Raw genomic sequence first — 53,043 nt, forward strand, 5'->3', positions numbered from 1 at the left:
AGATCCCAGGCTCATCCACGGTTGTAACCGAAGGGGTTTCGGGCGACTTCGCCAAGCCTCGAATCGGATGGCCGTCCGGTTCGAGGCTCAGTCGCTCTTCTCGCACAAATCTCTGTTCGTGCAGATACAAGGGGTGTGGGAAGAAATGAGGCGTGTTAAAAGTGGAGCGGTTTTGATCGCTACCTCGTCAAGGCAGCGATCCAGCACCCCTCATCCGACCGAGCTTCGCTCGGCCACCTTCTCCCACAAGGGGAGAAGGGAGGGGCAAACCACGGAGGGCTGAGCATGGCGAAGTCAGTCACCCAAGCCGGCACCGACCCCATGGTCGAGCGCCTGCGCGCTGCCCTCGGCCGGCGCGCCTTCACCGAACAAAAGATGTTCGGCGGCACCTGCTTCATGCTCAACGGCAACATGCTGATCGGCACCTCGAAGCGCGGGCTCCTGGTGCGTGTCGGCAAGGAAGGGCATGCGGCCGCAGCCGCGCGGCCGCATGCGCGGCCGATGGAGATGGGCGGCCGCTCGATGGAAGGCTACGTGCATGTCGCGCCGGAAGGGACGGCAAGCGAGGCAGATCTCGCCGGCTGGCTCGACCGCGCGCTCGCCTTCGTCGAAACTTTGCCGCCGAAGGTCAAGTCCGCCAAGGTCGCAAAGAAGCGCGCCTGAACCGCCGACGCGGCGCATCCTGAACCGGATTCTGTCAGCTTCGGTCGGCGGGACATCGCAAGCGCGAACTGCGGGAGGGAACGATGGCACTCAATGGACATTGCATGTGCGGGGCCGTGACCTGGGCCTATTCTGGCAAAGTCACACGCAACTTGGTCTGCCATTGCGCCGATTGCCAGCGCGCCACCTCCTCTCCCTTCACAGCCTTCGTGGGGATGAGGCCGAAGCAGTTGAGCTGGACCGGCGAGATCAAGCACTATGAAAGCAGCCCGGACACGTTACGCGGGTTCTGCCCGTCCTGCGGCACGAGGCTCTATTTCCGCTCCGACAGATGGCCTGACGAGATTCACGTTCATGCCGCCACCATGACCAACCCGGACGACTACCAGCCCGATGCGCAGGTGCTCATGCGCTCACGCTTGAAATGGCTGGGCCGGCTGCCGTCGATTGCGGTCCATGACGGCTTTCAGCAAAAGCCGGCGGATCGCTCGGGCGCCTGACATCTTCCGGGCGGGCCAACAAAAAAAGCCGGGCGCAAGGCCCGGCTTTTTCCGTGTCGTGGCTTGGACGACTTAGAACTTCATACCGACGCCGAAGGTGACGCGGTTGTCCTTGGACTTGACGTTGCCGGTCGCACCGAAGTCCTTGTCGCCGTAGTCGGTGTAGCGGTACTCGACACGGCCGAACACGTTGTCCGTGATCTTGATGTCGGTGCCGACACCGGCCGTCCAGCCGAGCATCGCCTTGCTTTCGTTGGTGCCGAGGACGTCATCCGTGATCTTCTGGTTCTTGGCGGCAAGACCGCCGGTGCCATAGAGCAGGATTTCCGGGGTCACCGAATAGCCGAGACGGGCACGCAGCGAGCCTTCGAGGCCGCCCTTGGCATGAATGCCGGCGCTGTCGCCCTTGACGCCGTTGTAGCCGAGATCGGCTTCAGCACCGTAGACGAAGTTCTCCTGCTGCCACTGGTAGCCGCCGAAGACGCCGCCGATGAAGCCCTTGGTTTTGACATTGACGCCCTGATCCCTGGCGTCGGCATGGCCGCTGAAGCCGTAGCCGAGGCTGATACCGGCATAGGGGCCGGCCCAGGAAGCGACGGGGAGCTCGGCAACCGGAGCGGGGGCCGGCGGCTCTTCCGAAACGACGTCTGCGGCATAGGCGGTACCGCCGAGGGCGAAGAGCCCGAGCGCAACCGCCAGCGGCCGCGCAAACTTGAGATTGGCTTGCATTGTTGTTTACTCCTTAAGCCACAAGACACGAGGCTTTTTATGTTCATGAATGCCCCGGCCCGTCCGGGGGGATAAACGGGCCTGGCGTTCAACGGTTCCAAATGTCGTGCTGAAATGCGGCTGAAGCTAACCTGAACTTGGGTCATTCCCCGGCGCGAATGAGGCCGAAAGTTGACGTTGCATCTTCGCAACAGCGAATGTCAGCAGGCTGTTCATGTTGCGCTGCACACGGCTTGGTTCAAGGGGTCCGACGGCATATATTGCGTTATGAGACGCCCCGAATCCGGGCCGGCAAGCGTGCGTACGGGCCGCTTCGCCACATTCCTGCCCCAGGTGGAAATGGCATTTAACGCTTGGCCCCGTCATATTGTGCCGGCTTCCCGGAATCGTGAAGCCGATTGAGGATTGACAACATGAGACATGCCGCTGGCGTGGCGCTGGTGACGGGCGGAGCGAAAAGGATCGGCAAGGCGATCGTCGAGGATCTGGCCGCGCACGGTTTTGCCGTCGCCATCCACGCAAACCGTTCGGGCGCCGAGGCCGAGGCCTTGGCCGGCCGCATCAGGGGCGAGGGCGGCCGTGCCGCCGTGGTTGCCGCCGACCTCACCGACATGGACGCCGTAGGCGATCTGATCGGCCGATCCGAGGCCGCCCTCGGTCCGGTCACGCTGCTCGTCAACAACGCCTCTTTGTTCGTCGACGACCGCATCGAGGACTTCGACTGGCAGGCCTGGGATCGCCACTTCGCCATCCATGTCAAGACGCCGGCGCTGCTTGCGCAGAACTTCGCCCGCGCGCTGCCGGAAAGCGCCGATGGGCTGATCGTCAACATCATCGACCAGCGTGTCTGGCGGCCGACGCCGCGCTATTTCTCCTATGCGCTGTCGAAGTCGGCGCTGTGGACGCAGACCGTGATGCTGGCGCAGGCGCTCGGCCCGCGCATCCGCGTCAACGCCATCGGCCCCGGGCCGACGCTGAAGAACAAGCGCCAGGACGATGACGATTTCGGCAAGCAGGTCGAGGGCCTGATCCTGAAGCGCGGCCCGCAATTGCCGGAATTCGGCGCCACCATCCGCTATCTCTGGGAAGCGCGCTCCGTCACCGGCCAGATGATCGCGCTCGATGGCGGCCAGCATCTTGCGTGGCAGACGCCCGATGTGACAGGCATGGTGGAATGAGTCCCGCAGCCCGAAAACACAGCCGAAACGGCGCCGCCGACGATCTGCCGCCCGACGTCGACCCCGAGATCGACATCGAGGATGAGGCGGCGGAGGAGATCGTCGAGCCGGAGGCGGTTCCCGCGGGCCCCGACGTCGCCTTCACCGCGATCGACTGGACGCCGCATGCCGGCGATGCCGACGGCATGGTCGGCGCCGAGGTGATCCAGACTTTCGTCAAGCGGCTGCCCAACCAGCCGGGCGTCTACCGCATGATGAACGCTGCCGGCGACGTGCTCTATGTCGGCAAGGCGCGCAGCCTGAAGAAGCGCGTCACCAACTATGCGCAGGGGCGCTTCCACACCGCCCGCATCGGCCGCATGGTGCGCGAGACGGCGACGATGGAGTTCGTTGTCACCCGCACCGAGATCGAGGCGCTGCTGCTTGAGGCGAACCTCATCAAGCGGCTGCGCCCCCGCTTCAACGTGCTGATGCGGGACGACAAGTCGTTCCCCTACATCCTGCTCACCGGCGATCATGTCTCGCCCGGCATCTACAAGCATCGCGGTGCACGCTCGCGAAAAGGTGACTATTTCGGTCCCTTCGCTTCGGCCGGCGCGGTCGGGCGCACCATCAATTCGCTGCAGCGCGCCTTCCTGCTCAGAAGTTGCACGGACTCCTTCTACGAGAACCGCACGCGGCCCTGCCTGCTCTACCAGATCAAGCGCTGCGCCGGCCCCTGCACCGGCGAGATCTCGCATCAGGGCTATGCAGAGCTGGTTGCCGAGGCGAAGGATTTCCTCTCCGGCCGCAGCCAGAAGGTGAAGACCGAGATTTCGGCCGCCATGCAGCAGGCCTCGGCAGAACTCGATTTCGAGCGCGCCGCCATCTATCGCGACCGGCTTGCGGCGCTTTCGCATGTGCAGGCGCATCAGGGCATCAACCCGCAGACGGTCGAGGAGGCGGACGTCTTCGCCATCCACCAGGAAGGCGGCCAGACCTGCATCCAGGTCTTCTTCTTCCGCACCGGCCAGAACTGGGGCAACCGCGCCTATTTCCCCAAGGCCGATCCGGCGCTGGAGGGATCGGAAGTGCTGGGCTCGTTCCTGGCGCAGTTCTACGACGACAAGCTGCCGGCCCGCACGCTGCTTCTCTCCCAGACGGTGCAGGAGCAGGAACTGCTCGCCGAGGCGCTCTCGACTCGCGCCGGGCGCAAGGTCGCCATCTCCGTGCCGCAGCGCGGCGAGAAGAAGGATCTGACCGACCACGCACTGCAGAACGCGCGCGAGGCGCTCGGCCGCAGGCTGGCTGAAACCTCGACGCAGGCGCGGCTGCTCACGGGCTTCGCCGAGACCTTCGGCCTTGAAAAGCCGCCGGTGCGCATCGAGGTCTACGACAACTCGCACATCATGGGCACCAACGCGGTCGGCGCCATGGTCGTCGCAGGGCCGGAAGGTTTTGTGAAGAACCAGTACCGCAAGTTCAACATCCGCTCGACAGAGATCACCCCGGGCGACGATTTCGGCATGATGCGCGAGGTGATGGAGCGGCGCTTCTCGCGGCTGCTCAGGGAACACGGCGACGCCCAGCCCTCAGGTGAGGCGGGCGCGGAAGCCGACGATGATGCGGCCGAGGATCTTGTCGCCGGCAACGGCAGCTTCCCGGCCTGGCCCGACGTCATCTTGATCGACGGCGGCCAGGGCCAGATGACGGCGGTGCGCAAGATCCTGTCCGATCTCGGCATCGAGGATCGCGTTGTCGCCATCGGCATTGCCAAGGGCCAGGACCGCGACGCCGGGCGCGAGCGCTTCTTCGTCAAGGGTAGGGAAAGCTTCATGCTGCCGGTGCGCGACCCGGTGCTCTATTTCGTCCAGCGCCTGCGCGACGAGGTGCACCGCTTCGCCATCGGCTCGCACCGTGCCCGCCGCAAGAAGGAGATGGTGAAAAGCCCGCTCGACGAGATCGCCGGCATTGGTCCCGGCCGCAAGCGGGCGCTGCTGCTTGCCTTCGGCACCGCCAAGGCGGTCAGCCGCGCCGCAGTCGAGGACCTGGTCAAGGTCGATGGCATTTCCGAGCACGTGGCGAAGCTGGTCTACAACCATTTTCATGACAGCTGACCATTCTTGCGCCTATTTTCAGGCGACCAATCGAATCTCGCCTGTTGACCCCCCACATTGGCATCTGATTTGAGTACGCAGGCGGAGAAGAGTTCCCGATCAGACATGGCCCAGCGCGCTTTCAACCTGCCGAATATCCTCACCTACGCCCGCATCATCGCGGTGCCGCTGGTGGTGCTGTGCTTTTTCCTCGAAGGCCATCTGAAGTCGTCGGACTTCGCCCGCTGGTCGGCGCTGGTCATTTTCCTGCTCGCCTCCATCACCGACTATTTCGACGGCTATTTCGCGCGCGCCTGGCAGCAGACCTCCAACATCGGCAAGATGCTGGACCCGATCGCCGACAAGCTCCTGGTCGCCACCTGCCTGCTTTTGCTTGCAGCTGACACCGACCGCCATGCCGGCATCGCCGGCTGGTCGCTCTGGGCGGCGATCATCATCCTGTGCCGCGAGATCCTGGTCTCGGGCTTGCGCGAATATCTGGCCGCGCTGAAAGTGTCGGTGCCGGTGACGCAGCTCGCCAAGTGGAAGACCACCATCCAGATGGTCGCCATCGCCTTCCTGCTCGTCGGTCCGGCCGGCGACAAGATTTTCCCGTTGACCACCCAGATCGGCCTGGTGCTGCTGTGGATCGCGGCGCTGGTCACCCTCTACACCGGCTACGATTATTTCCGCGCCGGCCTGAAGCACATCATGGACGAGTGAGATGTCGACCAAGCTCATCTATTTCGCCTGGGTGCGCGAGCGGATCGGCAAGCCGGAGGAAGATGTCGAGCTGCCGGCCGGCATCGAGACGGTCGCCGATCTGTTGCGCTGGCTGAAGTCGCGCGGCGAGGAATACGAGAACGCGCTGCAATATCCGGACGTCATCCGCGTTGCCATCAACCAGGAACATGTCGGCCACCGCGAGAAGATCGCGGGCGCGCGCGAGATCGCGCTGTTTCCGCCGATGACCGGGGGCTGAGATGGCGAGCACGATCGTGCCGGCCATCCGCGTCCAGCGCGAGGATTTCGACGTGGCCGCGGAGATCGCCGCCCTGACGAAGGGCCGGGCCGACATCGGCGCTGTGGTCACCTTCTCCGGGCTGTGCCGCGACGAGCAGGGCGCGCTGACGGCGCTCGAGCTCGAGCACTATCCCGGCATGGCCGAAGCCGAGATCGGCCGCATCGCCGCAGAAGCCATCGAGCGCTGGCCGCTGCAGGGGCTGACCGTCATCCATCGCCACGGCAAGATCGCGCCGGGCGAGAACATCGTGCTGGTGGTCGCTGCCTCCGCGCACCGGCAGGCGGCCTTCGAGGCGGCGGATTTCCTCATGGACTACCTGAAGTCGCGCGCGCCGTTCTGGAAGAAGGAGCACCGCGCCGACGGTTCCGAAGGCGGTTGGGTCGAGGCCAAGGAAGCCGATGACAAAGCGGCGGATCGCTGGAAGACGCCGGGCCGATAAACTTTGGCCGAGGCCATTGATTGACCGCAATCCTTCCCGACCTTGCAAACCGGTTTGATTTGCTTGGCGGAGCAGGGTCATGCTGGACAGGATTGCGGAGTTCTTCATCTTCGGCCTGGTGCCGCTGGTGGTCGGCGTGCTTGCCGTGCCGGAACTCTCAAGCGCCGCCGAAAAGAAGCTGACAGGCGAGGCGACCTATCGCGAGCGCATCGCGCTGCCGCCCGACGCCGTGCTTTCGGTCGAGCTCGCCGACGTCTCGCTGGCCGACGCGCCGGCGACGATCATCGGCCAGCGCAAGATCGTGCCGGCAGGCCAGGTACCGATCAAGTTCGAGATCGCCTTCGATCCCACGGCGGTCAAGCCCGGCAGGACCTATGCGCTGCAGGCCCGCATCACCGTCGACGACCGGCTGCTTTTCGTCACCGATACCCGCCATCAGGTCGATCCGCTGGACGGCAAACCGCAGACCCTCGTGCTGAAGATGGCCGCGCCCGCCACCGAACCGGCTACGGCGCTCTACGGCCAGATCTGGCTCATAGAATATATCGACGGCATCGGCGCGATCGCCGAGCCGCAGGCCACGTTCCGCGTCAGCGAAGCCGGCAAGGCGAGCGGCAAGGGCCCGTGCAACAGCTATTTCGCCACCGCCACAGTGGAAGGCCAAAGCATCGCCATCGGCGACATCGGTTCGACCCGCATGGCCTGCGCGCCGGATGTGATGGCTGAGGAGCAGGCGCTGTTCAACGCGCTAACCAGGGCGGCATCCTACCGGATCGACGCCGGTAAACTCACCATCGCCGACAAGGACGGCCGCGACATCCTGCGCTTCAACGCCGCGAGCTGAATCCCAACGGACCTGTTGAGACGTCCGCGCGAAGGATCGTCGCACGGCATCTCGCGTCGACGGCGGGAATAATCCGCACTGCAGAGACGTTGACTTTCCCATATGGCGGGCAGGCAAAAGGGACGATGTCCCATCACTGAAGCCGCCAGACCGAATGCGCGGCTCGATCTGGCACCCCAAAGGAGACCAGATATGAAAAACCACGCGCTCATTCTTGCTGCCACGGGTGTATCTATGCTTGCCTTCGCCGGCTTTGCCAAAGCGGACGACCATCTGTTCAATGCCACCCAGCACGGCCTCAGCCTTGACAGCCAGCCCTTCCAGACCAACAAGGCCGGCCACGGTGGCGACCTCGCGCCCGGGCAGGGCAGCCCGTTCACAGGCGAGGAGACCAAGACGCCAGCCACCGACAACGAAACGGCTAACGATCATGCGAATGTGAAGGACCGCCAGCCGAAGTGACCTTGAAGCCCGCCGTGGAGGGCGGCGGGTTTTCTGGCCGCAGAGCGGGTCGCGGTTGGCAGCTAGCGGGGAAGAGTTCCGGGCATCGAACAGTCGAACGCCGGGGCGCTTGGCTGTGCATAGGAAACGAGTCTGGGTCGCGTGGACAGGCCGGCGATTTCTAGAAGCAGCTTTCGCCGGATCGCCACCTCGAACAAAGCGAGGTGGTCAATTCCGATCACAAATGCGTCCGGCCCGCCAATGACGCAATGCTCATAGTACAAGGAAAGATACTGTCGGCCAAAGGACTGAAAGCCGTTGGAGACACTATGCGCGAGCGATACCGGCAGGCCGTTGATGGTGATCCCCGAGCTTGTCAGCATGTCACGTACGGGTCCGACCGGCGGGCCGGCATTGTTCGGGCCATCGCCGGATATGTCGATCACCCGGCGCTCACCCGACGCCAGGCTGTTCGCCAACAAGCCAGCCGCCGCCAGCAATCCGCCGGAAATGGATGTGCCGGCCTCCGCCATGATTGGCTTCGTGGCGAGCGCGTCAGCGAAGCGCTTCGCATCCTCGGCGCTGCCAACAATAGTCCACGGCAAGACGATATGTTGATGCCCCGGCCCAGCCCACTCGAGATAAGACACCGCTATCGCGCCGCGCGCGCCCGATCCTATTGCCCGCGCGAGGTCCGGATGGCGGAAGGCACTTACGTAGCCGTCGCGCTGGACCTTTTGCTCGGCGAGACTCATCGAGGAAGACACGTCGACGGCGAGGATCAGTTCGAGGTCGACTCCGGGCTTTCGCAGATCGCCTGCCACTATCGGAGAACAGGGGTTGCCGGCAAGAAGCGCTAGTGTCAGAAGACATGATCCCGCGGGCCCCCGTCTCATACGCGGGGCGGTTGCATGTTTCTCAAGCAATGCCGCCATCCGGCCCAAGCCTCCGGCACCTTCACTGACCTCGGCAATTGAGCAGAAATGTGCGCTTGCAGGCGGTTGCGCGCTTCACCCGAACGGGTGAAGCTGCCAATCAGCAGCGTGAAGAAGCTCGGAAACGCGACAGCAGCGCCGTGAGCTCGGCCTGGCGATGTGTCCCGGTTTTGGCAAGGATTGCCCTGAGCTGGGTCCGCGCCGTTTCGCGGCCGATCGCCAGCCGCGCGCCCGCCGCGTCGATCCCGCCGCCAGTGGCAAGGCTGGAAGCCAGTCGCGCCTCGGCTGCGGTCAGCTGGAAAACATGGCGGAGCAACCGGGCCTGCGGCGCCCGATGGCTGACAAGATCGGTGAAGCAAAGTAGAAAATCGCCGCCGTTGAACAGGTCGCGCACGAATGACGTCATAGGCACGATCTCGGCCAGCATCCAGTACGCTCCGTCGCGGGCGACGACTTCCGGCTCCGCCGGAAACGTTCCGTCTTGTGGGCTTTTGACGGCCATCTGAATCATCCGCTGAAGACGTGAATCGCTCTCGCGATCCGCCGCGTGGATGCGGCTGTGCCGGACCATAAGGCCAGAGCCGAACAGGGCGTCCGCGTGCTTGTTGCAACGTCTGAGACCGCCGCGGCTATCGAGCAGCGCTGCCGCACAATTGAACTGGTCGAGCATGGTCAATGTCGGGTCAAGCGAAACATCCCAGATCTTCTCGGCCAGACTGACGATGCGGGCTAGGTCCGGCGCCACGCGCAGAAAATGCTCGGCTTCCGACATTTCGAAGGGGCCGCCCTTTGTGGCATCGCGGTACATCGACAGGACCCATTTGCGTCGCTTGACCGGGAAGACAACGGCGGCCCAAAACTCGCGATGCCCCGGACGGGCTACCTCCTGATAGTAGGGCAGGATCCTCCGTTCCTGCGGGGTGGAGATTTCGTCTTCGACTGTGAAGCAGGGTGCCGATTTCGGCAGCAGCGGCTCCCTTTCCGGATGCGGGTCGGGCGCCTCTCGAGCGTTCTCGACCCAGAGTTCCGTGAATTCAGCGTGTTCCAGCGAGTCCGGCGTCGGTCTGGTTCGCTTGCTTTGATCGCTGCGGAACGGATGCGTGTTGTCGTGGGTACGGACAGCGCAACTCGTCATGCCCAGGCAATCGGCCAAGTTTTGCAAGGCCACCGGCCACCGTCCGAATTCGAAGGCGGCATCATAGCAATCTTCGATCGCGGATGCGATTCCCCGATTGGCAGCCATTTCGAACTGACCTTCGCAATGGACGGGCTACCACCTATCCATATTAGCACAGGCTTGCGGAAAAAATCACAAGCAAACAACGCGATGAAGCGACGGCCGTAATCAAACTGCGAGATTCTCGGGAACGAGTGGCGAAGCGGGCTCTTGTCGTTCCATTGCAAATTCATGGCATCGTCTCGATGCGCGTGGCAACTTCCTCCGGCCGATTGACCGGGATGGCGGAAGCACCTAGTTTTGCTGGTGCAAAATGGGGATGGGGTTCCCCCGAAACCGCCCTATTGGGCTGATGACTCCTGCCAGGCGTGCTTTCGCGCGGCAGGATTTGTTTTTTCCGCTCGCATCATGCCTTTTTTGGTGAGGTGATTCCTGTGTGGAATCGCATTGGAAAGGCATGAAGCGATGACCCTTGCGGCTTGCGCCCTGGTCCTGATCGGCGGCTTCCTCGGCGGTGTTTCCCGCTTCTTCCTGTCGGGCTTTGTCGGGCGCAGCGTCGGCGAGACCTTTCCCTGGGGCACGCTGGTGGTCAACGTCTCCGGGGCGCTCGCCATCGGCGCCTTCGCCGGCGCGGCGCGCGCGGCCGGCGGCGTTTTCGCCGATGAGCTGGTGCACGACCTGATCGTGGTCGGCCTGTTCGGCGGCTACACCACGGTCTCCTCCTTCTGCCTGCAGACGCTGAACCTCGCGCTTGATGGCGAGCGCCGGCTTGCCGTCTTCAACATCGTCGCTTCGTCGGCGCTGTGCTTGCTTTCGGTCGCCTTCGGCTTCCTGGCTGCCGTCTGGATGGCGGGGTAGGGCGTCGTGTCGCGAAACGACGGACGGGCCGCGATGCGGCTCTATCTTGCGGTCGGCTGCGGCGCGGCCATAGGCTCGCTGGCGCGCTTCCTCTCCGGCTTCGTGATAGTGTCGCTGCTGGGCTTGAGCGCGCTTTACGCCACCGCTTTCGTCAATGTGGTCGGTTCCTGGGTGATCATGTTCTTTGCCACGCTGACGCGGCCGGACGGCCGTTTGATGATCGGAACGGCGGGTCGCAACTTCGTGACCGCCGGCCTTTGCGGCGGCTTTACCACCTTCTCGGCCATGAGCCTCGACACCTTCGTCCTGCTTTTGGAGGGCGACCTGAAGCAGGCCGCGATCTATCTTGTCGGCGTGGTCGTGCTGTCGCTTGCTTCCGCGTGGCTGGGCTACGCTGTGGCCACCCAAATCAATAGGTAGAGATCGACGGATGAAAAGAATTCAGGGAGCATAGGATGGAACTTCCAAGCCAGTGCGCGATGCTCAGGATCTTCTTCGGCGAGGACGACAGGTCGGCAGACGGCAGGCCGCTGCACGAAGCGATCGTCATCAAGGCGCGCGAGACCGGAATGGCCGGCGCCACGGTGCTCAGGGGACCGCTTGGCTTCGGCCGCTCGAGCGTGCTTCACACCGCCAAGATCCTGCGGCTTTCGCAGGACCTGCCGATTATTGTCGAGATCATCGACGCGCCGGAGAAGATCGACGCGCTGATCCCTCAGATCAAAGCACTGACCAGGAACTGCCTGATCACCAGGGAAAAGGTTGAAGTCATCCGCTACGGCGACGAGGATTGAACCCGCCGACCGCCCGATCAGCGGCAGCGAAGTCGGCGGCCGATCGTGTCTTCGTCGAAAATGCCTGCGGAAAAGAGCTTCATGGCTTCGGTCGCCAGCTCGGAGGCCTCGGAGCTGCCGCGGGGATACCCCGCTCCTCGCAGACCTGGTCATAGATACGCTTCAACAGGACGAGGTCGTCCGGATATGCAACGCCGCTTTTGGAAACATGCGGTTTGATCATGCTTCCCTCCCTGCTCATGGGCGGAAGCGCGATGGTCGCTTACAGCCGGCGACGCCCTTGTCATTTGTCACCGATGACGCCGATCTAGGGCGCTTGGCCGGCCTGTCCATCTCGCTGCAACAAAAAAGGCGGCCGAGGCCGCCTTCATTGCATGCGCGGAAACTTCCGCTTCAGCCGACGATCTCGGTGTCCGAGAACCAGTAGCGGATCTCCTGTGCGGCGGTTTCCGGAGCGTCCGAGCCGTGCACCGAGTTCTCGCCGATCGACAGCGCATGCACCTTGCGGATGGTGCCTTCGGCGGCATTGGCCGGGTTGGTGGCGCCCATCACTTCGCGGTTCTTGGCGATGGCGTTGTCGCCCTCCAGCACCTGCACGACGGTCGGGCCCGACGACATGAACTCGACCAGCTCGCCGAAGAACGGACGGTCCTTGTGGACGGCGTAGAAACCTTCGGCCTCGCGGCGGCTCATCCACACGCGGCGCGACGCGATGACGCGCAGGCCTGCGTCTTCCAGCATCTTGATGATGGCGCCGGTCAGGTTGCGCTTAGTCGCGTCAGGCTTGATCATTGAGAAGGTGCGTTCGATCGCCATTGGGTCGTCCTTGTTCTGGGAATGGAAATTGGGTTCTGGGAATGGAAATTGGAGTGGCGGGCTCTATACAAGCCGCCCGGCGGCTTGCCAAGGGGAGGCGGCTTCTGGTCAAGGCGGACTGTTTGCGGGATAATTAGACGGCTGCGAGCGCGCTTCGCATGCAGGTCCGGGTGTCGCGGCAGCGGAACTGGAAGCGATGAACTGGCCTTACCTCAGGCGCGGCGATATCGCCGGCATTCTCTTGATGGCCGTGGTTCTTGCCGCGCTCGTCTTCCTCCTGCTGCTCTTTCCCCAGGGCCAGCAGCAGAATTTCGGCTTCGGCCCGGAATGGCAGTGCGCCCGCATGGAAAAAGGCGACCCGATCTGCGTCAGGCTAGTCGACAGGGACGAACCCAAATAGGCTAAAGCTCGATCTCGATGGTCAGCGCCGGCGCGTCGCCCGCCTTCAGCCCCTCGCGCTGCCGCACCGAGGCCTTGACCGGCAAAAGTAGGCTGCCGGAGGTCTTGTCGGGGAACAGCGACGTGCTCCATCTTGTCTTGCCGATGACGGCCGTCACGCCGAGCGAGCCCCACGGCCGCGCCAGCCCTGCCATCGCCGCCTTGATCCGCGCCGCGAACTCCACCGGCAGCGTCACGAAGTGCCAGCCGCCCTTGCCGGGATAGACCCAGATCTCGGCCTGCATCTCATAGCGCAGCATGACGATCCTGCCGCTCGCGGCCTCGCGACATCATCTCGTCACGCCGCCGCCGCGACCTGCCGGCCGATCCCGCCATGCAGGTCGAGGCAGCGCTCGAACCATTGTGCGACGCTGTCGCCGGCCTCGAGCATTCGGTAGGGCGAGGCGACGCGCGCCCATTGCAGGGCGCCGAACACGATATAGTCGGCAAACAGCGGCGAGGTGCCGCCTATGAAAGGCTTGTAGCCGAGCATCGAGCGCAGCGGCTCCAGCGAGGCGCGGAAGCCGGCGAGCCCGGCGTCGCGGTTCGCCACCACATCTTCCAGCCGCTTGCCGTAGCGCTCCTCACGGCTCCCCCGGAAATAGGCGGCGTTCGCCTCGTCCTGCATCCCATTGAGATCCGTCAGCGCCACGGTCGCGACGTAAGGATGGATGGTCAACTGCGACCAGCGCTCGATGAAGCGCGCCATCGCCTTGCCGCCTTCGCCGGAAAACAGCGTCGGCCGTTCCGGATAGGCCTCGTCGAGATAGAGCGCGATGGCGAAGGAATCGGCCACCACGCGGTCGCCGTCGCGGATCACCGGCACCGTCTTCGACACGCCGCCCTCGACCTTGGGCACGTCGAGGAAGCGGGTCGGCACCTTGGTGGCGTCGAGCCCCTTGTGGGCGAGCGCCATCTTTGTCTTCCAGCAGTGCGGGCTGAACGGGCGTTGGGTGTCGTGCCCGACGAGATCATAGAACAGAATGGTCATTGCGGTTCCTGCGGGTTACGAAGAGCCGGGATTCGTTGCGAGCCGGATGGAAGAATGAGACAACATTTCATGATGTTTGCGGCCTACAATCAATGGGCCAATGCGCGCATCTATGATGCCGCTGCCGATCTCGACGAGGAGGAGCTCGGCCGCGACGTCGGCGCCTTCTTCGGCTCGATGCTGAGCACGCTCAACCACCTGCTCGCCGTCGACCGCGTCTGGATGAAGCGCTTCACCGGCGAGGGCGACGCGCCCGCGAACACAGCGGCGATCCTCTATCGCGCCCTGCCTGGCCTCAGGCTGGCGCGCGAGGCGGAGGACAAGCGCATCGTCGACTGGGTGGGCGGCATGAGCGACAAGGCGCTGGCCGGCCGTTTCTCCTATATGACGACCGACATGCGCACCGTCTCGCAGCGGCTGGCGCCGGCGCTCAGCCATCTTTTCAACCACCAGACCCACCACCGCGGCCAGGCGCATATGTGCCTCACCGTGCTCGGCCGGGCCTCGGTGCCACTTGACCTGATGCTGTTCCAGCGCTCAGAGGAGGGCCGCGCCTACGCCTGAAGCTTGCAGCGATCTGGTTCGACAAAGTCTAAAACTTAAAAACAAGGCAATTTCGTCTAAATTTTTAAAACGGCAGTATCGTGTTTGAAAACCACGATCATCCATATGCGCAACTGCTAAAGAAACCAAAAGAGCACTCTCAGCGTATCTCATGTTCCAAAAGGTGCATGCGGGTAACATTGCAACAATGCTGCAATGCGGAAATAGAAAACCACAAGGAGAGTGTTATGGCTAGTATCGAAAAGAGATTCGCCAGCACGTTGGCGAGTGGTGCAATCATCGTTGTTCTTGCCATGCCGGCGAACGCCCAGAGCGTCGGTGTCGGCGGGCTTGGCGGCGTGTCCGTGGGCGGCAACAGCGCCGATGCCAATGCGGGCGGTCCAAATGGGGCTGACGGGAACGCATCCTTCGGCGGCAGCGGCACCAGCGCCAGCGTTTCGATTGGCGGCACGAGCGGCGCCGACGGAAACGTCGCCATCGGCGGCAGCGCTTCCACGGCCACGGCATCCATCGGCGGGACGAACGGGGCGGGAGCCGGCGCGACTTTGGGCAACGGCGCCAATAGCGCGCTCAACGTGACGGTCGGCGGCGCGAGCGGCATCGGCGCCGGTGTCGGCGTTGGCGGCATCGCTCCTGGAACTCTCGGCGCGACGCCGCCCGGAACGCCGAACGTGTCTTCCGCCGTCGCCCAATTGTCGAGCAGCCAGCTGGCGCGGATGAAGAAGCGCTGCGTCGATGTGCTCAGCAGCGAAGGCACCTACGACCGCGATCTCAAGGCGCTCTGCCTGATGATCTCGCGTCGTTGATGGCGCGGCAGGCGGCATTCGCCTGAGTGTCGGACCAGTTGCGGGGCTCTGCGGCACTCTCCGCGTCGCCGGCCGCAGCCGGCGGCATGCCGACGAGAGCTTCCAGCCGGTCGAAGGGCTCGCTGCCGTGCCGGACCCTCTGACACTTCAGACCTCGGGAAATCGAAAGGACAACTGGTTAACCAAGCTTGCATTGAAGCCAATAAATTAGGATTTCGTTTGCGCTCGCGCGCCACAATGGGGCAGTTGCAGCGGGAGCAATGACATGCGCATCGATTTGTCCCCCACGGGTTGGGGCAGGGTCGCGCTGGTCACCATCGCAGGCACGGCATTCTTCATTGCCGCGGCCTTCTTTGTCGATTCCTTCAACTTTCCCTCGCTGTCGCCTGAAGCACTGCTGTGGGCCAAGCTCACCGACCTGTTCCTGCCGCTCGTCCTTGGCGGCTCCTTCCTGTTCTTCCTGATGTGGAAGATGCGCCAGCTGGCCGTAGCCCAGAAGGAGCTCAGCATCGTCGCCGCGACCGACAGTCTGACGGCGGTCTTCAATCGCGGCGCCTTCTCGATGCTGGTCGAGGCCTATCTCGATCAGGTCCGCAGCCATGACGTCGCCGATGCCGGCGCGCTGCTGATCGTCGATGCCGACCATTTCAAGTCGATCAACGACCGCCTCGGCCACGATTGCGGCGACGAGGCGCTGAAGCTGATTGCCAGGACGATCCAGGGCCAGCTCCACGGCGCCGACATCGTCGGACGCATCGGCGGCGAGGAATTCGCGGTCTTCCTTCCGGGCGCCGACGCGACGCGCTCCTTCCTGGTCGCCGAGACGATCAGGCGGCGCATCCGCGAGGCCGAGTTCGCGCCGGGCGGACAGCCATGGCAGCTCTCGGTCAGCATCGGCGGCATCGCCTTCAGCGGTCCCACCACCTATCACGCCATGTTCCGGGTCGCGGACAGGCATCTCTACCGGGCAAAGTCGAACGGACGCGACCAGGTGAGCTTCGAAAGCCCGCGCGGCGGGCATTCGGACGACGCCGCCGACACGATCCACTGAACGGCCCTGGCGACGATCTCACCGGTGGCTGCGGTTGAGCAGCAGCCTGTGCTGGCGGATCAACTGGCGCTCGACGTCGAGACAGGGTCTGGTCATACCGGCCGCGGTCAGTGTCGGCTCGGGCTGATGGATAACCGCCGTTAGCATGCCATGCGCGGTCAGCAGGCCCAGCCATTTCAACGCTTCCCATTTCGGCGTCGCGCCGCCATGCCCGGCCAGGCTCCGGTTGATGTAGCCGGGATAGGAGAGCAGGCGCTTGCCCGCTGATGAGCCGCAGGTGCCGATCCGCACCGGCTTGCCGTCGGCGGTGATCCAGGCATAGACGGCTTCGGCGAGCTCGCACACCTTCTGGTCGGTTATCGTGACCCGGATCGACGACTTGTCGCGGCCCAGCCTCATTTCCGCCGCCGGCTTGAACTGGTTGCGATTGAGAAACATCCGCCCCCCTGTTGGATATCATCAACCTGCATGGGGAAGGCGAATGTTCTGTGGGGTGTTTCACGCAGCCGGCTGTTCTGTGCGATATTTCACGCAGCCGCATAGTCTATGCGATGTTTCATGCAGCGCCGGAAAGTTTCAGACATCCGACTGAGGCGGCAAGCATGCGGTCGAAAGGCCGGGTTTGAAAGAAAAACCCACCCGAGAGCCGTCCCAGGCGGGTTTCCTCAGGGGGCGGGCTTCGGTAGGGCCGGCTGATCTCAGGCGGCGAAGCCGCTATGGCTGCGAGCGGCTGGCTTCACCGAGACGATCGGCTGATCCGACGGCCACAGGATCCCGGCCGTCACCGCGAAGGTGATCAGCGCGTCGCGTGCCGATTCGGCGGAGATTCCTCCGGCCCGTGCGGCTTCGCAGGCCTTCACCGCTGCGCCGTAGCTCAGCCGCCTGCGCGACGGCGGGAACTCGGTCAGGTACTCATGCATGTCGGACAGCGAGGCGATCATGCGTTTGTGGCCGGCGCCGACACTGACCGCGACCGGGGTGAGGAAGATCCTGTCGTGCATTTAGACCTCTCGGATTGGGGCGGAGGACGGCGGGCTGCTACCCTCGGTCTTGGGTAGGACGCCACACAACGCGCCTTGCGGCGCGAGGTTCCACGTTCGGAGATCTTTTCGTGCCGGCCGGCGGGGCGGCAGGTGCAGGGCGGATCGCTAGAGCAATTCGTCCGGAATTGCGTAAAACAAATACTTAGAGCGGCTCGGCGATTCCGTGAAACGCTGAACCGCTCTCTAGGGGGCGATGCCGGTCATGATCGCCACTTCCGCTGGAGGATGTGGAATCCGATAGTAGGCCGACAGCACCAGCAGCAGTATCGCAACCCCTGCAATCAACGCCGCGACGCTGCCCACGAAGAGCTGGCCGGCCCGTTCAGCAAGCCGTTGCCGCCAGCTCATCGCCGATGGGGTAAAGCGCATTTTTCATCCGCTCCTGCGGGCGCCGCTTCGGTGAAGGGACGGTTCTGCTAATAGCGCCAGCCTCGGTGGAGGCCGCAGCTCCAGACACGCTTCACGACCCAATGATGGTGATGCCAGCGCTTGTGCACCCTGACCATGCAGTCGCGACGGTGACCGTAGCGGTATCCGTCGCGCATCTCGTATCGGCCACGGTACCGCCAGTCATCGCCGCGCATGTGATGGCGGCGCCAGTAGTAGTCGTCATTGTATCGGCCCATGCCGTCATCGGTGGTGATGGTCAGGCTTGTCGCCTGTGTCGGAACCGTCATTGGCGCCAGGGTAGCCATGCCCAGCATGGCGGCGAGAATGAGATTCTTCATAACTGCCTCCTTGCATTAGATTTTCCTAACGGAAATCCGTTACCGGGAGAAAAGTTCCATGACGTCCAGCGGGCTGCCTATTTCCACATGCCGCGCATGCGGGCGCCGAGATCGACCTTGACGCCCGGCCTTTGGCGCGGATCGTCCTTGATAGCCGCGCTTGCCCACGAACTCTGCTCGAAGGCCGAAAGCATCGAGGCCGGGATGAAGCGGGTGCGCGAGGCATAGACATGGCGGTCGCCGCGCGCCGGCTGGTTGTGCGGGTAAAAGCGTTGCGGCACCACCAGGTGCAGGCTGTCCTTCGCCCGCGTCATCGCCACATAGAGCAGCCGACGCTCCTCCTCGATATCCTCCTTGGTGCCGACGCCGAGATCGGCCGGGATGCAGCCGTCGACTGTGTTGAGCACGAAGACGTTCTTCCATTCCTGGCCCTTGGCCGAATGGATGGTCGACAGGATGAGGTAATCCTCGTCGCGGTGCGGCGGCCCGGCCTGGTCGCTTGTGGCGTCGGGCGGATCGAGCGTCAGCTCGGTCAGGAAGCGCTCGCGCGACGGATAGCCCGACGCGATCTGCTCAAGCTGCAGGAGGTCGGCCCGGCGCGTGATCGCGTCCTCATGGATGCGCTCCATATGCGGCTCGTACCAGAGCCTGACCCGCTCGAGGTCGGCCGGCCATTTCGGACCGGCGCGCAACCCGCTGTAGATATCGAGGAAGACCGGCCAGTCTTGAGCCGCGCGCTGCGGCGGCCGGAAGCGGGCAAGGCCCAGCGTCTCGTCCAGCGACGTCGCCATCGCCTCGACGATCTGCGAGGCGGCGGAAGGGCCGATGCCCGGCATAAGCTGCAGCACGCGAAAACCGGCGACGCGGTCGCGCGGGTTCTCGGCGAAGCGCAGCATCGCCAGCATGTCCTTGACATGGGCGGCGTCGAGGAACTTCAGGCCGCCGAATTTCACGAAAGGGATGTTGCGGCGCGTAAGCTCCACTTCCAGCGGTCCGCTGTGATGCGAGGCGCGGAAGAGCACGGCCTGCGCCTTCAGCGCCGTGCCGGCCTCGCGCTCGGCGAGGATCGCCTGGCAGACATAGTTGGCCTGCTCGGTCTCGTCGCGCACGCTCACCAGTTGCGGCTTGTGCGACGACCTGCGCTCGGTCCACAGGTTCTTGGTGAAGCGCTCGGTGGCTTCGCCGATGACCGCGTTGGCGGCTGCCAGGATCGTCTCGGTCGAGCGGTAGTTGCGCTCCAGCATGACGATCTCGGCGCCTTGCGCGAACTGCTTCGGGAAATCGAGGATGTTGCGCACTTCCGCGGCGCGGAAGGAATAGATCGACTGCGCATCGTCGCCCACCACGGTCAGCCCCACGCCGTCCGGCTTCAGCGCCAAAAGGATCGAGGCTTGCAGCCGGTTGGTGTCCTGGTATTCGTCGACCAGCACATGGTCGAAGCGCGAGCCAAGGTGGGCGGCGATCTCAGGCTCTGCCGCCATCTGCGCCCAGTAGAGCAGGAGGTCGTCGTAATCGAGCACGTTCTGCGCCTGCTTGGCCTCGACATAGGCGGCGAACAGCTCTTTCAGCTGTTCCGCCCAGGCCGCGCACCAGGGAAAGGCCGAACCCAGTACCTCGCCGAGCGGTGCCTGCGCGTTGACGGCGCGGGAGTAGATTTGCAGACAGGTGCCCTTGGTCGGGAACCGGCTCTCGGTCTTGGAGAAGCCCAGCTCGTGCCGGGCGAGGTTCATCAGGTCGGCCGAATCCTCGCGATCGTGGATGGTGAAGGCGGCATCGAGGCCGATCTGCTCGGCATAGTCGCGCAAGAGCCTCGCGCCGATGCCGTGGAAGGTGCCAGCCCAGGCGAGCGCGTCGGCGATGATTGCCGCGTCGCGCCCCAGCACCTCGCCTGCGATGCGCTCGACGCGCTTGGCCATCTCCGACGCCGCGCGGCGCGAGAAGGTCATCAAAAGGATGCGGCGCGGATCGGCGCCCTTGACGATGAGATGCGCGACGCGATGCGCCAGCGTGTTGGTCTTGCCGGAGCCGGCGCCGGCGATCACCAGCAGCGGTGCTGCCACCTTGCCGTCACCATGCACCACCGCCAGCCGCTGCTCGTCATTCAGCCGGGCAAGATAGGCGGGCGCTTCGAAGGACGAATCACGGGCGGCGATGTTCATCGCCCATCAAGCATCGTTTCCGCTTTGTTCGCAATACAACTCACGGGCTGGCGAATAGCGAAAGGGTCCAACAACTGATCCCCAAGAGGGGAGATGCCCGGCAGGGCAGAGGAGGTGCTGTCGCGCCGGCTTTCTGGGCTTGGGTTCCTCTCCCCTACATTCGTTGGGGGGCGAGGAAAGGCGCCTACCGCTTTGGCTCCACCCCCATCGCGGCAGACTGGCGTCGCAGCGTCCGTGGTTCGTCCTGCGGCGGGGCTTCGCCGGACATCTCGTAGATGATCCTCATCGTAACGCGGTAAGCGGTGTAGGCGAACAGTCCGACAAGCAGCAAGCGGATCATGATCGTCTCCTCGTTGCGTTGGATTGTTGGGAGTTCAACCGGGTGCCTGGATGATTGGTTCCCGCCGGCGCGACGCAACCAAACCACCACCGCCTCGTTTGCCTCAAGACAGGGCGAACGAGAGGAGGTCGCCATGAAGAAGCTTCCTGTGCTGCTGGTTCTTGCGGCAGGGCTCGCGCTCGCCGCCTGCGACAACAGCATTCCGCCGACCAAGGCGCCCGCCGTCGACCAGAACCCGCAGATCGACAAGAACCCCGTGCCGCAATCGACCACCGGTGGCGATCAGCAGGGCACGCTACCCAAGCACTGACGTGCAATCGCTGCGCAATCGCCAGCCATAGTTGAAGCACAGTCGCCACAGAAGAAGGCCGGCGCTGCTTGGGAGGAAGCAAATTAGCGCCGGCCAAGCGGGGAAATCAGGCCCGCCGCACGAAAGACCATAGCTGAGTCTTGCCGCTGGGTCATGGGGAGGGCTCTGGAAGACTTCCTGGAAACTGTGCAAATCGGCGGGAAATTCACGCTATTGTGTGAAATCTACAACAATAGTTTGAGGTGACGGGTGCGAGGCCTGCCTCAAGCCATCGCCGCCCGCTTCACTGGTATGCCGGCGATCTCGAGGTCCAGTTGGCGCTGCGTCAGTGCCGCCTCGGCCATGATCCACTGCTTGAACAGTTCCACCTTGCGCGCGCTGTGCGCCTTGATCGGGCTGACGAAATACCAGCCGGCGGTGTTGGGATGGTGCACCGCGAACGGCGCCACCAGCCGTTCGGCGCGGATGTCGCTCGCCATATAGGCGCGGTTGGCGACCGCGAAGCCCATGCCGGCATTGGCCGCCTCGTAGGACATCATGCAGGAATCGAAATAGATGCTCCTGGCCTCGCCGAGCACGAAGCTCGCGCCGGCAAAACCCAGCCATGACTGCCAGTTCTGCGTGCAAGTATCGGAGTGAAGCAACGTGAAGTATCTCAGGTCTTCCGGCGTCACCTTGGACAACGGCTTATCGCCGAGTACTTCGTGGAACAGCTTGCGGCTGCATACCGGCGTCAGGTCTTCCTTGAACAAGAGCTCGCAATTGAGGCCGGGGAAGTTGCCGTCGCCGTAGCGGATCTCGAGGTCGTATTCGGAGGCCGAGAATTCATGCGTGGCATAGGAGGTCGAGACCCGCATCTCGATTTCCGGATACTGCCGCTGGAACGAGGAGAGGCGCGGAAACAGCCAGCGCGCCGCAAAGGTCGGCAGCACGCAGATCTTGAGCACATGCGCCTGCGATTGCCCGGTCGCCTCCATGCTGGCCGCCACGATCCGCTCCAACGCCTCGCGCACGCGCGCCACATAGGTCTCGCCCTCCGGCGTCAGCGACACCGCGTTGCCGCCGCGCTGGAAGATCTTGAAGCGGAGCTGGTCCTCCAGGCTCTTCACCCGCTGGCTGACGGCGGAGGCGGTGATGAACTGCTCCTCGCCGGCGCGCGTGAAGTTGCGATGCCTGGCGGCACTTTCGACAATTTTGAGCGAGTTCAGGTTGACCTGACTGAGCAGACGCACGGGGTTCGACCTTTAGCTGGGCTTAAAGTAGCACCAGCATTCCTAAATTTACAGGGGCCGGCGGCTTAATCGACTGTTCGCCAAGTGTTGCCCCTACCTTGGAGAAGTAGAATGAACGCCCATACAATCCCCGAACTGCGCTATGCGATGAGCCGTGAAGCCATCATCGGGCATGATACGGCGTGGAAAGTGTCGAGCTTCGGCGTCGCCCAGTATCTTCACGGCTACGACCCCGCGCTGCTTGCCGCGATCGAGGAGGCGGCGCTCAAGCTCAAGGCCAGCCACGCGGTGCACAAGCACCTCGATCTCACCTTCATCACCGGCGCCGACCGGTACATTCCGGAGATCAAAGAACTGCTCCACGACAAGCTGCGCCTGGAACGGCTGTCCGATATGATGGGCACCAGGCTCGAACCCTACCCGCTGTCGATCGTCGGCTCGACCGTCACCTTCATGAACCCCAAGGACGGCGCCGTCGAATGGCACTGCGATGGCGTTCCGGTGACCGAGCTCATTCCGCTCTCGATCAGCGACCCTTTGATCGGCGGCCATCTTGAAATCTATTGCGACGATTCCGAGACCGGCCGCGCCATCCTCGAATCCGGCGGCGACCTGCCGCGCAACAAGGTCATGAGCATCGATCACAAGATGAACTACGCCACGCTCGGCCAGTTCCTCGGCGTGCTTCATCGCACCGCGCCCATCCAGCTCGGCTCGCGCGTCACGCTGGTGCTCAACCAGCGTTCGGTGACGAAGCCCTACGTCGATGACAACCGCATGTTCTACCTCGCCGCCGACAACGACCAGGACCGCGCCTGGGTGAACGAGCTGGCGGACGACGTCTGGACGAACCAGCTGCCCGCCTATCGCCGCCATGCCGAAGAGCATCCCGTGCCGAAACCGGCTGCCGAGCCGGTCTCCGGCGCAGCAAGGGAATCGTGGTAGTGAGCCATGATCCTGCCCAGCCGCCTTCGGCGCCGCCGGGCCTTGCCCCGATCATGGTCGAACGCAACCAATCCCGGCCCGGCGCCGCCTCCACGACGGCGCTGGCCCTTGCCTTGGGCGCGGTGGCGCTCTGGGCGACCAATGCCCTGGTCGGCAAGACGCTGCTCGCCAGTCACCCGGTATCGCATGTGCAGTTCCTGCAGTTCTGCGGCGCGGCGTTGGTCTTTGCGTTGATCAGGCTGGCAGGCGCATCTCCTTCTCCGCTTGTGGGGTCCGAAGCACGGGCGAGACCCGTGGCTCGCCCCGGGGGTGGCCTCGCGACGCGAGGTCGGATGAGGGCTGCTGGCCGGGTCGCCGAAGCTGGAGTTTCTTCCAGCACCCCTCATCCGTCTCGGCCCTGCGCGCCGATCCACCTTCTCCCCCTGGGGGAGAAGGGGAAGGCCTACGCCGTCGGCTTCATCGGCCTGGTCGGCACCATGGTGCTGCAATACATCGCCTTCGCCTCGATGCCGGTCATCGAGGCCAATCTCATTGCCTACACCTGGCCGCTGATGGTCGCCGCCGCGATCATCCTGCTCGGCCGCCCGAAGCGCCCGCTGCTGCTTGGGCTCACCGCCGCGCTCGGCTTCGCCGGCGTGGCGCTGGTGATCTCCGGCGGACGCGCGCACGCCTGGCTCGAAGGCAGCCTCGTCGGCTATTGCGCCGCCTTCGGCTCGGCACTTTGCATGGCCTTCTATTCGCTTGCCGTCGGCCGTCTTGCCGTGCCGCCGGATCGGCTTCTGTTGCCTTCGGCGCTGATCGGCGTGGCGCTTACATTTGCCTGGTGCCTGCGTGACGGCGTTGCCGGCCTCGGCGGCGTGGACCTGCTGCTCGGCCTCTATCTCGGCGCCGGGCCGATGGGGCTGGGCTATTATTTCTGGTCGCGGGCGCTCAGCCTCGACCAGGGCGGCAGGCTCGCGGTCGTCGCCTACCTGACGCCGATCGCTTCCACGCTTTTGCTGGCGCTGTCGGGCGAAAGCCTGTCGATGACGGCCATTGCCGGCGCCGTCCTCGTCATCGGCAGTTGCATTGCTGTCGGCATCGAACGTTCGGAGGCCTGAACACCATGCCAGCGCTCACGCCAGGAATCACGCTTGACGAGGACGAACGTCGCGCCAGACAGGAGGCGCACTGGCTGCTGAAGGAATTCGGCGCCGAGGCCCCGCTCTATGCCGCCATGAAGGCCGAGAAGGCCATCGAGCAGAAGGATTTCGGCCGCTGCGCGCGCTGGAAGCGTGTTCTTGAGCTACTGGCCGACGGCGGACGGGTGGAACTGCGGCGCGGCGGCGCCGCGAAATAAGCGACTCGCCGTCACGTCATCGAATCGGGCATAATCGGTCACAATCGGTCAACTGGACCTGCAGCATCGGCTCTCGGTTCTGGATTTCTTCTTTTGTAGCAGTTATTGGCGTAAATCGAAGTGCTGCCGCGTCTTTTGCGGCCTCGCGGCGGCCTTCGGAGCTGTAAAGTGTTTGTTATGGGTATTAGAATTCCTAACTTGCGCGGTCGTGAGCTGCGGTGAAAACATATCTTCGGTATTGAGTCTCGCGCATTTTACTGACTCTGGGCCGTCCGTTGGGGGACAGGTCCTATACGATACCTAGACCAAAGTCCTAAAAAACAGCTGGTCATTTGAGAGCCAGCAGAGGGTGAAAAAATTGTCCAACATCGACGACAAGACTGCAATCGAGCTGACCGCCGACATTGTTTCGGCCTATGTAGGCAACAACCCGCTCCCCGCCTCCGGCCTGCCTGATCTGATCGCCAGCGTCAGCGCATCGGTGCGCAAGCTCGCCGCCGGCGGCGCCGTCAAGGAAAGCGCGCCGCTGACGCCGGCCGTGAATCCGAAGCGTTCGGTATTCCCCGATCACATCATTTGCCTCGAGGACGGAAAGAAGTTCAAGTCGCTGAAGCGGCACCTGTCGACCGACCATGGGCTGACGCCGGACGAATACCGCGCCAAATGGGGCCTGCCGGCCGACTATCCGATGGTGGCGCCCAGCTACTCGGCCACTCGCTCGGCACTTGCCAAGTCCTCCGGCCTCGGCCGCAAGCCGGCCGCGGATTCCGGCAAGGGAAAGCGCAAGGCCAAGACCTGAGGCCGGCGGCATGCTGCCTGCAACGAACGACGCCAAGCCGGCGGCCGACCGTTTGGCCACGCTCGACGCATTGCGCCGCAGGGTGGCCAACCAGTCTTCCGCGGACGCCCGCGAGGGGGTCGAGGCGCGGCGGATCCTGTTTTCGCTGGGCATGCCGACCGCCAATCTGCGCGCCGCACTCGACGCGCTCGACAATTTCGAGCGCGCCATCGTCGAGCATGACGATCGGCTGATCCTCGAGGCACGACGGCTGAGATGCCTCGCCGTCCTGGATGGCATCATCGGGGGGATAAACAGACGCGCCGTGCGCACCACAAGTCCACGAAAAGGGCTTGGCGGTTTACCGTCCGGAATTGCATGAAGGCAGATACCCGGTTGGCGATAAGGCCGACCCGCCCTGGCCGTCATCAATCGCGCGGCGGCGTATGCGCCTCGAGTCCGCGGCGATCCTGCTCCGCGGCCAGGCTTTCCGCCTCGACGGCCGTCATCTCCAGAAAATAGACAAGCATCTGATAGCGGGTGCGTGGAAGCATCGTTGCTAACTTGCGAGCAGTCTCCGCGACGTATCTCAGCATGCGCAGATCGTTGGCCGCCTCGCCCATCGTCAGCTCCTGACCCGGTCAAATTATTGTTGGCGCCACCGCACGACTCACGGCGCATTGATAGATTCACAGGATCGAGCCAAAACTGAAATCAATTTTCGATAAGCATCACGCCTGGCCCAACAGATTTCAGTACCTTGTTTGGGTGGTATCGATGTCTGCCACACAAATATACGCTCACGCGAAACTTGCGGTGTCTTGGTTGGCTGGTTTCGTCTTTCCGCGTCAGAACAGTCATTGTCAGCTGATTGGCGGCAGCGGGCCGGGGCCGAACGGCCACGGCCGCCGTGTTGCTCAGTCCTTATAGGCGGAACAGAAGGCAGGCGGGTTGTCGCTGCCGATCATGGCGCAGCCTCGCTTGATCTCGTCGATCATCATGCTGCACGCGTTCTGTCCGTTGCAGGGCGGATGTGTCGCCGGCGATACCTGGATGCATTGCGAGACATATTGGTCCGACTTCGCCTTGCCGGCCGATTGCACGCACGGCCGCGCGTCGTTCTGGCTTGCCTTGGCAGGAGCGGCCCCAGCCGTCGCAGGCTTGGCGCCAGGGGCTGCGGGCTTGGCGCCGCCGGCGGTTTGCGGCACGCAGGAGAGGTCGCCTTCCGGACATTGCAACTGGTGCTGCAACTGCGCCAGCCGGGCCTGGGTCAGTTCCGCCTTGCAGGTTTCGACCAGGCTCGAATACACCGAGCCGTCGGCATAGGGCTTGGTGCGGAAAGCGCATTCCTTGTCGCGGAACGGGATCCAGGCGCGCTGCGCGTCGCGAAGGCGCTGTTGGTCGGCGGGTGCGAGGTGTCCCGACAGCGCCTTGTAGGCGGCGTTGAGCGCGGCGTCGGCCGAGGCCGTGTCCTTAGCCGTGCAGGTGGCGAGGTCGGCCTGCGTCTTCGCCGCCGCGCAGTCCGTCGCTGCCGAATGGGCCGCGGGCGTGGTGAGAAGCACAGCGAGGCCGGCGGCGTGGAGCAATCGCTTCATTGAAGGCACCTCATGATGTCTGCAAGCCCGCCGCTCCCGCCAGCATAGGTTGAGACGATGGCAGCAATCAACGTCAAACCGGTGACGTGGCAAGCAAAGTGTGAGCAGGTGGTGACCGACGGAAGCGGCGCACAGTCTCCCCAGCGGGGCGAGATGCTCGGTCCACCCTCCGTAGCTGCTGCGCAGTTGCTGCGGAGCACGGGCAGGGCAGAGCATGGGCGCTGTCCCGCCGGCCTCTCAGTCATTCACAGGCGATGCCTGAGATTGCTTCCGGTATCAATCTGGATCAGCAGGTGTTGCGTCGCGCGTGCCGGCCCGCCGACCTTCTCTCCCGCGAGGCGGGAGATTGGCAGTGCCGGCGCCGTACTGTCCTCGAACAGGACCACCTGCGTCGCCAGCGCTGCCGTCGTGGCGACCTGGAAGAAGATGAAGGCGAGGGCGAAATTGCGGATCACGGGGCCCCAAACGCTCCAGCCGGCAACTAGTTCCAGTTCTGCGGGACTTTGTCGGGCTTTGCCGGATGGCCGCGGACTGCGCGCGGCGAGTCTCATCCGCCGCCTGGCTCTTGCGGAGCGCCGATGTCCCGTGCAAAAGCCCGGCCATGCTTATCATCAACGACCTCTCGCTGCGCATGGCGGGGCGCCTGCTTCTCGACCATGCCTCGCTGACCTTGCCGGCCGGCACCAAGGCCGGTCTCGTCGGGCGCAACGGCACCGGCAAGACCACGCTGTTCAAGGCGATCACCGGCGACTTTCCGTCCGAGACCGGCTCGATCAGCCTGCCGAAGAACACCCGCATCGGCCAGGTGGCGCAGGAGGCGCCGGGCACCGAGGAGCCGCTGATCGAGATCGTGCTCAAGGCCGATGTCGAGCGTCAGGCATTGCTCGAAGAGGAAAAGACCGCCACCGATCCGCATCGCATCGCGGAGATCCACACGCGGCTCGCCGACATCGACGCGCACTCGGCCGAGTCCCGCGCCGCCACCATCCTGGCCGGCCTCGGTTTCGACGACGCCGCGCAGAAGCGTCCAGCCTCGTCCTTCTCCGGCGGTTGGCGCATGCGCGTCGCGCTGGCGGCCGTGCTGTTCTCGGAGCCCGACCTTCTGCTGCTCGACGAACCGACCAACTATCTCGACCTCGAAGGCACGCTGTGGCTGGAGAACTACGTCGCCAAATACCCGCACACCGTGCTCTTGATCTCGCACGACCGCGACCTGCTCAACCGCGCCGTCAACTCGATCGTCCATCTCGATCAGAAGAAGCTGACCTTCTGGCGCGGCGGCTACGACCAGTTCGAGCGCCAGCTCACCGAGCAGCGCGAATTGCAGGAGAAGAGCCGCGTCAAGCAGGAAGCGCAGCGCAAGCATATGGAATCCTTCGTCGAGCGCTTCCGTGCCAAGGCTTCGAAGGCGAGGCAAGCGCAGTCGCGCCTCAAGGCGCTGGAGAAGCTGAAGCCGATCGCCGCTATCGTGAATGACACGGTGCGGCCGTTCTCGTTCCCCGAGCCGGTGAAGACGGTGGCGTCGCCGATCGTGGCGCTCAACGGCGTCAATGTCGGTTATGCCGAGAACAATCCGGTGCTGAAGAAGATGACGCTGCGCATCGATGCCGACGACCGCATCGCGCTGCTTGGCGCCAATGGCAACGGCAAGTCGACCTTCGCCAAGCTGCTCGCCGGCCGCCTGAAGGGCGAGACCGGCACGATGACCGTCGCGCCGGGGCTGAAGGTGGCGATCTTCGCCCAGCACCAGCTCGACGATCTGCGGCCCGAGGAAAGCGCCTACGAGCATGTGCGCCGGCTGATGCCCGATGCGCCGGAAGCCAAGGTGCGCGCCCGCGTCGCCCAGTTCGGCCTGTCGACCGAGAAGATGAACACTGCCGCCAGGGACCTCTCCGGCGGCGAGAAGGCGCGCCTTTTGATGGGCCTTTCGGCCTTCGAGGGACCGAACCTGTTCATCCTCGACGAACCGACCAACCATCTCGACATCGACAGCCGTGAATCGCTGATCCATGCCCTCAACGATTTTCCGGGCGCGGTGATCCTGATCTCGCACGACCGGCACCTGCTGGAGGCCACGGCCGACCGGCTCTGGCTGGTCAAGGACGGCGCGGTCAATCCCTATGACGGCGACCTCGAGGACTATAAAACGCTGGTCACCGGCGTCTCCTCCAACCGCCGCGAGCAGAAGGAAGCGGACAAGACGTCGAAGGCCGACCGCCGCCGCGAGGCCGCCGCTCGGCGCTCGGCGCTCGAGCCTTTAGCCAAGGAGATCCGCGCCACCGAGGCGCTGATGGACCGCATCCGCAAGCGCATCGACCTGATCGAGGACGAGCTCGCCAACCCGGCGATCTACGAGAAGGACCCCTCGACCGCGACGCGGCTGGCCAAGGAGCGCTCGCAGCTGGCCCACACACTGGCGCAGAACGAGGACAAGTGGCTGACCATGTCTGCGGAGTATGAGGAGGGGATCGCTGAGTAGGGGAGAAGGAGAGGCGCTGAGCTTCTACCCCGCCAGCCTCACCTCCACCGCTTGCGCCCGCGCCAGGCAGCGCTCCTGGTCGCGCGGGCGGCCTATCTCGGCGTAGCGCGCGGCGGCCTCGCGTAACAACGCCGACGCCTGGTCGCTTTCGCCGCGCGCCTGGCGATGCACGCCACGCGCTTCCCAGACGGCGGCGACCCACGGTCCGCCCTGCCACATGCCGGCCAACCGCTCGGCCTCGTCGATACGCCGGCTCGCCTGGTCGAGCTCGCCGGCCTCGGCCAGCGCGATCGAGGACGCCACGCGAAAGCCCATCGAGCAGGGCTGGCAGGTGCATTTTTCGGCGAGCCGGCGATCGCCTTGCCGGATCGCCTCCATCGCCTGCGATTGGGTCGCCGCAGCCTCGACGGCCAGCGCCTGGAAGCGGATCAGCAGATGCGGGGCGAGCCACGTGGATCCGGCAAGGCGCAATCCCTTCTGCAGCAGCCGGCCGGCGCGCCATTTCTGGCCGCGCGCCAACGCGATTTCGCCAAGCCGATGCAGCGCCAGCGCCTCGCCGAAGGAGGCACCCGTTTCGGCGCTGAGCTGGGCCGCGTTGACGAGCAGCTCCTCTGCCGCCGTGAGCCGGCCGGAGAACAGTTCAGCCTCGCCGAGGATCAGCGAGGCAAGCACGCGGCCGGGCACCGATCCGGCGGCCTCGGCGATGCCGAGAAGCTCGCGCGCCGCCCTGGCCATCTGCTCATGGCCGCCGGCCCGATAGAGGCAGAATTCCGCCAGGCACAGATGCCCGTCGAAGACGTTGGAGGCAACGCTCGGCGCGCCACGAACCCAGTCGACGAATTCGGACTGGAAAAGCTCCTGCCATTGCCCCTGCATGTGCGCGGCGAGCCCGATCAGCGCGCTTGCCTCGCCGACCTCGCGCCCGAGTTCGGCGGCGATCGCCAGCGTGCGCGCTTCCGTGCCCTTGCGGCCGGCATCGCCGAAGTCGCCGCTGTTGAGCTGGATGATGCCCCAGGCCAGAAGCCCGCGCACGCGCTCGGCGATCCCGGTCGGCTGCGCCCCGCCGAGCGCCAGCGCCTTCTCGTAGATGGCGACAGTCGCCGCCTGCGGGCCGACGCCGAGATCGACGCGCAGGCTTTCGCGCAGCCGCTCGAATTGCCGCACGACCTCGCCGCGATTGCCGGCGTCGAGGGATGCCTGCATCAGCGCCCGCGCGGCGCGTTCGTCGGCGGGATCGACCGCCAGCAACCGCTCCCAGAGACCGGCCGCCTCGAGCAGGCGCACATAAAGCTCGCGCAGCCGCTGGCGCGGCTCGTCCGCCCACTCCGCGTAGCGGTCTTCCGGCAGCAATTCGCCGCCGTAGCGCCGGGCGGCCCGTTCCGTGGCCGCGCGATCGTTGGCCTGCAGCGCCGCCGTCGCCTCGGCCTCGAACAAAGCAGCGTCGACGGCAAGCTCCGCGCCCGGCGCCAGCGCCACGATCTCGCCGTCGAGGGCGATGATGTCATGCGCGCCGAGCGCGCGCCGGGTGAAGTGGACGGCCTTGCGCAGATTGCCGGCTGCCGCCTCGGGCTCGAGATCGGGCCACAGCGCGTCCATCACCTGCTCGCGGTGCAGCCGGTGGCGCCGGGCCAGCGCCAGCAGTTTGACCAGCGTCACGCTGCTCGTGCGCCGCCACGTCGCCGCGGAAGCCGCGCGTCCATCGACGGACACGCGGAACTGGCCAAGCAGATCCACCTCTACACGCATGTCGTCTCCCCAGGTCCCCGGCCCACCATAATCCTGCTTCGGCCCCGATTGAAAGGGGCGGCACAGGCGGAGCGCGTTCGGGGAACGGTGGAGGAACGCCGGCCGGTCAGTATGGGCGCGTCAACCCATTCATAGAGGAGAACTCACCATGTCCATCCGCATCAACGACACCGCTCCGGACTTCGAAGCCGAAACGACCGAAGGCCATATCAGCTTCCATTCATGGCTCGGCGACTCCTGGGGCGTCCTCTTCTCCCACCCCAAGGATTTCACCCCGATCTGCACCACCGAGCTCGGCTACATGGCCAAGCTCAAGCCTGAATTCGACAAGCGCAACGTCAAGGTCATCGGGCTCAGCGTCGACCCCGTCGACCGGCACCAGAGCTGGGCTATGGACATCAAGGAGACGCAAGGCCACGCGCCGAACTACCCGATGATCGGCGACCCGACGCTTGCGATCTCCAAGCTCTACGACATGCTGCCGGCGACTGTCGGCGACACGTCGGAGGGCCGCACCGCGGCCGACAACCAGACGGTGCGCAACGTCTACGTCATCGGGCCCGACAAGAAGGTCAAGCTGCTGATCTCCTATCCGATGACCACCGGCCGCAACTTCGACGAGATCCTGCGCGTCATCGATTCCCTGCAGCTCACCGCGAAACACCGGGTCGCGACGCCGGTCAACTGGCGGCAGGGCGAGGACGTCGTCATCGCCGGTTCGGTGTCGAACGACGAGGCGGCCAAGATCTACCCGAACGGATGGAAGGCGCCAAAGCCCTACATCCGCATCGTCCCGCAGCCGCACGCCTGAGCCGCGGCCGCCTGAGCCGCGGCCGGGGAGCGGCGAGACCCTTCCCGGCCGCGTGCCCAAGAACCATTGGAGGAGCTGACCGCAATGACCGTGCACTACAGCAAGCCCGCCATCGCCCTCTTCGACACCACGCCGGAGCGGCTGTTCCAATATATGAGCGCCGGCAACCACCGGCATATGGCCTTCAAGAGCCACCGGCTTGCCGGCGTGGCCGGCAACATCGTCACCCTCGACGCCGAGGTCTATAATCCGGACGGGACCACCTTCGCCATGCAGGTCGAGCACAGGCTGGACCCGCCGCGCGGCATCGAGACCAGGCTCACCGGCGGCGCCTTCGACGGCGCGCGATTCACCCACAGGTACACGCCGATGGGCGGCAGGACCAAGGTGGACCTGGAGGGCGACTTCCCGGCGCTGCCCGGCATGAGCGATGCCGACACGCTGACAATGATCGACGGCTTCTTCAGCGTCATCTTCGCCGAGGACGCCGCCACGCTCCGGCACCGGTCATAGGGAGCTCCGGCTACGACGCGCGTCACTCCAGGCAAACAACGAGAGGATACCATGAACACTTCCAACAAGCCGCGCGTCCTCGTCCTTGGGGCGGGCTTTGGCGGCCTCGAACTCACCAGCCTGCTGTCCGAGACCTTCGGTGCCAGCATCGACGTCACCTTGATCGACAAGAGCGACGCCTTCATCTTCGGCTTTTCCAAGCTCGACGTCATGTTCGGCCACAAGACCGCGGACCAGGTGCGCCTGCCTTATTCCAACTATGCCAAGCCGGGCGTGCGCCTGCTCAGGCAGACGATCACGTCGATCGATCCGGAGCGGCGGCGCGTCACCACCGATGCCGGCGTTCACGAGGCCGATTTCCTGGTCGTGGCGCTTGGCGCCGACTACGATTTCGACGCCACGCCCGGGCTCGCCGGCGCCAACGAATTCTACACCGTCGCCGGCGCTGAGCGCCTGCGCGACGCACTGCCCACCTTCACCAGGGGGAGGGCGCTGGTCGGGGTCTGCGGGGCGCCCTACAAATGCCCGCCGGCGCCCAGCGAATGCGCGCTCATGCTGCACGACTATCTGGTCAAGCGCGGCGTGCGCGGCGACTGCGAGATCAACTTCGTGCTGCCGTTGCCGAGCCCGGTGCCGCCGTCGCCGGAAACCTCGCGCGCGCTGGTCGCCGCCTTCGTCGAGCGCAACATCGGCTTCATTCCGGGCCGCCGCGTCGCGTCCATCGACAATGCGCGGAAGGTGGCGATCCTCGACGACGGGGTGGAGATGCAGTTCGACCTGTTCCTCGGCGTGCCCAGGCACCGCGTGCCCGACGTGGTGATTGCCAGCGGCATGACCGAGAATGGCTGGATCACGGTCAATCCGCGGACCTTGGAGACCAGCTATGCCGGCGTCTATGCAGTGGGCGACGGCGCCAACACCGGTACGCCGAAGGCCGGCGTCTTCGCTGAGGGCGCCGCGCGCGCCGTCGCCAGCGACCTGATCGTGAAGCTCACCAACAGCGGCACGGCCAAAAAGTATGACGGCTTCGGCACCTGCTACATCGAGTTCGGCGGCGGCCGCATCGGCAAGGTCGAGGTCGATTTCTTCTCCGGCCCGAAGCCGACCGGCACCTACCACGAAGCCTCGCTCGCGCTGCGCGCCGACAAGGAGCATTTCGGATCCAGCCGTCGCGCGCGCTGGTTCGGGATGTGAGGGGGGCCTTTCCTTCTCCGCTAGTGGGAGAAGGTGGATCGGCGCGAAGCGCCGAGACGGATGAGGGGTTCTGGAAGGAACGCGGGGTTAGAAAGGCAAGGATTTACAAGCGCTTGCGTTGTAAGTGCCTCACTCCGTCCAACACCCCTCATCCGACCGAGCTTCGCTCGGCCACCTTCACAAGGGGAGAAGGGGAGGCAGTTGCAACGCCTCGCAAAGAACATCCTGCCTTCACCCCGCCGCGCAGCACATCCTCGCAAGCCAGCACTAATCCGCGCCCAACCTGGACCTACACGCCGCGCCTGAAAGCCGCTAGACAGGCGCCATGAACCAGCACGCCAAGCTCCGAATCGGCCATTCGGCCTGTCCGCACGACTGTCCATCCACCTGCGCTCTCGAGGTCGAGCTGCTCGACCAAAACCGCATCGGCCGCGTCTATGGCGCCAAGGCGAACAGCTACACGGCCGGCGTCGTCTGCGCCAAGGTCGCGCGCTATGCCGATCGCGTCCATCATCCCGACCGCCTGCTGAAGCCGCTGGTGCGCGCGGGCGGCAAGGGCGAGGGCCTCTGGAAGGAAGCGAGCTGGGAAGCGGCGCTCGACCTCGTGGCAGAGAAGTTCATTCAAGCTGAAGAGAAATACGGCTCGGAGACCGTCTGGCCCTATTACTATGCCGGCACGATGGGACTTGTGCAGCGCGACGGCATCGAGCGGCTGCGCCACGCGAAGAAATATTCGGGCTTCTTCAGCTCGATCTGCACCAATCTCGCCTGGACCGGCTGGATGATGGGGGCGGGCGCGCTGCGCGGTCCCGATCCGCGCGAGATGGCGAAGGCCGACTGCGTGGTGATCTGGGGCACCAATGCCGTGGTCACCCAGGTCAATGTCATGACCCACGCGACCAGGGCGCGCAAGGAACGCGGCGCCAGGATCGTCGTCATCGACATCTACGAGAACGCGACGATGAAGCAGGCCGACCTCGGCCTGGTCTTGAAGCCCGGCACCGACGGCGCACTCGCCTGCGCGGTCATGCATGTGCTGTTCCGCGATGGCATGGCCGACCGCGCCTATCTCGAAAAATACACCGACGACCCGCGCGGGCTGGAAGAGCATCTTCGGACCAAGACACCGGAATGGGCGGCAGCCATCACCGGCTTGAATGTCGCCGATATCGAGGCTTTCGCGCATCTCGTCGGCACGACGAAGAAGACCTACTTCCGCCTCGGCTACGGTTTTGCGCGCCAGCGCAACGGCTCGGTCAACATGCACGCTGCTTCCTGCATCGCCGCCGTCACCGGCGCCTGGCAGTATGAGGGCGGCGGCGCCTTCCACTCCAATTCCGGCATCTTCAAGCTGAACCAGGATGTGCTGGAAGGCACCGCGATGCGCGACCCGAACATCCGCTATCTCGACCATTCGCGCATAGGCCCGGTGCTGACCGGCGCCGAGGACGCGCTCTACGGCGGCCCGCCGGTGACGGCGATGCTGATCCAGAACACCAATCCTGCGAATGTCGCGCCCGAGCAGCGGCTGGTGAAGCAAGGTTTCCTGCGCGACGATCTCTTCACCTGCGTTCACGAGCAGTTCATGACCGACACGGCCATGCTCGCCGACGTCGTGCTGCCGGCGACGATGTTTCTGGAGCATGACGACGTCTACAAGGGCGGCGGCAACCAGCACATCACGCTTGGTCCCAAGCTCATCGATCCGCCGGAAGGGCCGCGCACCAACCACTATGTCAATGAGGAACTCGGCAAGCGCCTCGGCGTCGGCGACCGGCCGGGCTTCGGCCTGACCGAGAAGGAGCATATCGACATCATCCTCGGCAAGCGCGGGATCGGCAGTTTCGACAGCCTGAAAGAACAGAAGTGGGTCGACCTGCAGCCCGACTTCGAGGACGCACATTTCATCAACGGCTTCGGCCATGCCGACAGAAAATTCCATTTCCGCGCCAACTGGACCGGACAGTCGGCGCCCAACCGGCCGCCGAAAAGCATGGGCCTGTTCGGCCCGGTCGAGCGACTGCCTGAATTCCCGGACCATGTCGACTTGATCGAGGTCGCGGACGAGGAGCATCCGTTCCGGCTGACCACCTCGCCGGCGCGCAATTTCTTGAACTCGACCTTCGCCGAGACGCCGGTGTCGAAGGCCAAGGAAGGCCGGCCCGAGCTGCTGCTGCATCCCGAGGATGCGGCCGTGCTCGGCATCGAGGATGGCGGCCGCGTCGAGGTCGGCAACCGGCGCGGCGACCTCGTGCTGCACGCGAAGCTTTTCGACGGCGTGAAGCGCGGCGTGGTCGTGGCCGAAGGCATCTGGCCGAACAGCGCGCATGAGCGCGGCGAGGGCATCAACGTGCTGACCGGCGCCGACGCCCCGGCGCCCTATGGCGGCGCCGCCTTCCACGACAACAAGGTGTGGCTCAGGGCGCTCTGATTACTTCGCGGCCTGGGCGTCCAGCGTCTTGATCTCTTCTGCGGCCGCCTTGCGGGCCGCGGCATCGGTGCCGGATGCGCCCTTGTCCTTGGCATAGGCGATCAATGCCGTGCGTGTTTCCTCGTCGCAGCCATCCGCCCCGATCCCGGCGACGCCGGCTTTTCGGGCAGCGTCGAGCACGGAGCTGCAGGCATCCGGCGCGTAGGCGAACTGCTCCATGATGGCGCCGAGCGTCAGCGGATCCTGCAGGCGCGGATCGTCGCGGATCGCCTGAAGGGTGGCGCTGCCCACCGCGCGCGACTTCCGCTCCTTCGCGATCTGCGTCAGGTCGAAGATGAACTCGAACTCGGGCTTGTCGACGCCGTCGGGCTTCGACACCAGCAGGTCCAGCGCATAACGTGTGACCTGGTCGGGCGTGACGATCGCTCGTATGGCCTTTGCCTGATGGTAGTTGCGCACCAGCGCCCAGCGCGAGGGGAGGTCGCCGTAGCGGGCGAGCATGTCGAGCTGCTTGATGGAGGCAAGTTTCTGCTTCTCGGTCTTGGCGGCCTGCGCCTGGGTGAAGACCTTGTCGCGGACGCGGTTGAGGATTTCGCCGGCGAGCAGGTCGGTGGCCGGCGCTGCCTGCTGCGCCCCCGCGGCTTGCGGGCCGGGCGCGTCCGCCAGCGGGCCCTTCGCGTCGACCCAGTCAGCCAGTGCCTTGCGCGCGTCCGGGCCGAAATAGCCCTTCGGTTCGCCCGCATAAAATCCTTCGTTCTTCAGCGTCGTCTCGATCGCAACGCGGATTTCGTCCGGCAGCGCCTTGCCGATGCCGACCAGGTTCTCTTCCTCGAGCCCAGCCGGCGCCTCGCGAAACGCGTCCATCACGGCAGCGGCGACCGCCGCCGTTCCAGCGCTGGAGGCCGGTCCGGAAAACAGGCCGCTCAGTTCGATGTCGGCACCGCCGCCGAACACGCCGGCGCCCATTCTGCCGACGCCGTCATTGTAAAGCGCAATACGGTCGGTGATGCCTTCGCGCAGCGTCATAAGCCTGTCGAAACTGTCGAAGGTGAAAGCGTTTGCGAGCTTGCTTTTTGCCTTGAGCGAACCGAGCCGCGCTGCCTCGCGCCACGCATGGAGCCGCTCTCGCGGGCTCTTGTCGACACCGAGACCGTTGTCGTAGGCGTCGCCGAGGAGCACCATCGCCTCGACGCTGCCGAGGTTGGCGGCGTTGATCAGCATCGCGGTCGCTTTCGCGTCGTCCTGCGGGTAGACCACGCCGCGACGCAAGAGCTTGGCCTGCAGCAGATAGGCCTGCGGCTCCTTTTTGGCTTGGCCCTGGTCGATCAGGGCTTTCAGTTGATCGTCGCTCAGGCCGTCTTCGCGGCGCGATGGCCGATAGCTGGTCGAATCGAGATTGGCATATTGCGTCGAGGCGTAGAGCCAGAGCGCGTCGCGGTCGCCCCCATCCGCCAGTGGCTTCAGCATGGCGCGCGCCTGGTCCTCGCTCTTGAACTGCTGATTGTCCGAAAGCTCGAGCCGCGCCAGCGCCAGCGCCGCGCCGGGCTCGCCGGCATCGGCGCCATCGCTCAGGCGTTCGACCAGCAGATCGGGATAGTCGACCTGCACGCCGTCATAGTCGAGAAGCAGGTCCGCAAGCCGGATGCTGGCGTCGAGATCCCATGGAGCATTGAGCAACTGGATCGCCGCCCGCGGCTGACGGCCGACGAACTTGCCGTCCAGCAGCAGGCCGGCCAGCATCGGCCGGGCTTCGGCAACGTTCTTCGTGACTGGGCGCAGCAGGGCGATGGCGCGTTTGCCGTCCACGGGACCGCCTTCGCCTTTGGCCAACATGTCGGCCAGCATCGGTATGGCGTCGTCGTCCTGACCGGCGCGCGCCTCCAGCAACTGCCTGGCCTTCGCCGCATCCTGCTGCGTTCCGCGGCCCAGCCGCAGCGCCTTGATGTAGGCGAGAGCGGATCGTCCGGAACCGTTGGTCCCGGCCTGCGAGTCCGTCTCGACGGCGTGAAAGGCCTTTTGCTGCTCGTCGCTGGTGAAGCCGTCCGCCGTCAGTGTCGTGCGCGCAATCGAAAGCGGCATGGCGGCGCGGAACTGGCTGTCCCATTCCCCGGGCGACTGACCCTGGACCGGAGCGTCGATGACGCGCTGCGCAGTCTCGACCAGCTTGCGCGCGTCGCGGCGCAGCAGCGGCCCGTCGGTATACTGGCGCAGCAGCGTCAAAAGAGCGGTGAGGTGGCCGGCGGTGCCGGCTTTCTGCAAGGCGTCGAGCGCCATTGCCCGCGTGACCGGCGGCGCACCGGCATCCGCGCTGTCGCGCCGATGCACCGAGTAGAACTCGTAAAGGAGGAAATTCGCTTCGGGGCTGCCGCCATCGGCCAGCAGCTTGACCTGTGGCAGGAGCAAGGTCAGCCCTGGCTGGTCGAGTGCCACTTCGACCCTCAGCCATTGCAGCGTCAGCCGCTTTTCCTGTGGCGCGCCGAGCATCGCCGCCTGGCATTTGTCGGCCAGGTCTTTGAGTTTGCTGAGGTTCATATCGAACGGGAAAAGCGCGCCATACTGCACCGGCGGCGCCTTGGCCTCAGGGTCGAGCGGCACGGAGGCGCCACGGTCGCAGGTGTTGATCGCCTCGGCGAGCGCGGCCTTCTTCGCCGCATCGTCGGGTTTGTCGGAAGATGCTTGGGCTGCGAATGCTCCGCCGGCAAGCGGCGCCGTTGCAAGGCAGGCAAGAACAGCGAGGCAGGAAAGTATCAGGACATGCACTGGCCGAAACATAGGCGTCCCCCTCGGACCCGGTCCGGGCGGCGCGTCGCGGCCGGACACTCACGCTAAAGTAGCACATCGCACAGGCGATGATGAGTATGGCGCTTCACATTCGCCCGTGGCTCGCCCCCGTCCGAGGCAAGCCTTGCGATCTGGCCCAAGCGCCTCCGGTCGCGCCGGCCAGGTCCGGCGTCTATAGAGGCACCCTGTCTTCGTAACGAGGAGGATGTCGTGGCCAAGGTCTCGCTTCTAGGCATTCCGCATGACGAGAATTCGTCCTGGCTGCGTGGACCGGCCGAGGCGCCGCCGCTGATCCGGCGCGAGCTCGCCAGCGACGCCTACACCTCATGGTCGGAAACCGGCTTCGATCTGACTGACCGTTTCGTCGACTACGGCGACATCGATTTCACCCAAGCCGGCGACTCGTGGGAGCGGATCGAAAGCGAGGTCGGCCGCGTGCTCGATGCCGGCCACCCGCTGATCTCGCTCGGCGGCGACCACGCCATCTCCTGGCCGGTGCTGCGTGCCGTTCGCCGGCGCCATCCGAGCCTGACGATCGTCCACATCGACGCGCATCCGGACATCTATCATTCCTATGGCGACAATCTGCGCTCACACACCTCGCCCTTCGCCCGCATCATGGAGGAGCGGCTGGCCGACCGGTTGATCCAGATCGGCTTGCGCACCGTCAACGATCACCACCGCGAGCAGTTCAAGCGCTTCGGCGTCGAGGTGGTGGAGATGCAACATTTCAAGGAAGGGCTGCGGCTCGACCTCGAGACGCCCGTCTATATCTCGATGGATATCGACGCTCTCGATCCGGCCTTCGCGCCCGGCATCTCCCATCGCGAGCCAGGCGGTTTAACCACCCGCCAGGTGATCGGCCTGATCCAGGGAATAGACCAACGAATAGTCGCCGCCGATGTCGTCGAATACAATCCGCGCCAGGACCTCTCCAACATCACCGCACTCGTCGCCGCCAAGCTGACCAAGGAGATCGCCGGCATGATGCTGAAGACGAACGGCGCAGCACCCGGCTGAATCAATTTGGCAAGGCGGCGTGCTAGAGGTTTGTTCCGACTCGCCTTTCAACAGGATTAGCCATGCAGCAGCCGCTCAAGACAGCCATTGCCGGCGCGCTCGGCCGCATGGGCCGGCAGATGGCGGAGGCCGTCGCGGCCGATCCGCGGCTGGAACTCGCCGCCCGCTTTCATCGGCCGGGCAGCGCGGGCGAGGGGCTGGTGGAGCGGGATGACGCGCTGGCGCTTGCCGATGTGGTCATCGACTTCACCTCGCCGGCAGCTTCCGCGGAACTGGCGAGAGCCTGTGCCGCGCGAGGCGGTCCGGCGCTGGTAATCGGCTCGACCGGCTTCGATGCCGCCGAACTGCAGACGATCGCCCAGGCTGCGAAGACAATAGCCATCGTGCGTTCCGGCAGCTATTCAATGGGGCTCAACATGCTGACCGGGCTGGTCGAACAGGCGGCGAGGGTGCTCAGTGCCGACGACTGCGACATCGAGATTGTAGAAGCGCATCACCGCATGAAGGTCGACGCGCCGTCGGGCACGGCGCTGATGCTGGGCGAGGCGGCCGCGCGCGGGCGCGGCGTCAGGCTGGACGATGTGGCGCGGCGCGGCCGCGACGGCGTCATCGGCCCGCGCCCCGCCGGCGAGATCGGCCTTGCCGTGCTGCGCGGCGGCAGCGTCGTCGGCGAGCATTCGGTCGGCTTCCTCGGCGAGGGCGAGAGGCTGACGCTTTCGCATTCGGCCGGCGACCGCTCGATGTTCGCGCGCGGCGCCATTGCGGCGGCGCTCTGGGTTGCCGGACGGCCGCCCGGCGAATACGACATGCGCGATGTGCTCGGCTTCGCCGCTTCGTGACCGGCAATCGCCCCGGAATTCGTCCGTTCGGCCGTCAAAACGGCTGAAAGCCAGCTGAAAGCTTGGGCATGCCATGACAGTTTTGTGGCGTTCGCCACGTGACCGGTCCGGGAGCGGCCGGCAAGGAGGAGATGCGGCGCAGCCTGGAGGGCGCGCCGCCCAGGTGGAGGAAGTTACGTGACCGGTTTCATCTCGAAATGCATCTTGCGTTCGGCGGCGCTTACGCTTGCCATCGTCGCCACGGGCGCCACGGCGGCATCGGCTGCCGACAAGATCACCATCATCGTCGGCGGCATGGAAAAGCAGATCTATCTGCCGGCCGTGCTGACCCAGCAGCTCGGCTACTTCAAGGATGAGGGGCTCGATGTCGAGCTGATCAATTCCCGCGCCGGCGTCGAGGCCGAGAATGAATTGCTGGCGGGCGCCGTGCAGGGCGTCGTCGGCTTCTATGACCACACCGTCGACCTGCAGTCGAAGGGCAAGTACATCCAGTCGATCGTTCAGTTCAGCCAGGCGCCCGGCGAGGTCGAGCTGGTCTCGGCCAAGCACCCGGAGATCAAGTCGCCGGCCGATTTCAAGGGCGCGACGCTCGGCGTCACCGGCCTCGGCTCCTCGACCGACTTCCTGACCCAGTATCTGGCTGTGCGTAACGGCCTGAAGCCCGGCGATTACACGCTTTTGCCGGTGGGCGCCGGCAACACCTTCATCGCCGCCGTCAAGCAGGATCAGATCCAGGCCGGCATGACCACCGAGCCGACCATCGCCAGACTGCTCCAGACCGGCGAGGCCAAGGTGTTGGTCGACATGCGCACGCCCGAAAAGACCAGGGAAGCGCTCGGCGGCGACTATCCGGCGGCGTCCTTCTATGTCCAGTCTGCCTGGATCGAAAGCCACAAGGAGGAGGCGCAGAAGCTCGCCAACGCCTTCGTCAAGACGATGAAGTACATCGCCAGCCATTCGGCCGAGGAGATCGCCAACCAGATGCCGAAGGACTATTACGCCGGCAACAAGGATCTCTATGTCCAGGGCCTGGCCGGCGGCAAGGCGATGTTCACGCCCGACGGCCGCATGCCCGCCGATGGCCCGGAGACGGTGCTCAAGGTCCTGTCGACCTTCTCCAAGAGCCTGCAGGGCAAGCAGATCGACTTGTCGAAGACCTATACGACGGCATTCGTCGACGCCGCCAAGTAGCACGGACGACGGGCGGCTTTTCCTGGCCGCCTGTTGAAAAACAAGAGCTTGCGCCGCTTGCCTGAATCAATTCGGCAGCGGCGCCTTTCCGGATGCCGAGGCACGGCAAGCCTAAGGGGCTCAAGCCGCAGGCATCCTCGCACCATCGCCACAGGAGTGTGCCATGCAATTGCAAACCATGGCAGCCGAGAAGCTGTCCCAGGCCGCGCCGCCGGCCGATGCCGCGATCGCCATCGATGACGTGACGCTGCGCTTCGTCACCCCCGACGGCCACATGATGACGGCGATCCGCGATTTCACCATGACGGTGGCGCGCGGCGAGTTCGCCTGCGTCGTCGGGCCGACCGGCTGCGGCAAGTCGACGACGCTCAACCTCGTCACCGGCCTGCTCAGGCCGACCACCGGCAATGTCCGCGTCATGAGCAATCCCGTCACCGAGATCAGCCGCGACATCGGCTTCGTGTTCCAGGCGGATGCGCTGTTTCCGTGGCGCAGCGTCATCGACAATGTCGCCGCCGGCCCGCTCTATCGCGGCACGCCGAAGGCGCAGGCCTATGATCGGGCGCGCGACTGGATCGCCCGCGTCGGCCTCGCCCGCTTCGAGAAGCACTATCCGCACCAGCTTTCGGGCGGTATGCGCAAGCGCGTGGCGCTGGCGCAGACCTTCATCAATCAGCCCAAGATCCTGCTGATGGACGAGCCGTTCAGCGCGCTCGACATGCAGACCCGCACCGCCATGCAGGACGAGCTTTTGGGCCTTTGGTCGGAATTGAAATCCTCCGTCGTCTTCGTCACCCACGACCTCGAGGAAGCGGTGGCGCTGGCCGACAAGGTTTATGTGCTCACCGCCGGACCGGGCACGGTGAAAAGCGTCTACCGCATCGACCTGCCGCGTCCGCGCGTCATGGCCGACATCCGCTACGATCAGAAATTCATCGAGATCGCCAAGGTGATCTGGAACGACCTGCGCGAGGAAGTGCAGCTCGGCCAGAGCCGCGGCCTGCAAACCGGCCATTAGAGCGGGTCGCTGACCCGCTCCAATGATTTTTGTTTTTCGCAATTCCAAACGGGAAACCGCTTGGCACTTTTCCTGGAATTGCGCTGAAAGGAGACTTGCCATGACCGTCATCTCTCCCACCACTGACCAGGCCGCCGCCCGCGCAACCTCGATCGTCGCCGCCGAAGCCCGGGCGAGGGCGCGGCTGCGCCGCCGCCATGCCTTGGTCATCGGCCTGCGGCTGGCGATCCTGATCGTCTTCCTCGCGCTATGGGAACTCGGCGCCGACTACGGTGTCATCGATCCGTTCTTCTTCTCCAGCCCCTCCGGCATCTGGGAGCAGATCTGGTCATGGGTCACCGAGGGCACCTCGCAGGGACCGCTCTGGCTGCAGATGTATGTGACGCTGGAAGAAACCTTCCTCGGCTTCGCCATCGGCGCCATTGGCGGCATTGCCGCCGGCATCATCCTCGGCCGCAACAAGCTCCTGGCGGATGTCTTTTCGATCTACATCAAAATCGCCAATTCCGTGCCGCGCGTGGTGCTTGGCTCGGTCTTCATTATCGCGCTCGGCCTCGGCATGGCTTCCAAGGTGGCGCTGGCTGTCGTCATGGTGTTCTTCGTCGTCTTTGCCAACGCCTTCCAGGGCGTGCGCGAGGCCGACAGGGCGATGATCGCCAACGCCCAGATCCTCGGCGCCTCGCCCTATCAGATCACCACCACCGTCATCATCCCGTCGGCGATGAGCTGGATCCTCGCTAGCCTCCATGTCAGCTTCGGCTTCGCGCTGGTCGGCGCCGTGGTCGGCGAGTTCCTCGGCGCCAAGCAGGGCATGGGCCTTTTGATCTCGACCGCGCAGGGCGCCTTCAACGCCAATGGCGTCTTTGCCGCCATGATCATCCTGGCGGTGATGGCGCTGGTGGTGGAATTCCTCATCACCCGCTTCGAGAACTATGTCGTGAAGTGGCGGCCGGCGCCGTTCAACGAGCAGGGGACTTGACGGGGCTGTCATCGGGTGCGGCCAGCGGCAGCCGCACCTCCACCTTGAGCCCGCCGCCGGCGGCGTCGCCAAGCGCGACACTGCCGCCGGCATTCTCGACCACCTCGCGTACGATTGCCAGGCCGAGCCCGCTGCCTTCCTCGGTGGCGCCGGCGATGCGGTAGAAGCGCTCGAAGACCTGATCCCGCTCCTCGGCCGGAATGCCGGGGCCGGTATCGGTGACCGTCAGCACGCCCTCGCGATCGATCGCTGCCAGCCTCACGGTGACCGCGCCGCCAGTCGGCGTGTAGCGCAGGGCGTTATCGACGAGGTTGACGATCATCTCGCGCAGCATGGTGCCGTCGCCGATGACGGGCACCGGGCCGGTTTCATCGAGGCCGAGGTCGATGTTGCGCTCGATCGCCTTCGGCGCATGCGTCTCCAGCACCTGGCGGGCGGCTTCGGTGAGGTCGATGCGGTCGGCGCGCGGCCGCCGGCTGCCGGGCTCGGCACGCGACAGGGTCAAGAGCTGTTCGGCGAGCCGCGCCAGCCGGCCGGAACTCGCTTGCAAGGCGACGAGCGCTTCCCGGCGTTGGTCGGCGGCGTTTTCGCGCAGCGCATAACTGGCCTGCGTCGACAAGAGCGCCAGCGGCGTGCGCAGCTGATGCGCGGCGTTGGCGATGAAGCGGCGCTGCGCCGCCATCTGCGCTCGCACGCGTTCCATATAGGCGTTGAGCGCGTCGATCAGCGGCCGGATCTCGCTTTGCGCGCCGGGAACCTCGACCGGGTCGAGATCGCTCCGGTCCGGCGAGCGCACCGCATCGCGCAGCCGCAGCAGCGGCGCCAGGCCGCGGCGCAGGCCGAGCAGCACGAACACGCCGGCGATCGCCACCAGCGCAAGCTGCTGGGCGAAGGCGCTGAGCCACAGCCGCTTGACCATCGCGTCATGGCCGGCAAGCGTGACGCCGACGGTGACCTTGATCGGCGAATCCGCGCCGGCGCCGATCACGGCATGGCTGAGCGCTGCGAGGCGCAACGGGTGGTCGCGATAGGAAGCCTCGATGCTGCCGCTCTGCGGCGCCTCGGGCAGGTCCGGATAACCGGTCAGCAGCCGGCCGTTCGCAGTCTCGACGCGGTAGTAGACGCTGTCGCGGTCGCCGGTGTCGAACATCTCGATCGCCGCCGGCGGAATGGTGGCGTCGAGCACTCCGTCGGCCATCGCCACCTGCTCGGCGATCGCGCGCGCCGAGCCGACCAGCATGCGGTCGGTGACGAGGTCCGCGGTCGCCAGCGCGTTGCGCTGGCTGGTCCACAGGTTGACGGTCGCAAGCGCGGCCAGCGGCAGCACCACCCAGGCCAGCAATTGCAGGCGCAGGCTGCTAATCTTCATGGCCCCTAATCTTCATGGCCCCTAGTCTTCATGGCGGAGCAGATAGCCGAGGCCGCGCAAGGTGGCGATCTGGACGCGCGACCCTTCCAGCTTCTTGCGCAGGCGGTGCACATAGATCTCGATCGCGCTAGGGTCTGCGTCGGTCTCGAAATCATAGATCGCCGCCGACAGCGCAGCCTTGCTCACGGTGCGCCCGGCCTTGACCACAAGCTGCTCCAGCACCGCATGTTCGCGCGGCGTCAGCGAGAGCTGCTCGCCGCCGAGCGAGAACAACCTGGTGTTGGTGTCGAAGACGAGATCGCCGCAGGAAATGACGGGCGCGGTCCGGTCGTTGGCGCGGCGCAGCTGCACGCGGATGCGTGCCTCCAGTTCCTCGATCTGGAAGGGTTTCGCCAGATAGTCGTCGGCGCCTTCGTTGAGGCCCTTGACCCGCCCGTCGAGGCTGGCATTGGCGGTGAGCACGATCACCGGCACCGCATTGCCGCGGGCACGCAACCGCTTCAGCACCTCCATGCCGCCCATGCGCGGCAGGGCAAGGTCGAGGATGATCAGCGCATGGTCGCCGGCCGCCAGCGCGTGCTCGACGTCCTCGCCGTCATGGACGACATCGACGACATAGCTTGCCTGGCGCAGCGTCTTGCTCAGCCAATCGGCCAGTTCGCGATTGTCCTCGACAAGCAGGAGCCGCATGGTCTGTCGTTGTTCACTCCCGGGGGCCGCGCGGCCTGACGAGCGCGCGGCGGCATCCGAATTCGATCCTCGACGTCAACCGATAGTATCGATCCGTTCACAAGGCAAACGCCGGCCGGAATCTGGCGGCGCCGGCTTTCGACCAGCCAGCCCATCTTACGCTTTATCAAACCGAACGGTTCGGTTCAAATTATGTTGACTGATCGTGCATTGCGAGTGAACGCCGGGCTCCCAAATTGCGGCGCAGCGTTGCAGAGGACGATGTGTAAATTATTGGGAATAAAAGAAAATCCAGCTTCTTTGGGCCTTCAGTTCGGGATCTCAATCTCGAACCGATCGGTTCGATTTGCACTTTTTCGTGATTGGAAATGACAACAGGGTGGACCCATCTCGGGGTGGTCCGAGCGACACGAATTTCCATTAAGGCACGCCACTGGACGGACACGACTTTTGAAATCCGGAGTACCTGAGATGAACAAGATTGCTCTTGCCGCAGCGGCCCTTCTCGTTGCCACGGGCAGCGCCTTCGCCGGCAGCGACCACTACGGGTCCGACAACGTCAACCAGCCGGCTGTCACCCAGTCGGCCGCGCCTCGCGACAACATCGATCGCAGCATCACCGGCTCGATCCGCAAGTTCGAGCAGCGCGATCTCAAGATCACCCCCGATCAGAACCAGCCGGAATCCGGCCAGGGCATCTGGGGCCGCTAAGCCGGCCCGATCCCGAAGCCGATAAGAACCACAGACCTCAGAGCGGCGGGCTTGTCCCGCCGCTCTGCTCTTGTAGAGCCGGCTGTCGGTCGGCCTGAATCTGTTTTTGCGAAACGAACTTCCAGGCGAGGCCACGACTGCGGCTTCGACGTGCTCAGCGAGGAAGAGATTTCGCCTGGGAATAAATCCGGGCCGTTCCGGGTCTTGTCGGCAGCGGGGCCATCCTCCCAAGGCGCCGCCGATGAAACGACAGGACAAGGAACATTGAGATGACCAGGATCGCATTCGTCGCGGCCGCCATGCTTGTCGCTGCCATGGGCAGCGCCTCTGCCGGCAGCGACCACCACGGCGCCGACGGCGCCAACCAGACCAACGCCGATGCTGACCATGTGACGACCACCTCGATCCGCGTGCGGGACATGGCGCATCACCAGGCTTCGGTGTCGACCGGCTCTGGCGATACGGTTGCCGACATCATCGCCCGGCACAACGACGAAGGCCTATGGGGCAAGTGACAGCGCTCGGCCTTCCTCGAAGACTCCCATCCACACTCGACGACAGGAATTCATGAATGACCAGGATCGCCCTCACCACTGCCGCGATGCTTCTCGCCATCGGCTCCGCCTTCGCCGCCAGTGACCACTACGGCGCGGACAACGCCAATCAACCGACCGCCGGCGTCGACCGCGGTCTCACCGCCTCGGTGCGCAAGCACGAGTCCGCCAAGCCGGGCAATGTCGACACCTCGATAACGACCGGATCGGCGCCCTCGCAGGGCTGGCCGGATCCCGGCCAGGGCATCTGGGGCAATTGATCTTTTTCTCCCGGAGGACAAAACGCGGCGGGCTTGTTCCGCCGCTTTTGCTTGGAGCGAAGCGATGACGCGCCGATCTCCCCCACAAAGGGAGGTGGCAGCTTCGGCGTCTACCCCAGATCCTTCGGCCTGACGAAATGCGTCAGCTGGGCGCCGCCGAATTCGAGGTTCGCCCAGTCACCCTTCACGGTGAACCTGGCAAGCGCCGCGGTCGGGAATTTCGCTTCGATCTTCTTGAACACCCCTTCATCCGACCCGGCGCCGGCGAGCCGCAGCGCGAAGGTTTGCAGGCCGGGATTGTGGCCGACCAGCAGCAGGTTCTTTGCCTTTGCCTGCCGCACGCGCGCCAGGATGGCGCCAGCCGCAGCCTCATAAAGCTCCTCGGCGAATTCCGCCGGCAAATGCTTCGGCAGTTCCTGGGCGACCAGCCGCCAGGTATCGCGCGTGCGCAGCGCCGGCGAAACCAGCGCGAGGTCGGGCAGCCAGCGTCGCCTGGCAAGCTCGCGCCCCATCAGCGGCGCCGTCTTCAACCCGCGGCCCGAGAGAGGCCGGTCGAAATCGGCAAGCTTGGCGTCGCCCCAGCTCGACTTGGCGTGGCGCAGGATAAGCAGCTGTCTCATCGGTATAGATCAGGACCAGACAGACGAGCCCGAGCCTTCTGCTTATTGCTCTCGATGTTGAAGGCAGCGAAGCGGCCGCTCTCAAGCCCCTCTGTCCATGCTTTACGCAGCTGGTCTGTTTCGGCCTCGCGCGAACGTTGGTTCAGCGGTTCCGGGTCAAGTGCCACGCTGTCACCTCTCGATTGGGACCTCTACGGCGTGATCCGCGCCAACTGCTCGAGGTCGGTCTCCTCGCGCAGCGGGTCCGGCGCCATCACCACCGAGGTGGCGTTGTCTGCGTCGTCGGCAAAATGGGCAAGCACGGTGTGGCCCTTTTCCATCCGCGCCTTGCCTTCCGCCACCAGCCCCAGCGCCAGCGGGTAGAGCCGGTGCTCCACCTTCAGAACGCGGGCCGCGAGCGTGTCCTCATTGTCGCCGACCATCACCGGCACGGCGGCCTGCGCGATGATCGGGCCGTCATCCATCTCGGGCGTGACGAAATGCACCGAGCAGCCATGGATGCGCACGCCCGCGCGGATGGCCCGCGCATGCGTGTCGAGCCCCTTGAAGGCCGGCAGCAGGGCAGGGTGGATGTTGACCATGCGCCCCTGCCATTTTTCAACGAGGCCACGGCCGAGGATGCGCATGTAGCCGGCCAGGGCAACGATCTCGGCGCCGAAGCCGGCAAGCGCGGCATCGATCGCCGCATCATAGGCATCCTTGCTCGGATGGTCGGCGCGCTGGACAACCTTGGTGGCGATGCCGCGCGCCTGGGCGATGCCGAGGCCCGCGGCATTCGCGCGGTCGGAGATGACACCGACGATCTCGGCCGGATAGGCAGGGTCGCTGGCCGCCGCGATCAGCGCCGTCATGTTGGAGCCGCGTCCTGAGATCAGGACGACCGTGCGTTTCCTGCTCATAGGCCGATCGAGCCCCGATAGATCACGCCGGCGTCGCGGCGCGGCACGATGCGGCCGATCGGCGTCACCGTCTCGCCCGCCTCCTGCAGCACCGCCGCAACCTGGGCTGCCTGGCCGGACGCGACGGCCAGGATCATGCCGATGCCGCAGTTGAAGGTGCGCATCATCTCCTCCGGCGCCACGCCGCCGGTCTTGGCCAGCCAAGAGAACACAGGCGGCACCTCGATCGCCTCGAGGTCGAGCTCGGCGGAAAAATCCTTGGGCAGCACGCGCGGGATGTTTTCCGGAAAACCGCCGCCGGTGATGTGCGCCAGCGCCTTGATGCCGTGGGTGTTGCGGATGGCCTTGAGGATCGACTTCACATAGATGCGCGTCGGCTCGAGCAGCGCCTCCGCGAGGCTGACCTCGTCGTTGAACGGCGCCGGATCGCTCCAGGCGAGACCGCTCGCGGCAACGATCCGCCGCACCAGCGAGAAGCCGTTCGAATGCAGGCCGGAGGAGGCAAGGCCGAGCAGCACGTCGCCCTCGACGATGTCGTCGGTGGGAAGCAACTGGCCGCGCTCGGCCGCGCCCACGGCAAAGCCGGCAAGGTCGTAGTCCTTGTCGTGATACATGCCGGGCATCTCGGCGGTCTCGCCGCCGATCAGCGCGCAGCCGGCCTGCCGGCAGCCCTGCGCGATGCCGCCGACGATCGCCGCCCCCTGGTCGGGATCGAGCTTGCCGGTGGCGAAATAGTCGAGGAAGAACAAAGGCTCCGCACCCTGCACGACGATGTCGTTGACGCACATGGCGACGAGGTCGATGCCGATCGTATCGTGCTTGCCGGAATCGATGGCGATCTTGAGCTTGGTGCCGACGCCGTCATTGGCCGCGACCAGCACCGGGTCGGTGAAGCCTGCGGCTTTCAGGTCGAACAGCCCGCCGAAGCCGCCGATCTCGCCGTCGGCGCCCGGCCGGCGCGTCGCGCGCACCAGCGGCTTGATCTTCTCGACCATCAAATTGCCGGCATCGATATCGACGCCCGCCTCGGCATAGGTGAGCCCGTTCTTGCGCTTGGCCTTGTCGCCCTTGCTCATTGTCGGCTCGTCCCTGTTTCCATTGCGGGCTCTTCGCATGAATGGTTTCGGGGAGCAAGGCGGGTGAGAGCCAATCGCCCCACGAGGGGGAGATTGGCGGTTCTCCCTTGCGCGCCCCTCCCATCTCCATCATCTATTTCCCAAAACACAGCACGACGGGACATCACGTGACCATACCCAACATGATCACGATCATGCGGCTCCTGCTGGTGCCCGCCGTGGTGCTGGCCATGCTGCAGACACGTTGGGACTGGGCCTTTGCCGGCTTCCTTGTCGCCGGCATTTCCGACGGCATCGACGGCTTCATCGCCCGCCGCTATCGGTTGTTCTCGCGCCTCGGAGCCTATCTCGATCCGATGGCCGACAAGCTTCTCTTGGTCTCGGTTTTCGTCGTCATGGGCTTTGCCGGGGAGCTGCCGCTCTGGCTGGTGGTGACCATGGTATCGCGCGACGCCCTGATCGTCTGCGCCGTGGTTTTGTCCAGCGTCATGAGCCATCCTGTCGAGGTGAAGCCGCTCTTTGTGTCCAAGGCAAACACCGCCGTGCAGATCGCGCTGGCGGCGCTGGTGCTGGGCGAGCTTGCCTTTTCCATCCATCTCGATCCACTGCGGCCGGCGCTCATATTGCTGTCCGGGGTCTTGACCGTGGCTTCGGCCGCGGCCTATCTCGTGGCCTGGCTGAGGCACATGAGCGGCTATGGCGAAGGCTCCACGACCGGCGACTGACAGCGAAGCCGCGGACATTTCGGCGGGCGTGGCTCTGCGTCGTCAGGTCTTCTTCTGGCTGGGCACGGCAATTGTGCTCGCGCTCTTCCTCTATGTCTTCTCGGGCATCCTGCTGCCCTTCGTCGCTGGCATGGCGCTTGCCTATTTCCTCGACCCGGTCGCCGACCGGCTGCAGCGGCTCGGCCTCTCGCGGCTGATGGCGACGGTGGTGATCCTCATTGCCTTCATCGTCGTGGTGGTGCTGGCCCTGGTCATCCTGGTGCCGGTGCTGGCGACTCAGATGGCCGATTTCGCCCGCAAGCTGCCGGAATATCTGACCCGGCTGCAGTCGCTGATCACCAGCTTCGATCCGAGATGGCTGGAGCAGCGCTTCGGCGTCAACGCCGGCAGCCTGCGCGACGGGCTGAACTCGCTGCTCACCTCCGGCTTTGGCTTCCTAAGCACCGTCTTCACCTCGATCTGGAGTTCCGGCGTGGCTCTGGTCTCGGTGGTCAGCCTCTTCGTCGTCACCCCGGTCGTCGCCTTCTACATGCTGCTCGACTGGGATCGCATGGTCGCCGTGGTCGACAGCTGGGTGCCGCGCGACTACGTCGAGACGGTGCGCGCTCTCGCCCGCGACATCAACACCGCCACCGCCGGCTTCGTGCGCGGGCAGGGCACGCTCTGCCTGGTGCTCGGTGTCATGTATGCCACCGGCCTGACCTTCACGGGGCTCAACTTCGCCATCCTCATCGGCTTCTTCGCGGGGCTGATCTCCTTCATCCCCTATGTCGGCTCGCTGACCGGGCTGGTGCTCGCCGTCGGTGTCGCCTTCGTCCAGTTCTGGCCGGACTGGACCATGGTGGTGCTGGTGGCCTGCGTGTTCTTCGTCGGCCAGTTCATCGAGGGCAACATCCTGCAGCCGAGGCTGGTCGGAAAGAGCGTCGGGCTGCATCCGGTGTGGCTGATGTTCGCGCTGTTTGCCTTCGGCGCGCTGTTCGGCTTTGTCGGCCTGCTGATCGCGGTGCCGGCTTCGGCGGCGATCGCCGTTCTGGTGCGCTTCGCCATTGCCCGCTATCTGGAATCGCCGCTCTACAAGGGCCATGCCACAGAGCCGGCGTCGCCGCTGCCGGCCGATCGCGGCGGCGGCCATCGTTCGCCGCGCGGTTGAAATGGCTTCGCAGCGCACCGATCCGCCGCGCCAGCTGCCGCTCGATCTCGGCCACGGCACCGGCTATTCGCGCGACGAGCTCGTCGTCTCCGGGACCAACAGAGAGGCCGCGGCACTTGTCGACCGCTGGCCGGACTGGCCCTCGCCGGTGGTGGTGCTTGCCGGCCCTCCGGGCTCCGGCAAGACGCATCTCGCCCAGATCTGGCAGACACAGGCGCATGCAGTCGCCATCGACCCCGGCAGGATCGGCGAGCATATCGCCAGCCTCGGCGCCAGGCCGGCGCTGATCGACGACATCGACAAGGGCCCGATCGACGAGCAAGGCCTGTTCCACCTGATCAACACGGTGCGCTGCGCCGGCTCCACGCTTTTGCTCACGGCGCGGCGCTTCCCCTCCGCCTGGCGCGTCGCGCTGCCCGACCTCATCTCGCGGCTGAAGGCGGCGGCGACGGTGGAGATCCACGAGCCGGACGACCTGCTGCTCGCCGGTGTCATCACAAAGCTCTTCGCCGACCGCCAGGTCGAGGTCGAGCCGCATGTCGTGCAATATCTGGTGCGCCGCATCGAGCGTTCGCTGGCGACCGCCATGCGTGTGGTGGAGCGTCTCGATCGTGCCGCGCTGGAACGCAAGACGCCTATCACCCGCGCTTTAGCCGCCGAGACCGTCAGCGCCATGGACGAGGGGCAGGGCGAGTTCGATATTTAGGCCTTTCCCTTGTCCCACTAGGGGAGAAGGAAAAGACTACGCCCATAGTCCTGCCAGATGCTGCACCAGTAGATAGATCCCGGTATGCGCCGCCACGTAGCAGGTGGCGACGAAGACAAAGAACATGAGGCTCGCCGACCGCGACCGGCCGGCGCCGCCATTCTGCCTCTTGCTTGGCCGGTTGTTCCAGATCCACAGGGCAGCACACAGAATTGCCCAGACGACCATGACCGGAACCCTAAAGCCGTAATAGGCCAGGTAAGCCGGGCCGATCAGCGACAGCAACGCCTCGAGACCGGGCATCGAAAAATCCCCCTTTTGTCCAAAGTCTAGAGCAATTCCAGGAAAAGTGTGTAACGGTTTTCCGTCCGGAATTGCGTAAAAACAAATACTTAGAGCGGTTCGGCGATTCCGCGAAACGCTCTCGACCGGCGGCAGCGTGTTCGCACAGAAACTGGAGCAATTCCGAAAAAGTGTGAACGGCTTTCG

Annotated in this window: 62 protein-coding genes and 1 riboswitch; of the genes, 38 read left to right on the forward strand and 24 right to left on the reverse strand. The window is 65.0% G+C overall.

Annotated elements, in window-relative coordinates; genetic code table 11:
• Window positions 1–285: 285 nt before the first annotated feature.
• Together EN853_RS21765 and EN853_RS21770 are read left to right on the forward strand one after the other, a co-directional pair.
• Window positions 286–663: a TfoX/Sxy family protein gene (locus EN853_RS21765; protein ID WP_127861533.1), complete on the forward strand. Its 378-nt coding sequence runs from the start codon at window positions 286–288 to the stop codon at window positions 661–663.
• A gap of 83 nt (window positions 664–746) precedes the next feature.
• Window positions 747–1,163, forward strand: coding sequence for a GFA family protein (locus EN853_RS21770; RefSeq protein ID WP_127861532.1), 417 nt, complete (start codon window positions 747–749; stop codon window positions 1,161–1,163).
• A 72-nt stretch (window positions 1,164–1,235) separates the two neighbouring features.
• Here EN853_RS21770 and EN853_RS21775 read toward each other — a convergent pair whose 3' ends face one another.
• Complete coding sequence (locus EN853_RS21775) at window positions 1,236–1,892, reverse strand: outer membrane protein (RefSeq protein WP_127861531.1); 657 nt, start codon at window positions 1,890–1,892, stop codon at window positions 1,236–1,238.
• Window positions 1,893–2,305: 413 nt separating this feature from the next.
• Here EN853_RS21775 and EN853_RS21780 point away from each other — a divergent pair, with 413 nt between their 5' ends.
• The 7 genes from EN853_RS21780 (at window position 2,306) to EN853_RS21810 (ending at window position 7,914) form a co-directional block, all read left to right on the forward strand.
• Window positions 2,306–3,070, forward strand: a complete 765-nt coding sequence (locus EN853_RS21780) for an SDR family oxidoreductase (protein ID WP_127861530.1) — start codon at window positions 2,306–2,308, stop codon at window positions 3,068–3,070.
• Window positions 3,067–5,166: an excinuclease ABC subunit UvrC gene (uvrC, locus tag EN853_RS21785; protein ID WP_127861529.1), complete on the forward strand. Its 2,100-nt coding sequence runs from the start codon at window positions 3,067–3,069 to the stop codon at window positions 5,164–5,166. The genes EN853_RS21780 and uvrC overlap by 4 nt, the downstream gene beginning before the upstream one ends.
• Before the next feature lie 105 nt (window positions 5,167–5,271).
• Window positions 5,272–5,868: a CDP-diacylglycerol--glycerol-3-phosphate 3-phosphatidyltransferase gene (gene pgsA / locus EN853_RS21790; RefSeq protein ID WP_059186210.1), complete on the forward strand. Its 597-nt coding sequence runs from the start codon at window positions 5,272–5,274 to the stop codon at window positions 5,866–5,868.
• Between the two features lies 1 nt (window position 5,869).
• Window positions 5,870–6,127 (forward strand): molybdopterin converting factor subunit 1, encoded by a 258-nt coding sequence (gene moaD / locus EN853_RS21795; RefSeq protein WP_127861528.1) that lies wholly within the window; start codon window positions 5,870–5,872, stop codon window positions 6,125–6,127.
• 1 nt (window position 6,128) lies between these two features.
• Entirely contained in the window at window positions 6,129–6,608 is a 480-nt protein-coding gene (locus EN853_RS21800; RefSeq protein WP_127861527.1) for a molybdenum cofactor biosynthesis protein MoaE, read from the forward strand.
• 79 nt (window positions 6,609–6,687) lie between these two features.
• A complete protein-coding gene (locus EN853_RS21805) occupies window positions 6,688–7,452 on the forward strand; it encodes a YbaY family lipoprotein (RefSeq protein WP_127861526.1) in 765 nt (254 codons plus the stop codon).
• 192 nt (window positions 7,453–7,644) lie between these two features.
• A complete protein-coding gene (locus tag EN853_RS21810) occupies window positions 7,645–7,914 on the forward strand; it encodes a hypothetical protein (protein WP_127861525.1) in 270 nt (89 codons plus the stop codon).
• 62 nt (window positions 7,915–7,976) lie between these two features.
• Here the strand turns inward: EN853_RS21810 and EN853_RS21815 are convergent, their stop codons facing one another.
• The gene (locus EN853_RS21815; protein WP_167524555.1) at window positions 7,977–8,717 is read right to left on the reverse strand and encodes a DUF1194 domain-containing protein; all 741 of its coding nucleotides are present in this window, start codon (window positions 8,715–8,717) and stop codon (window positions 7,977–7,979) included.
• A gap of 211 nt (window positions 8,718–8,928) precedes the next feature.
• Window positions 8,929–10,071: a helix-turn-helix transcriptional regulator gene (locus EN853_RS21820; RefSeq protein WP_127861523.1), complete on the reverse strand. Its 1,143-nt coding sequence runs from the start codon at window positions 10,069–10,071 to the stop codon at window positions 8,929–8,931.
• 240 nt (window positions 10,072–10,311) lie between these two features.
• A riboswitch (Fluoride riboswitch) is annotated at window positions 10,312–10,374 on the forward strand.
• Between the two features lie 96 nt (window positions 10,375–10,470).
• On the opposite strand from EN853_RS21820, the gene crcB (EN853_RS21825) reads away from it, so the two are divergent.
• From crcB (EN853_RS21825) to EN853_RS21835, 3 genes are read left to right on the forward strand one after another with little or no spacing between them, the layout of a single operon-like run.
• Window positions 10,471–10,863, forward strand: coding sequence for a fluoride efflux transporter CrcB (crcB, locus tag EN853_RS21825; protein WP_127861522.1), 393 nt, complete (start codon window positions 10,471–10,473; stop codon window positions 10,861–10,863).
• A 33-nt stretch (window positions 10,864–10,896) separates the two neighbouring features.
• Window positions 10,897–11,283, forward strand: a complete 387-nt coding sequence (gene crcB, locus EN853_RS21830) for a fluoride efflux transporter CrcB (RefSeq protein WP_127861521.1) — start codon at window positions 10,897–10,899, stop codon at window positions 11,281–11,283.
• A gap of 35 nt (window positions 11,284–11,318) precedes the next feature.
• The gene (locus tag EN853_RS21835; protein WP_127861520.1) at window positions 11,319–11,657 is read left to right on the forward strand and encodes a DUF190 domain-containing protein; all 339 of its coding nucleotides are present in this window, start codon (window positions 11,319–11,321) and stop codon (window positions 11,655–11,657) included.
• Window positions 11,658–12,050: 393 nt separating this feature from the next.
• Here the strand turns inward: EN853_RS21835 and ndk are convergent, their stop codons facing one another.
• Window positions 12,051–12,473 carry a nucleoside-diphosphate kinase gene (gene ndk, locus EN853_RS21840; protein WP_127861519.1) on the reverse strand — a complete coding sequence of 141 codons (423 nt, stop codon included), beginning with the start codon at window positions 12,471–12,473 and terminating at the stop codon, window positions 12,051–12,053.
• Window positions 12,474–12,669: 196 nt separating this feature from the next.
• On the opposite strand from ndk, the gene EN853_RS21845 reads away from it, so the two are divergent.
• On the forward strand, window positions 12,670–12,873 hold the full coding sequence (locus tag EN853_RS21845) for a hypothetical protein (protein ID WP_127861518.1): 204 nt from the start codon (window positions 12,670–12,672) through the stop codon (window positions 12,871–12,873).
• A gap of 1 nt (window position 12,874) precedes the next feature.
• Here the strand turns inward: EN853_RS21845 and EN853_RS21850 are convergent, their stop codons facing one another.
• Entirely contained in the window at window positions 12,875–13,171 is a 297-nt protein-coding gene (locus tag EN853_RS21850; protein ID WP_127861517.1) for a DUF1905 domain-containing protein, read from the reverse strand.
• A 38-nt stretch (window positions 13,172–13,209) separates the two neighbouring features.
• Window positions 13,210–13,902, reverse strand: a complete 693-nt coding sequence (locus EN853_RS21855) for a glutathione S-transferase family protein (protein WP_127861516.1) — start codon at window positions 13,900–13,902, stop codon at window positions 13,210–13,212.
• 54 nt (window positions 13,903–13,956) lie between these two features.
• On the opposite strand from EN853_RS21855, the gene EN853_RS21860 reads away from it, so the two are divergent.
• From EN853_RS21860 to EN853_RS21870, 3 genes are all read left to right on the forward strand, one after another.
• On the forward strand, window positions 13,957–14,466 hold the full coding sequence (locus EN853_RS21860) for a DinB family protein (protein ID WP_127861515.1): 510 nt from the start codon (window positions 13,957–13,959) through the stop codon (window positions 14,464–14,466).
• Window positions 14,467–14,693: 227 nt separating this feature from the next.
• Entirely contained in the window at window positions 14,694–15,272 is a 579-nt protein-coding gene (locus EN853_RS21865) for a hypothetical protein (RefSeq protein WP_127861514.1), read from the forward strand.
• A 265-nt stretch (window positions 15,273–15,537) separates the two neighbouring features.
• On the forward strand, window positions 15,538–16,323 hold the full coding sequence (locus tag EN853_RS21870; protein WP_127861513.1) for a GGDEF domain-containing protein: 786 nt from the start codon (window positions 15,538–15,540) through the stop codon (window positions 16,321–16,323).
• A gap of 18 nt (window positions 16,324–16,341) precedes the next feature.
• Here EN853_RS21870 and EN853_RS21875 read toward each other — a convergent pair whose 3' ends face one another.
• From EN853_RS21875 to EN853_RS34065, 6 genes are all read right to left on the reverse strand, one after another.
• A complete protein-coding gene (locus tag EN853_RS21875; protein WP_127861512.1) occupies window positions 16,342–16,761 on the reverse strand; it encodes a hypothetical protein in 420 nt (139 codons plus the stop codon).
• A gap of 260 nt (window positions 16,762–17,021) precedes the next feature.
• Window positions 17,022–17,324 carry a DUF982 domain-containing protein gene (locus tag EN853_RS21880; protein WP_127861511.1) on the reverse strand — a complete coding sequence of 101 codons (303 nt, stop codon included), beginning with the start codon at window positions 17,322–17,324 and terminating at the stop codon, window positions 17,022–17,024.
• 225 nt (window positions 17,325–17,549) lie between these two features.
• Window positions 17,550–17,735 carry a hypothetical protein gene (locus tag EN853_RS21885; protein ID WP_127861510.1) on the reverse strand — a complete coding sequence of 62 codons (186 nt, stop codon included), beginning with the start codon at window positions 17,733–17,735 and terminating at the stop codon, window positions 17,550–17,552.
• A 47-nt stretch (window positions 17,736–17,782) separates the two neighbouring features.
• Window positions 17,783–18,094: a hypothetical protein gene (locus tag EN853_RS21890; protein WP_127861509.1), complete on the reverse strand. Its 312-nt coding sequence runs from the start codon at window positions 18,092–18,094 to the stop codon at window positions 17,783–17,785.
• A 77-nt stretch (window positions 18,095–18,171) separates the two neighbouring features.
• Entirely contained in the window at window positions 18,172–20,253 is a 2,082-nt protein-coding gene (locus EN853_RS21895) for an ATP-dependent helicase (RefSeq protein WP_127861508.1), read from the reverse strand.
• A gap of 184 nt (window positions 20,254–20,437) precedes the next feature.
• A complete protein-coding gene (locus tag EN853_RS34065) occupies window positions 20,438–20,593 on the reverse strand; it encodes a hypothetical protein (protein WP_167524556.1) in 156 nt (51 codons plus the stop codon).
• 133 nt (window positions 20,594–20,726) lie between these two features.
• Between EN853_RS34065 and EN853_RS34070 the strand changes: the two genes are divergently transcribed.
• The gene (locus EN853_RS34070) at window positions 20,727–20,903 is read left to right on the forward strand and encodes a hypothetical protein (protein WP_167524557.1); all 177 of its coding nucleotides are present in this window, start codon (window positions 20,727–20,729) and stop codon (window positions 20,901–20,903) included.
• A 263-nt stretch (window positions 20,904–21,166) separates the two neighbouring features.
• Here the strand turns inward: EN853_RS34070 and EN853_RS21900 are convergent, their stop codons facing one another.
• The gene (locus EN853_RS21900) at window positions 21,167–22,135 is read right to left on the reverse strand and encodes a LysR substrate-binding domain-containing protein (protein WP_127861507.1); all 969 of its coding nucleotides are present in this window, start codon (window positions 22,133–22,135) and stop codon (window positions 21,167–21,169) included.
• A 111-nt stretch (window positions 22,136–22,246) separates the two neighbouring features.
• Here EN853_RS21900 and EN853_RS34075 point away from each other — a divergent pair, with 111 nt between their 5' ends.
• The 5 genes from EN853_RS34075 (at window position 22,247) to EN853_RS21930 (ending at window position 25,579) form a co-directional block, all read left to right on the forward strand.
• Window positions 22,247–23,080, forward strand: coding sequence for a hypothetical protein (locus EN853_RS34075; protein WP_167524558.1), 834 nt, complete (start codon window positions 22,247–22,249; stop codon window positions 23,078–23,080).
• 53 nt (window positions 23,081–23,133) lie between these two features.
• Complete coding sequence (locus tag EN853_RS21915) at window positions 23,134–24,180, forward strand: DMT family transporter (protein ID WP_127861543.1); 1,047 nt, start codon at window positions 23,134–23,136, stop codon at window positions 24,178–24,180.
• Window positions 24,181–24,185: 5 nt separating this feature from the next.
• Window positions 24,186–24,419: a hypothetical protein gene (locus EN853_RS21920; protein WP_127861506.1), complete on the forward strand. Its 234-nt coding sequence runs from the start codon at window positions 24,186–24,188 to the stop codon at window positions 24,417–24,419.
• 358 nt (window positions 24,420–24,777) lie between these two features.
• A complete protein-coding gene (locus EN853_RS21925; protein ID WP_127861505.1) occupies window positions 24,778–25,218 on the forward strand; it encodes a MucR family transcriptional regulator in 441 nt (146 codons plus the stop codon).
• Between the two features lie 10 nt (window positions 25,219–25,228).
• Window positions 25,229–25,579: a hypothetical protein gene (locus EN853_RS21930; protein WP_127861504.1), complete on the forward strand. Its 351-nt coding sequence runs from the start codon at window positions 25,229–25,231 to the stop codon at window positions 25,577–25,579.
• A gap of 46 nt (window positions 25,580–25,625) precedes the next feature.
• Here EN853_RS21930 and EN853_RS21935 read toward each other — a convergent pair whose 3' ends face one another.
• The 3 genes from EN853_RS21935 to EN853_RS21945 form a co-directional block, all read right to left on the reverse strand.
• A complete protein-coding gene (locus EN853_RS21935) occupies window positions 25,626–25,820 on the reverse strand; it encodes a hypothetical protein (RefSeq protein ID WP_127861503.1) in 195 nt (64 codons plus the stop codon).
• Between the two features lie 294 nt (window positions 25,821–26,114).
• Window positions 26,115–26,792, reverse strand: a complete 678-nt coding sequence (locus EN853_RS21940; RefSeq protein ID WP_167524559.1) for a lysozyme inhibitor LprI family protein — start codon at window positions 26,790–26,792, stop codon at window positions 26,115–26,117.
• Window positions 26,793–27,037: 245 nt separating this feature from the next.
• On the reverse strand, window positions 27,038–27,247 hold the full coding sequence (locus EN853_RS21945; RefSeq protein WP_127861501.1) for a hypothetical protein: 210 nt from the start codon (window positions 27,245–27,247) through the stop codon (window positions 27,038–27,040).
• A 146-nt stretch (window positions 27,248–27,393) separates the two neighbouring features.
• Here EN853_RS21945 and EN853_RS21950 point away from each other — a divergent pair, with 146 nt between their 5' ends.
• The gene (locus tag EN853_RS21950; RefSeq protein WP_127861500.1) at window positions 27,394–29,271 is read left to right on the forward strand and encodes an ABC-F family ATP-binding cassette domain-containing protein; all 1,878 of its coding nucleotides are present in this window, start codon (window positions 27,394–27,396) and stop codon (window positions 29,269–29,271) included.
• A 24-nt stretch (window positions 29,272–29,295) separates the two neighbouring features.
• Here EN853_RS21950 and EN853_RS21955 read toward each other — a convergent pair whose 3' ends face one another.
• The gene (locus tag EN853_RS21955) at window positions 29,296–31,017 is read right to left on the reverse strand and encodes a BTAD domain-containing putative transcriptional regulator (protein ID WP_127861499.1); all 1,722 of its coding nucleotides are present in this window, start codon (window positions 31,015–31,017) and stop codon (window positions 29,296–29,298) included.
• A gap of 148 nt (window positions 31,018–31,165) precedes the next feature.
• Here EN853_RS21955 and EN853_RS21960 point away from each other — a divergent pair, with 148 nt between their 5' ends.
• The 4 genes from EN853_RS21960 to EN853_RS21975 all read left to right on the forward strand — a co-directional run bounded on the left by EN853_RS21960 (window position 31,166) and on the right by EN853_RS21975 (window position 35,966).
• Window positions 31,166–31,828: a peroxiredoxin gene (locus tag EN853_RS21960; protein ID WP_127861498.1), complete on the forward strand. Its 663-nt coding sequence runs from the start codon at window positions 31,166–31,168 to the stop codon at window positions 31,826–31,828.
• Between the two features lie 84 nt (window positions 31,829–31,912).
• Complete coding sequence (locus EN853_RS21965) at window positions 31,913–32,341, forward strand: hypothetical protein (RefSeq protein WP_127861497.1); 429 nt, start codon at window positions 31,913–31,915, stop codon at window positions 32,339–32,341.
• A gap of 51 nt (window positions 32,342–32,392) precedes the next feature.
• Window positions 32,393–33,535: an FAD/NAD(P)-binding oxidoreductase gene (locus EN853_RS21970; protein ID WP_127861496.1), complete on the forward strand. Its 1,143-nt coding sequence runs from the start codon at window positions 32,393–32,395 to the stop codon at window positions 33,533–33,535.
• Window positions 33,536–33,860: 325 nt separating this feature from the next.
• Window positions 33,861–35,966, forward strand: coding sequence for a molybdopterin oxidoreductase family protein (locus EN853_RS21975; RefSeq protein ID WP_127861495.1), 2,106 nt, complete (start codon window positions 33,861–33,863; stop codon window positions 35,964–35,966).
• On the opposite strand, the gene EN853_RS21980 is transcribed toward EN853_RS21975, so the two are convergent.
• Window positions 35,967–38,738 (reverse strand): sel1 repeat family protein, encoded by a 2,772-nt coding sequence (locus EN853_RS21980; RefSeq protein ID WP_127861494.1) that lies wholly within the window; start codon window positions 38,736–38,738, stop codon window positions 35,967–35,969.
• A gap of 219 nt (window positions 38,739–38,957) precedes the next feature.
• On the opposite strand from EN853_RS21980, the gene speB reads away from it, so the two are divergent.
• The 5 genes from speB (at window position 38,958) to EN853_RS22005 (ending at window position 43,794) form a co-directional block, all read left to right on the forward strand.
• Window positions 38,958–39,767 (forward strand): agmatinase, encoded by an 810-nt coding sequence (gene speB, locus EN853_RS21985; RefSeq protein ID WP_127861493.1) that lies wholly within the window; start codon window positions 38,958–38,960, stop codon window positions 39,765–39,767.
• A gap of 62 nt (window positions 39,768–39,829) precedes the next feature.
• Complete coding sequence (gene dapB / locus EN853_RS21990; protein ID WP_127861492.1) at window positions 39,830–40,606, forward strand: 4-hydroxy-tetrahydrodipicolinate reductase; 777 nt, start codon at window positions 39,830–39,832, stop codon at window positions 40,604–40,606.
• 204 nt (window positions 40,607–40,810) lie between these two features.
• Complete coding sequence (locus EN853_RS21995) at window positions 40,811–41,797, forward strand: ABC transporter substrate-binding protein (RefSeq protein WP_245517150.1); 987 nt, start codon at window positions 40,811–40,813, stop codon at window positions 41,795–41,797.
• Window positions 41,798–41,960: 163 nt separating this feature from the next.
• Window positions 41,961–42,815, forward strand: a complete 855-nt coding sequence (locus EN853_RS22000) for an ABC transporter ATP-binding protein (RefSeq protein WP_127861490.1) — start codon at window positions 41,961–41,963, stop codon at window positions 42,813–42,815.
• A gap of 100 nt (window positions 42,816–42,915) precedes the next feature.
• Window positions 42,916–43,794, forward strand: coding sequence for an ABC transporter permease (locus tag EN853_RS22005; RefSeq protein ID WP_127861489.1), 879 nt, complete (start codon window positions 42,916–42,918; stop codon window positions 43,792–43,794).
• Here EN853_RS22005 and EN853_RS22010 read toward each other — a convergent pair.
• Both EN853_RS22010 and EN853_RS22015 read right to left on the reverse strand, forming a co-directional pair.
• A complete protein-coding gene (locus tag EN853_RS22010) occupies window positions 43,775–45,163 on the reverse strand; it encodes a sensor histidine kinase (protein WP_127861488.1) in 1,389 nt (462 codons plus the stop codon). The genes EN853_RS22005 and EN853_RS22010 overlap by 20 nt on opposite strands.
• Before the next feature lie 21 nt (window positions 45,164–45,184).
• A complete protein-coding gene (locus tag EN853_RS22015; RefSeq protein ID WP_127861487.1) occupies window positions 45,185–45,853 on the reverse strand; it encodes a response regulator in 669 nt (222 codons plus the stop codon).
• A gap of 471 nt (window positions 45,854–46,324) precedes the next feature.
• Here EN853_RS22015 and EN853_RS22020 point away from each other — a divergent pair, with 471 nt between their 5' ends.
• The 3 genes from EN853_RS22020 (at window position 46,325) to EN853_RS22030 (ending at window position 47,378) form a co-directional block, all read left to right on the forward strand.
• Window positions 46,325–46,564: a DUF680 domain-containing protein gene (locus tag EN853_RS22020; protein WP_127861486.1), complete on the forward strand. Its 240-nt coding sequence runs from the start codon at window positions 46,325–46,327 to the stop codon at window positions 46,562–46,564.
• Window positions 46,565–46,833: 269 nt separating this feature from the next.
• Window positions 46,834–47,079: a DUF680 domain-containing protein gene (locus EN853_RS22025; RefSeq protein ID WP_127861485.1), complete on the forward strand. Its 246-nt coding sequence runs from the start codon at window positions 46,834–46,836 to the stop codon at window positions 47,077–47,079.
• Window positions 47,080–47,135: 56 nt separating this feature from the next.
• A complete protein-coding gene (locus tag EN853_RS22030) occupies window positions 47,136–47,378 on the forward strand; it encodes a DUF680 domain-containing protein (protein ID WP_127861484.1) in 243 nt (80 codons plus the stop codon).
• 110 nt (window positions 47,379–47,488) lie between these two features.
• Here EN853_RS22030 and EN853_RS22035 read toward each other — a convergent pair whose 3' ends face one another.
• The 3 genes from EN853_RS22035 to purM all read right to left on the reverse strand — a co-directional run bounded on the left by EN853_RS22035 (window position 47,489) and on the right by purM (window position 49,973).
• On the reverse strand, window positions 47,489–47,998 hold the full coding sequence (locus tag EN853_RS22035; RefSeq protein WP_127861483.1) for a histidine phosphatase family protein: 510 nt from the start codon (window positions 47,996–47,998) through the stop codon (window positions 47,489–47,491).
• Window positions 47,999–48,189: 191 nt separating this feature from the next.
• On the reverse strand, window positions 48,190–48,897 hold the full coding sequence (purN, locus tag EN853_RS22040) for a phosphoribosylglycinamide formyltransferase (RefSeq protein ID WP_127861482.1): 708 nt from the start codon (window positions 48,895–48,897) through the stop codon (window positions 48,190–48,192).
• Complete coding sequence (purM, locus tag EN853_RS22045; protein ID WP_127861481.1) at window positions 48,894–49,973, reverse strand: phosphoribosylformylglycinamidine cyclo-ligase; 1,080 nt, start codon at window positions 49,971–49,973, stop codon at window positions 48,894–48,896. The genes purN and purM overlap by 4 nt, the downstream gene beginning before the upstream one ends.
• Window positions 49,974–50,140: 167 nt before the next feature.
• Here purM and EN853_RS22050 point away from each other — a divergent pair, with 167 nt between their 5' ends.
• Genes EN853_RS22050 through hdaA form a run of 3 tightly spaced genes read left to right on the forward strand, consistent with a single transcriptional unit; the run spans window position 50,141 to window position 52,554 of the window.
• On the forward strand, window positions 50,141–50,698 hold the full coding sequence (locus EN853_RS22050) for a CDP-alcohol phosphatidyltransferase family protein (RefSeq protein ID WP_127861480.1): 558 nt from the start codon (window positions 50,141–50,143) through the stop codon (window positions 50,696–50,698).
• Window positions 50,670–51,848 carry an AI-2E family transporter gene (locus EN853_RS22055; protein WP_127861479.1) on the forward strand — a complete coding sequence of 393 codons (1,179 nt, stop codon included), beginning with the start codon at window positions 50,670–50,672 and terminating at the stop codon, window positions 51,846–51,848. The genes EN853_RS22050 and EN853_RS22055 overlap by 29 nt, the downstream gene beginning before the upstream one ends.
• A gap of 1 nt (window position 51,849) precedes the next feature.
• Window positions 51,850–52,554, forward strand: coding sequence for a DnaA regulatory inactivator HdaA (gene hdaA, locus EN853_RS22060; RefSeq protein ID WP_127861478.1), 705 nt, complete (start codon window positions 51,850–51,852; stop codon window positions 52,552–52,554).
• Between the two features lie 36 nt (window positions 52,555–52,590).
• Here the strand turns inward: hdaA and EN853_RS22065 are convergent, their stop codons facing one another.
• Complete coding sequence (locus tag EN853_RS22065; protein WP_127861542.1) at window positions 52,591–52,857, reverse strand: hypothetical protein; 267 nt, start codon at window positions 52,855–52,857, stop codon at window positions 52,591–52,593.
• Between the last annotated feature and the right edge of the window lie 186 nt (window positions 52,858–53,043).

It is taken from the genome of Mesorhizobium sp. M1C.F.Ca.ET.210.01.1.1 (genome assembly GCF_004791585.1).
GTDB lineage: Bacteria > Pseudomonadota > Alphaproteobacteria > Rhizobiales > Rhizobiaceae > Mesorhizobium.

Bases quoted from the DNA above. Each gene is read 5' to 3' on its own strand.
- EN853_RS21765 (WP_127861533.1), top strand. From the start codon at position 286: ATGGCGAAGTCAGTCACCCAAGCCGGCACCGACCCCATGGTCGAGCGC.
- EN853_RS21770 (WP_127861532.1), top strand. From the start codon at position 747: ATGGCACTCAATGGACATTGCATGTGCGGGGCCGTGACCTGGGCCTAT.
- EN853_RS21775 (WP_127861531.1), bottom strand. From the start codon at position 1,892: ATGCAAGCCAATCTCAAGTTTGCGCGGCCGCTGGCGGTTGCGCTCGGG.
- EN853_RS21780 (WP_127861530.1), top strand. From the start codon at position 2,306: ATGAGACATGCCGCTGGCGTGGCGCTGGTGACGGGCGGAGCGAAAAGG.
- uvrC (WP_127861529.1), top strand. From the start codon at position 3,067: ATGAGTCCCGCAGCCCGAAAACACAGCCGAAACGGCGCCGCCGACGAT.
- pgsA (WP_059186210.1), top strand. From the start codon at position 5,272: ATGGCCCAGCGCGCTTTCAACCTGCCGAATATCCTCACCTACGCCCGC.
- moaD (WP_127861528.1), top strand. From the start codon at position 5,870: ATGTCGACCAAGCTCATCTATTTCGCCTGGGTGCGCGAGCGGATCGGC.
- EN853_RS21800 (WP_127861527.1), top strand. From the start codon at position 6,129: ATGGCGAGCACGATCGTGCCGGCCATCCGCGTCCAGCGCGAGGATTTC.
- EN853_RS21805 (WP_127861526.1), top strand. From the start codon at position 6,688: ATGCTGGACAGGATTGCGGAGTTCTTCATCTTCGGCCTGGTGCCGCTG.
- EN853_RS21810 (WP_127861525.1), top strand. From the start codon at position 7,645: ATGAAAAACCACGCGCTCATTCTTGCTGCCACGGGTGTATCTATGCTT.
- EN853_RS21820 (WP_127861523.1), bottom strand. From the start codon at position 10,071: ATGGCTGCCAATCGGGGAATCGCATCCGCGATCGAAGATTGCTATGAT.
- crcB (WP_127861522.1), top strand. From the start codon at position 10,471: ATGACCCTTGCGGCTTGCGCCCTGGTCCTGATCGGCGGCTTCCTCGGC.
- crcB (WP_127861521.1), top strand. From the start codon at position 10,897: ATGCGGCTCTATCTTGCGGTCGGCTGCGGCGCGGCCATAGGCTCGCTG.
- EN853_RS21835 (WP_127861520.1), top strand. From the start codon at position 11,319: ATGGAACTTCCAAGCCAGTGCGCGATGCTCAGGATCTTCTTCGGCGAG.
- ndk (WP_127861519.1), bottom strand. From the start codon at position 12,473: ATGGCGATCGAACGCACCTTCTCAATGATCAAGCCTGACGCGACTAAG.
- EN853_RS21845 (WP_127861518.1), top strand. From the start codon at position 12,670: ATGAACTGGCCTTACCTCAGGCGCGGCGATATCGCCGGCATTCTCTTG.
- EN853_RS21850 (WP_127861517.1), bottom strand. From the start codon at position 13,171: ATGCTGCGCTATGAGATGCAGGCCGAGATCTGGGTCTATCCCGGCAAG.
- EN853_RS21855 (WP_127861516.1), bottom strand. From the start codon at position 13,902: ATGACCATTCTGTTCTATGATCTCGTCGGGCACGACACCCAACGCCCG.
- EN853_RS21860 (WP_127861515.1), top strand. From the start codon at position 13,957: ATGAGACAACATTTCATGATGTTTGCGGCCTACAATCAATGGGCCAAT.
- EN853_RS21865 (WP_127861514.1), top strand. From the start codon at position 14,694: ATGGCTAGTATCGAAAAGAGATTCGCCAGCACGTTGGCGAGTGGTGCA.
- EN853_RS21870 (WP_127861513.1), top strand. From the start codon at position 15,538: ATGCGCATCGATTTGTCCCCCACGGGTTGGGGCAGGGTCGCGCTGGTC.
- EN853_RS21875 (WP_127861512.1), bottom strand. From the start codon at position 16,761: ATGTTTCTCAATCGCAACCAGTTCAAGCCGGCGGCGGAAATGAGGCTG.
- EN853_RS21880 (WP_127861511.1), bottom strand. From the start codon at position 17,324: ATGCACGACAGGATCTTCCTCACCCCGGTCGCGGTCAGTGTCGGCGCC.
- EN853_RS21885 (WP_127861510.1), bottom strand. From the start codon at position 17,735: ATGCGCTTTACCCCATCGGCGATGAGCTGGCGGCAACGGCTTGCTGAA.
- EN853_RS21890 (WP_127861509.1), bottom strand. From the start codon at position 18,094: ATGAAGAATCTCATTCTCGCCGCCATGCTGGGCATGGCTACCCTGGCG.
- EN853_RS21895 (WP_127861508.1), bottom strand. From the start codon at position 20,253: ATGAACATCGCCGCCCGTGATTCGTCCTTCGAAGCGCCCGCCTATCTT.
- EN853_RS34065 (WP_167524556.1), bottom strand. From the start codon at position 20,593: ATGATCCGCTTGCTGCTTGTCGGACTGTTCGCCTACACCGCTTACCGC.
- EN853_RS34070 (WP_167524557.1), top strand. From the start codon at position 20,727: ATGAAGAAGCTTCCTGTGCTGCTGGTTCTTGCGGCAGGGCTCGCGCTC.
- EN853_RS34075 (WP_167524558.1), top strand. From the start codon at position 22,247: ATGAACGCCCATACAATCCCCGAACTGCGCTATGCGATGAGCCGTGAA.
- EN853_RS21915 (WP_127861543.1), top strand. From the start codon at position 23,134: ATGGTCGAACGCAACCAATCCCGGCCCGGCGCCGCCTCCACGACGGCG.
- EN853_RS21920 (WP_127861506.1), top strand. From the start codon at position 24,186: ATGCCAGCGCTCACGCCAGGAATCACGCTTGACGAGGACGAACGTCGC.
- EN853_RS21930 (WP_127861504.1), top strand. From the start codon at position 25,229: ATGCTGCCTGCAACGAACGACGCCAAGCCGGCGGCCGACCGTTTGGCC.
- EN853_RS21935 (WP_127861503.1), bottom strand. From the start codon at position 25,820: ATGGGCGAGGCGGCCAACGATCTGCGCATGCTGAGATACGTCGCGGAG.
- EN853_RS21940 (WP_167524559.1), bottom strand. From the start codon at position 26,792: ATGAAGCGATTGCTCCACGCCGCCGGCCTCGCTGTGCTTCTCACCACG.
- EN853_RS21950 (WP_127861500.1), top strand. From the start codon at position 27,394: ATGCTTATCATCAACGACCTCTCGCTGCGCATGGCGGGGCGCCTGCTT.
- EN853_RS21955 (WP_127861499.1), bottom strand. From the start codon at position 31,017: ATGCGTGTAGAGGTGGATCTGCTTGGCCAGTTCCGCGTGTCCGTCGAT.
- EN853_RS21960 (WP_127861498.1), top strand. From the start codon at position 31,166: ATGTCCATCCGCATCAACGACACCGCTCCGGACTTCGAAGCCGAAACG.
- EN853_RS21965 (WP_127861497.1), top strand. From the start codon at position 31,913: ATGACCGTGCACTACAGCAAGCCCGCCATCGCCCTCTTCGACACCACG.
- EN853_RS21970 (WP_127861496.1), top strand. From the start codon at position 32,393: ATGAACACTTCCAACAAGCCGCGCGTCCTCGTCCTTGGGGCGGGCTTT.
- EN853_RS21975 (WP_127861495.1), top strand. From the start codon at position 33,861: ATGAACCAGCACGCCAAGCTCCGAATCGGCCATTCGGCCTGTCCGCAC.
- EN853_RS21980 (WP_127861494.1), bottom strand. From the start codon at position 38,738: ATGTTTCGGCCAGTGCATGTCCTGATACTTTCCTGCCTCGCTGTTCTT.
- dapB (WP_127861492.1), top strand. From the start codon at position 39,830: ATGCAGCAGCCGCTCAAGACAGCCATTGCCGGCGCGCTCGGCCGCATG.
- EN853_RS22000 (WP_127861490.1), top strand. From the start codon at position 41,961: ATGCAATTGCAAACCATGGCAGCCGAGAAGCTGTCCCAGGCCGCGCCG.
- EN853_RS22005 (WP_127861489.1), top strand. From the start codon at position 42,916: ATGACCGTCATCTCTCCCACCACTGACCAGGCCGCCGCCCGCGCAACC.
- EN853_RS22010 (WP_127861488.1), bottom strand. From the start codon at position 45,163: ATGAAGATTAGCAGCCTGCGCCTGCAATTGCTGGCCTGGGTGGTGCTG.
- EN853_RS22015 (WP_127861487.1), bottom strand. From the start codon at position 45,853: ATGCGGCTCCTGCTTGTCGAGGACAATCGCGAACTGGCCGATTGGCTG.
- EN853_RS22020 (WP_127861486.1), top strand. From the start codon at position 46,325: ATGAACAAGATTGCTCTTGCCGCAGCGGCCCTTCTCGTTGCCACGGGC.
- EN853_RS22025 (WP_127861485.1), top strand. From the start codon at position 46,834: ATGACCAGGATCGCATTCGTCGCGGCCGCCATGCTTGTCGCTGCCATG.
- EN853_RS22030 (WP_127861484.1), top strand. From the start codon at position 47,136: ATGACCAGGATCGCCCTCACCACTGCCGCGATGCTTCTCGCCATCGGC.
- EN853_RS22035 (WP_127861483.1), bottom strand. From the start codon at position 47,998: ATGAGACAGCTGCTTATCCTGCGCCACGCCAAGTCGAGCTGGGGCGAC.
- purN (WP_127861482.1), bottom strand. From the start codon at position 48,897: ATGAGCAGGAAACGCACGGTCGTCCTGATCTCAGGACGCGGCTCCAAC.
- purM (WP_127861481.1), bottom strand. From the start codon at position 49,973: ATGAGCAAGGGCGACAAGGCCAAGCGCAAGAACGGGCTCACCTATGCC.
- EN853_RS22055 (WP_127861479.1), top strand. From the start codon at position 50,670: ATGGCGAAGGCTCCACGACCGGCGACTGACAGCGAAGCCGCGGACATT.
- hdaA (WP_127861478.1), top strand. From the start codon at position 51,850: ATGGCTTCGCAGCGCACCGATCCGCCGCGCCAGCTGCCGCTCGATCTC.
- EN853_RS22065 (WP_127861542.1), bottom strand. From the start codon at position 52,857: ATGCCCGGTCTCGAGGCGTTGCTGTCGCTGATCGGCCCGGCTTACCTG.